56 protein-coding genes (1 of these 56 running past the window's edge) are annotated in these 55,530 nt (G+C 72.9%); 40 read left to right on the top strand and 16 right to left on the bottom strand.

Features of this window, described 5'->3' with window-relative positions; all coding sequences use genetic code 11:
* The first annotated feature begins 669 nt into the window (after window positions 1-669).
* The gene (locus ACVMYR_RS02940) at window positions 670-1,362 is read left to right on the top strand and encodes a hypothetical protein (RefSeq protein ID WP_457121056.1); all 693 of its coding nucleotides are present in this window, start codon (window positions 670-672) and stop codon (window positions 1,360-1,362) included.
* Between the two features lie 27 nt (window positions 1,363-1,389).
* The gene (locus ACVMYR_RS02935) at window positions 1,390-2,493 is read left to right on the top strand and encodes a helix-turn-helix domain-containing protein (protein ID WP_457121055.1); all 1,104 of its coding nucleotides are present in this window, start codon (window positions 1,390-1,392) and stop codon (window positions 2,491-2,493) included.
* Between the two features lie 129 nt (window positions 2,494-2,622).
* Here the strand turns inward: ACVMYR_RS02935 and ACVMYR_RS02930 are convergent, their stop codons facing one another.
* Complete coding sequence (locus ACVMYR_RS02930) at window positions 2,623-3,024, bottom strand: GntR family transcriptional regulator (protein WP_457121054.1); 402 nt, start codon at window positions 3,022-3,024, stop codon at window positions 2,623-2,625.
* Between the two features lie 547 nt (window positions 3,025-3,571).
* Here ACVMYR_RS02930 and ACVMYR_RS02925 point away from each other — a divergent pair.
* The 4 genes from ACVMYR_RS02925 to ACVMYR_RS02910 all read left to right on the top strand — a co-directional run bounded on the left by ACVMYR_RS02925 (window position 3,572) and on the right by ACVMYR_RS02910 (window position 5,973).
* The gene (locus ACVMYR_RS02925) at window positions 3,572-3,904 is read left to right on the top strand and encodes a hypothetical protein (protein ID WP_457121053.1); all 333 of its coding nucleotides are present in this window, start codon (window positions 3,572-3,574) and stop codon (window positions 3,902-3,904) included.
* 91 nt (window positions 3,905-3,995) lie between these two features.
* Window positions 3,996-4,241 (top strand): precorrin-4 C11-methyltransferase, encoded by a 246-nt coding sequence (locus ACVMYR_RS02920; RefSeq protein ID WP_457121052.1) that lies wholly within the window; start codon window positions 3,996-3,998, stop codon window positions 4,239-4,241.
* A gap of 149 nt (window positions 4,242-4,390) precedes the next feature.
* Window positions 4,391-5,212 carry a GntR family transcriptional regulator gene (locus ACVMYR_RS02915; RefSeq protein ID WP_431912580.1) on the top strand — a complete coding sequence of 274 codons (822 nt, stop codon included), beginning with the start codon at window positions 4,391-4,393 and terminating at the stop codon, window positions 5,210-5,212.
* Complete coding sequence (locus ACVMYR_RS02910; RefSeq protein ID WP_457121051.1) at window positions 5,209-5,973, top strand: glycosyltransferase family 2 protein; 765 nt, start codon at window positions 5,209-5,211, stop codon at window positions 5,971-5,973. The genes ACVMYR_RS02915 and ACVMYR_RS02910 overlap by 4 nt, the downstream gene beginning before the upstream one ends.
* Here the strand turns inward: ACVMYR_RS02910 and ACVMYR_RS02905 are convergent.
* Window positions 5,963-6,388 carry a hypothetical protein gene (locus ACVMYR_RS02905; protein ID WP_457121050.1) on the bottom strand — a complete coding sequence of 142 codons (426 nt, stop codon included), beginning with the start codon at window positions 6,386-6,388 and terminating at the stop codon, window positions 5,963-5,965. The genes ACVMYR_RS02910 and ACVMYR_RS02905 overlap by 11 nt on opposite strands.
* A gap of 1,200 nt (window positions 6,389-7,588) precedes the next feature.
* Here ACVMYR_RS02905 and ACVMYR_RS02900 point away from each other — a divergent pair.
* The 8 genes from ACVMYR_RS02900 (at window position 7,589) to ACVMYR_RS02865 (ending at window position 14,083) form a co-directional block, all read left to right on the top strand.
* Window positions 7,589-7,990 carry a hypothetical protein gene (locus ACVMYR_RS02900; RefSeq protein ID WP_043961098.1) on the top strand — a complete coding sequence of 134 codons (402 nt, stop codon included), beginning with the start codon at window positions 7,589-7,591 and terminating at the stop codon, window positions 7,988-7,990.
* Window positions 7,991-8,266: 276 nt separating this feature from the next.
* Window positions 8,267-9,886, top strand: coding sequence for an FtsK/SpoIIIE domain-containing protein (locus ACVMYR_RS02895; protein WP_457121049.1), 1,620 nt, complete (start codon window positions 8,267-8,269; stop codon window positions 9,884-9,886).
* On the top strand, window positions 9,883-10,137 hold the full coding sequence (locus tag ACVMYR_RS02890; protein ID WP_457121048.1) for a hypothetical protein: 255 nt from the start codon (window positions 9,883-9,885) through the stop codon (window positions 10,135-10,137). Before ACVMYR_RS02895 ends, ACVMYR_RS02890 begins: the two co-directional genes overlap by 4 nt.
* Before the next feature lie 5 nt (window positions 10,138-10,142).
* The gene (locus ACVMYR_RS02885) at window positions 10,143-10,334 is read left to right on the top strand and encodes a hypothetical protein (protein WP_457121047.1); all 192 of its coding nucleotides are present in this window, start codon (window positions 10,143-10,145) and stop codon (window positions 10,332-10,334) included.
* Window positions 10,331-10,903, top strand: coding sequence for a DUF2637 domain-containing protein (locus ACVMYR_RS02880; protein WP_457121046.1), 573 nt, complete (start codon window positions 10,331-10,333; stop codon window positions 10,901-10,903). Before ACVMYR_RS02885 ends, ACVMYR_RS02880 begins: the two co-directional genes overlap by 4 nt.
* On the top strand, window positions 10,900-12,702 hold the full coding sequence (locus ACVMYR_RS02875) for a replication initiator (protein ID WP_457121045.1): 1,803 nt from the start codon (window positions 10,900-10,902) through the stop codon (window positions 12,700-12,702). Before ACVMYR_RS02880 ends, ACVMYR_RS02875 begins: the two co-directional genes overlap by 4 nt.
* Entirely contained in the window at window positions 12,702-12,881 is a 180-nt protein-coding gene (locus tag ACVMYR_RS02870) for a helix-turn-helix domain-containing protein (protein ID WP_074474743.1), read from the top strand. Before ACVMYR_RS02875 ends, ACVMYR_RS02870 begins: the two co-directional genes overlap by 1 nt.
* Entirely contained in the window at window positions 12,881-14,083 is a 1,203-nt protein-coding gene (locus tag ACVMYR_RS02865; protein WP_457121044.1) for a tyrosine-type recombinase/integrase, read from the top strand. The genes ACVMYR_RS02870 and ACVMYR_RS02865 overlap by 1 nt, the downstream gene beginning before the upstream one ends.
* Window positions 14,084-14,148: 65 nt before the next feature.
* Here the strand turns inward: ACVMYR_RS02865 and ACVMYR_RS02860 are convergent, their stop codons facing one another.
* The 3 genes from ACVMYR_RS02860 to ACVMYR_RS02850 form a co-directional block, all read right to left on the bottom strand.
* Window positions 14,149-15,339, bottom strand: coding sequence for an enhanced intracellular survival protein Eis (locus tag ACVMYR_RS02860; RefSeq protein ID WP_396788663.1), 1,191 nt, complete (start codon window positions 15,337-15,339; stop codon window positions 14,149-14,151).
* Window positions 15,336-16,058: a PP2C family protein-serine/threonine phosphatase gene (locus ACVMYR_RS02855; RefSeq protein ID WP_043961285.1), complete on the bottom strand. Its 723-nt coding sequence runs from the start codon at window positions 16,056-16,058 to the stop codon at window positions 15,336-15,338. Before ACVMYR_RS02855 ends, ACVMYR_RS02860 begins: the two co-directional genes overlap by 4 nt.
* 134 nt (window positions 16,059-16,192) lie before the next feature.
* Window positions 16,193-16,777 carry a helix-turn-helix domain-containing protein gene (locus ACVMYR_RS02850; protein ID WP_457121043.1) on the bottom strand — a complete coding sequence of 195 codons (585 nt, stop codon included), beginning with the start codon at window positions 16,775-16,777 and terminating at the stop codon, window positions 16,193-16,195.
* Window positions 16,778-16,832: 55 nt separating this feature from the next.
* On the opposite strand from ACVMYR_RS02850, the gene ACVMYR_RS02845 reads away from it, so the two are divergent.
* Complete coding sequence (locus ACVMYR_RS02845) at window positions 16,833-18,098, top strand: benzoate/H(+) symporter BenE family transporter (protein WP_457121042.1); 1,266 nt, start codon at window positions 16,833-16,835, stop codon at window positions 18,096-18,098.
* A 159-nt stretch (window positions 18,099-18,257) separates the two neighbouring features.
* Here ACVMYR_RS02845 and ACVMYR_RS02840 read toward each other — a convergent pair whose 3' ends face one another.
* The 4 genes from ACVMYR_RS02840 to ACVMYR_RS02825 form a co-directional block, all read right to left on the bottom strand.
* A complete protein-coding gene (locus ACVMYR_RS02840; protein WP_077935588.1) occupies window positions 18,258-18,644 on the bottom strand; it encodes a hypothetical protein in 387 nt (128 codons plus the stop codon).
* A 191-nt stretch (window positions 18,645-18,835) separates the two neighbouring features.
* Window positions 18,836-19,096, bottom strand: coding sequence for a hypothetical protein (locus ACVMYR_RS02835; RefSeq protein ID WP_077935589.1), 261 nt, complete (start codon window positions 19,094-19,096; stop codon window positions 18,836-18,838).
* Window positions 19,097-19,177: 81 nt separating this feature from the next.
* Window positions 19,178-19,651: a large conductance mechanosensitive channel protein MscL gene (gene mscL / locus ACVMYR_RS02830; RefSeq protein WP_457121041.1), complete on the bottom strand. Its 474-nt coding sequence runs from the start codon at window positions 19,649-19,651 to the stop codon at window positions 19,178-19,180.
* Between the two features lie 40 nt (window positions 19,652-19,691).
* Complete coding sequence (locus tag ACVMYR_RS02825; protein ID WP_457121286.1) at window positions 19,692-20,315, bottom strand: FadR/GntR family transcriptional regulator; 624 nt, start codon at window positions 20,313-20,315, stop codon at window positions 19,692-19,694.
* A 362-nt stretch (window positions 20,316-20,677) separates the two neighbouring features.
* On the opposite strand from ACVMYR_RS02825, the gene ACVMYR_RS02820 reads away from it, so the two are divergent.
* Window positions 20,678-21,832 carry an MFS transporter gene (locus ACVMYR_RS02820; protein ID WP_457121285.1) on the top strand — a complete coding sequence of 385 codons (1,155 nt, stop codon included), beginning with the start codon at window positions 20,678-20,680 and terminating at the stop codon, window positions 21,830-21,832.
* A 9-nt stretch (window positions 21,833-21,841) separates the two neighbouring features.
* Here the strand turns inward: ACVMYR_RS02820 and ACVMYR_RS02815 are convergent, their stop codons facing one another.
* Entirely contained in the window at window positions 21,842-22,198 is a 357-nt protein-coding gene (locus ACVMYR_RS02815) for an STAS domain-containing protein (RefSeq protein ID WP_043961290.1), read from the bottom strand.
* Window positions 22,199-22,362: 164 nt separating this feature from the next.
* Between ACVMYR_RS02815 and ACVMYR_RS02810 the strand changes: the two genes are divergently transcribed.
* The 6 genes from ACVMYR_RS02810 to ACVMYR_RS02785 are packed head-to-tail and all read left to right on the top strand — an operon-like array spanning window position 22,363 to window position 27,967.
* Complete coding sequence (locus tag ACVMYR_RS02810) at window positions 22,363-23,223, top strand: STAS domain-containing protein (protein ID WP_077935592.1); 861 nt, start codon at window positions 22,363-22,365, stop codon at window positions 23,221-23,223.
* Entirely contained in the window at window positions 23,223-23,636 is a 414-nt protein-coding gene (locus ACVMYR_RS02805; protein ID WP_077935593.1) for an STAS domain-containing protein, read from the top strand. The genes ACVMYR_RS02810 and ACVMYR_RS02805 overlap by 1 nt, the downstream gene beginning before the upstream one ends.
* Window positions 23,633-24,052, top strand: a complete 420-nt coding sequence (locus tag ACVMYR_RS02800; protein ID WP_077935594.1) for an ATP-binding protein — start codon at window positions 23,633-23,635, stop codon at window positions 24,050-24,052. The genes ACVMYR_RS02805 and ACVMYR_RS02800 overlap by 4 nt, the downstream gene beginning before the upstream one ends.
* Window positions 24,049-25,065 carry a SpoIIE family protein phosphatase gene (locus ACVMYR_RS02795; RefSeq protein WP_396788668.1) on the top strand — a complete coding sequence of 339 codons (1,017 nt, stop codon included), beginning with the start codon at window positions 24,049-24,051 and terminating at the stop codon, window positions 25,063-25,065. Before ACVMYR_RS02800 ends, ACVMYR_RS02795 begins: the two co-directional genes overlap by 4 nt.
* Before the next feature lie 32 nt (window positions 25,066-25,097).
* Window positions 25,098-26,423: a sensor histidine kinase gene (locus ACVMYR_RS02790; protein ID WP_396788966.1), complete on the top strand. Its 1,326-nt coding sequence runs from the start codon at window positions 25,098-25,100 to the stop codon at window positions 26,421-26,423.
* Window positions 26,424-26,425: 2 nt separating this feature from the next.
* Window positions 26,426-27,967 carry a SpoIIE family protein phosphatase gene (locus ACVMYR_RS02785; RefSeq protein WP_457121040.1) on the top strand — a complete coding sequence of 514 codons (1,542 nt, stop codon included), beginning with the start codon at window positions 26,426-26,428 and terminating at the stop codon, window positions 27,965-27,967.
* Window positions 27,968-28,012: 45 nt separating this feature from the next.
* Here the strand turns inward: ACVMYR_RS02785 and ACVMYR_RS02780 are convergent, their stop codons facing one another.
* Complete coding sequence (locus tag ACVMYR_RS02780) at window positions 28,013-28,321, bottom strand: hypothetical protein (RefSeq protein WP_096761551.1); 309 nt, start codon at window positions 28,319-28,321, stop codon at window positions 28,013-28,015.
* 223 nt (window positions 28,322-28,544) lie between these two features.
* Between ACVMYR_RS02780 and ACVMYR_RS02775 the strand changes: the two genes are divergently transcribed.
* Both ACVMYR_RS02775 and ACVMYR_RS02770 read left to right on the top strand, forming a co-directional pair.
* Window positions 28,545-29,354, top strand: a complete 810-nt coding sequence (locus tag ACVMYR_RS02775) for a helix-turn-helix domain-containing protein (RefSeq protein ID WP_091279686.1) — start codon at window positions 28,545-28,547, stop codon at window positions 29,352-29,354.
* Window positions 29,345-29,536 (top strand): DUF397 domain-containing protein, encoded by a 192-nt coding sequence (locus tag ACVMYR_RS02770; RefSeq protein ID WP_457121039.1) that lies wholly within the window; start codon window positions 29,345-29,347, stop codon window positions 29,534-29,536. Before ACVMYR_RS02775 ends, ACVMYR_RS02770 begins: the two co-directional genes overlap by 10 nt.
* A 31-nt stretch (window positions 29,537-29,567) precedes the next feature.
* Here ACVMYR_RS02770 and ACVMYR_RS02765 read toward each other — a convergent pair whose 3' ends face one another.
* A complete protein-coding gene (locus tag ACVMYR_RS02765; RefSeq protein ID WP_457121038.1) occupies window positions 29,568-30,518 on the bottom strand; it encodes a DUF6597 domain-containing transcriptional factor in 951 nt (316 codons plus the stop codon).
* Between the two features lie 32 nt (window positions 30,519-30,550).
* Here ACVMYR_RS02765 and ACVMYR_RS02760 point away from each other — a divergent pair, with 32 nt between their 5' ends.
* From ACVMYR_RS02760 to ACVMYR_RS02740, 5 genes are all read left to right on the top strand, one after another.
* Entirely contained in the window at window positions 30,551-31,120 is a 570-nt protein-coding gene (locus tag ACVMYR_RS02760; RefSeq protein WP_396788672.1) for a TIGR03086 family metal-binding protein, read from the top strand.
* An 88-nt stretch (window positions 31,121-31,208) separates the two neighbouring features.
* Window positions 31,209-31,745: a PadR family transcriptional regulator gene (locus ACVMYR_RS02755; protein ID WP_457121037.1), complete on the top strand. Its 537-nt coding sequence runs from the start codon at window positions 31,209-31,211 to the stop codon at window positions 31,743-31,745.
* Window positions 31,742-32,545 carry an ABC transporter ATP-binding protein gene (locus ACVMYR_RS02750; protein ID WP_396788673.1) on the top strand — a complete coding sequence of 268 codons (804 nt, stop codon included), beginning with the start codon at window positions 31,742-31,744 and terminating at the stop codon, window positions 32,543-32,545. Before ACVMYR_RS02755 ends, ACVMYR_RS02750 begins: the two co-directional genes overlap by 4 nt.
* The gene (locus ACVMYR_RS02745) at window positions 32,542-34,077 is read left to right on the top strand and encodes an FtsX-like permease family protein (RefSeq protein WP_457121036.1); all 1,536 of its coding nucleotides are present in this window, start codon (window positions 32,542-32,544) and stop codon (window positions 34,075-34,077) included. The genes ACVMYR_RS02750 and ACVMYR_RS02745 overlap by 4 nt, the downstream gene beginning before the upstream one ends.
* 43 nt (window positions 34,078-34,120) lie before the next feature.
* The gene (locus ACVMYR_RS02740) at window positions 34,121-35,068 is read left to right on the top strand and encodes a threonine ammonia-lyase (protein WP_431891479.1); all 948 of its coding nucleotides are present in this window, start codon (window positions 34,121-34,123) and stop codon (window positions 35,066-35,068) included.
* Between the two features lie 55 nt (window positions 35,069-35,123).
* Here the strand turns inward: ACVMYR_RS02740 and ACVMYR_RS02735 are convergent, their stop codons facing one another.
* Window positions 35,124-37,220 carry a S9 family peptidase gene (locus ACVMYR_RS02735; RefSeq protein ID WP_457121035.1) on the bottom strand — a complete coding sequence of 699 codons (2,097 nt, stop codon included), beginning with the start codon at window positions 37,218-37,220 and terminating at the stop codon, window positions 35,124-35,126.
* 110 nt (window positions 37,221-37,330) lie between these two features.
* Here ACVMYR_RS02735 and ACVMYR_RS02730 point away from each other — a divergent pair, with 110 nt between their 5' ends.
* Entirely contained in the window at window positions 37,331-38,689 is a 1,359-nt protein-coding gene (locus tag ACVMYR_RS02730; RefSeq protein ID WP_457121034.1) for an FAD-binding oxidoreductase, read from the top strand.
* A 245-nt stretch (window positions 38,690-38,934) separates the two neighbouring features.
* Here ACVMYR_RS02730 and ACVMYR_RS02725 read toward each other — a convergent pair whose 3' ends face one another.
* Window positions 38,935-41,016 (bottom strand): SpoIIE family protein phosphatase, encoded by a 2,082-nt coding sequence (locus ACVMYR_RS02725; RefSeq protein ID WP_457121033.1) that lies wholly within the window; start codon window positions 41,014-41,016, stop codon window positions 38,935-38,937.
* A 213-nt stretch (window positions 41,017-41,229) separates the two neighbouring features.
* Here ACVMYR_RS02725 and ACVMYR_RS02720 point away from each other — a divergent pair, with 213 nt between their 5' ends.
* Both ACVMYR_RS02720 and ACVMYR_RS02715 read left to right on the top strand, forming a co-directional pair.
* The gene (locus ACVMYR_RS02720) at window positions 41,230-45,597 is read left to right on the top strand and encodes a HAMP domain-containing protein (protein WP_457121032.1); all 4,368 of its coding nucleotides are present in this window, start codon (window positions 41,230-41,232) and stop codon (window positions 45,595-45,597) included.
* Complete coding sequence (locus ACVMYR_RS02715) at window positions 45,594-46,148, top strand: response regulator (protein ID WP_077935608.1); 555 nt, start codon at window positions 45,594-45,596, stop codon at window positions 46,146-46,148. Before ACVMYR_RS02720 ends, ACVMYR_RS02715 begins: the two co-directional genes overlap by 4 nt.
* Before the next feature lie 70 nt (window positions 46,149-46,218).
* On the opposite strand, the gene ACVMYR_RS02710 is transcribed toward ACVMYR_RS02715, so the two are convergent.
* Window positions 46,219-46,731 carry a GbsR/MarR family transcriptional regulator gene (locus ACVMYR_RS02710; protein WP_091279644.1) on the bottom strand — a complete coding sequence of 171 codons (513 nt, stop codon included), beginning with the start codon at window positions 46,729-46,731 and terminating at the stop codon, window positions 46,219-46,221.
* Between the two features lie 87 nt (window positions 46,732-46,818).
* On the opposite strand from ACVMYR_RS02710, the gene ACVMYR_RS02705 reads away from it, so the two are divergent.
* Together ACVMYR_RS02705 and ACVMYR_RS02700 are read left to right on the top strand one after the other, a co-directional pair.
* Complete coding sequence (locus ACVMYR_RS02705) at window positions 46,819-47,736, top strand: ABC transporter ATP-binding protein (protein WP_077935610.1); 918 nt, start codon at window positions 46,819-46,821, stop codon at window positions 47,734-47,736.
* Window positions 47,733-49,382 carry an ABC transporter permease gene (locus ACVMYR_RS02700; protein ID WP_457121031.1) on the top strand — a complete coding sequence of 550 codons (1,650 nt, stop codon included), beginning with the start codon at window positions 47,733-47,735 and terminating at the stop codon, window positions 49,380-49,382. The genes ACVMYR_RS02705 and ACVMYR_RS02700 overlap by 4 nt, the downstream gene beginning before the upstream one ends.
* Before the next feature lie 111 nt (window positions 49,383-49,493).
* Here the strand turns inward: ACVMYR_RS02700 and ACVMYR_RS02695 are convergent, their stop codons facing one another.
* A complete protein-coding gene (locus ACVMYR_RS02695; protein ID WP_043961324.1) occupies window positions 49,494-49,829 on the bottom strand; it encodes an STAS domain-containing protein in 336 nt (111 codons plus the stop codon).
* 175 nt (window positions 49,830-50,004) lie between these two features.
* Between ACVMYR_RS02695 and hemL the strand changes: the two genes are divergently transcribed.
* The 6 genes in view from hemL to ccsB are tightly spaced (at most 3 nt apart) and all read left to right on the top strand, a layout consistent with a single transcriptional unit that may run on beyond the window.
* A complete protein-coding gene (gene hemL / locus ACVMYR_RS02690) occupies window positions 50,005-51,342 on the top strand; it encodes a glutamate-1-semialdehyde 2,1-aminomutase (RefSeq protein WP_077935611.1) in 1,338 nt (445 codons plus the stop codon).
* A 3-nt stretch (window positions 51,343-51,345) separates the two neighbouring features.
* Entirely contained in the window at window positions 51,346-51,993 is a 648-nt protein-coding gene (locus ACVMYR_RS02685; protein ID WP_043961327.1) for a histidine phosphatase family protein, read from the top strand.
* Window positions 51,993-52,568, top strand: a complete 576-nt coding sequence (locus tag ACVMYR_RS02680) for a TlpA family protein disulfide reductase (RefSeq protein WP_043961329.1) — start codon at window positions 51,993-51,995, stop codon at window positions 52,566-52,568. Before ACVMYR_RS02685 ends, ACVMYR_RS02680 begins: the two co-directional genes overlap by 1 nt.
* Window positions 52,568-53,440, top strand: coding sequence for a cytochrome c biogenesis CcdA family protein (locus ACVMYR_RS02675; RefSeq protein ID WP_457121030.1), 873 nt, complete (start codon window positions 52,568-52,570; stop codon window positions 53,438-53,440). Before ACVMYR_RS02680 ends, ACVMYR_RS02675 begins: the two co-directional genes overlap by 1 nt.
* Window positions 53,440-55,143 carry a cytochrome c biogenesis protein ResB gene (gene resB / locus ACVMYR_RS02670; protein WP_431891500.1) on the top strand — a complete coding sequence of 568 codons (1,704 nt, stop codon included), beginning with the start codon at window positions 53,440-53,442 and terminating at the stop codon, window positions 55,141-55,143. The genes ACVMYR_RS02675 and resB overlap by 1 nt, the downstream gene beginning before the upstream one ends.
* Window positions 55,143-55,530 carry the 5' portion of a c-type cytochrome biogenesis protein CcsB gene (ccsB, locus tag ACVMYR_RS02665; protein ID WP_077935615.1) on the top strand. Its footprint extends 602 nt past the window's final position, so only the first 388 of its 990 coding nucleotides appear in the window; its start codon is at window positions 55,143-55,145; its stop codon lies off the right edge, out of view. The genes resB and ccsB overlap by 1 nt, the downstream gene beginning before the upstream one ends.

Raw genomic sequence — 55,530 nt, 5'->3', positions numbered from 1 at the left:
CGTTCATGGTCAACATTGGCCGGCGTTTGACGCCCTGAGAACGCCCTCACGCCCTGGAGACGCCCTGAGCGTTGGCTTAGTTGACCCTGCCTCGGTCCTGGCGGTCGTGCCGTCGTAGCTGGCCTTCCGGGTGGCGTTCTGGGCTCCGGTGTGGGGCCGGCGGTGACGGGAAGGGTCGGGGACGTCCTGGCGGTGGAGCTGGTGCCGCGACCCCGTGACCCGGTGGCAAGCCAGTCCCGGGGTTGGACTGGCGCGGCAGCCGGAAGCCCCGACCACGCGATCAGACCAGCCCCGCTGGCTTCCGTCACGGCGTTGCCGGGCTGGCTCCTGCCGTGGTTGGGGGCGGTGTCCCGGCGGCTGTCGGTGGCTCACCGCCCCGGCGCCGTAGGCGGCCGGGGCGGCTTGCCGCCGGCCGGGCTTGCCGCCCCGCACCGCGCGGAGCGCGGTGCCTTGATCACAAAGAGAGGGATTCGGCAGCCGCAAACGTGCTCTGAGCAGGCATGCTCCTTGGCAAACCCCATGTACACCCCGCGCAAGGATCAAGTCGGGCCGACTTGCGCCTGGTCGAACGAGCGTTCTAGGATCTTGCAATCCGACACGCCCGCCGCATGGGTTCCAAAAATTCAACCTCCTTGGCGGTAGGATTTTTGGAACCTGAGGGAGGGACGCATGGAAGATCACGAGTTGGTTGACGACGAGGTCTGGCACGAGGGCGAGGCGGCGGATGCCCGACTTGCCGACCTTGGGCTCACGCGCCAAGACATCGACCGGGCGTTGTACGGGGCGAGCGCAGATGCTCTTCTCTGCACTGACCTTGACGCCGCGGGCGCCAAGGGGTTCATCTTCTGGAGCAGGGCTAATCGGTATCTACGCGAAGAGGTCCTACCCCGCGGCTGGTCATGGACTAATCGCGACGCGGTGCTACGCGCAATCCATCCCGACGGCTCTTTTGCGATCACGGCGCTTAGTGGTTCGGGGCAGGTTGGCGTGGCACGAGGCCGTGGGGTGCAAACAAAGAACCCTAAAGGCAGCTCCATTGCTCAATTGGTTCGCTTCAACCGATCAGTCCTCGGCGGCCCTCGCAACGCCGAACCCATCCCGTTATGGGATGATGCCGGTGATGCGTTCGAGCCTGGGATGATCCCCACGTGGATATTGCTGTATAAGTGGACCGTTCTCGGGATCGTTTCCGAGCTTTCCTTGCCAACGGATATGCTTGGAAAGACTGTGAACCGCTGGAAGGAGCACATCCTCCTCGGTCCGGTCACTCCGCCCGGCGGCAGCGGCATCGAGGTTGACCTCGACATGCCCGACGGGCCGGACGACGACGTCGATGTGTTCGTCGAAAGAATCGCTAGCTGAATTCTAGCCACGCAGGAGGGTTTGCCAGTGTTGACGCCGTCGCGACTTGTGGTTGCTCGAAGAAGGCGTCGCATGACACTGGCAAACCTTGCTGCCGTATCAGGCGTATCAGCGCGAAGCATTACGGCGTTCGAGAACGGCCACAAGCAGCCTAGCCCCGATACCCTTGGATCACTTTCGGAAGCCCTAGACTTCCCCGTTGACTTCTTCTCTCAGCCCGCTATTGACGAGATTCCACTTCCCGCTGTCAGTTTTCGCGCACTTTCGAAAATGACGGCGCTTGACCGAGATGCAGCGTTAGCGGCCGGTCAGATTTCGATGATAATCAACGCTTGGATCGAAGCTAACTTTAGGCTTCCTGAGATGCGGGTGCCAAGCCTTGCTGGTGTAGATCCCGAACACGCGGCCAACAGAGTCCGCGGGCTGTGGGGCCTCGGCGAACAGCCAATAGCTAACATGGTTCACCTTCTTGAGGCGAACGGCGTGCGAGTCTTCTCGCTTGCATCCGACTGCATCAGTGTAGACGCTTTTTCTCTTTTCTGCAGAGGTACACCTTTCGTCTTCCTGAACACTACGAAATCCGGCGAACGTGGTCGCTTTGATGCTGCGCACGAGCTGGGACACCTGTTGCTTCACGGTGGTGACAGGACCGCTTATGGCCCCGATGCTGAGGATGAGGCGAACAGGTTTGCTTCCGCCCTTCTCATGCCCCGTTCGAGCATCCTTTCTCAACTTCCCCTCGGCGCTACGCCAGATCAGATTTTGGTCGCCAAAAGGCGATGGAAGGTTTCAGCCTTCGCCCTTGCGTACCGTCTACATGAACTAGGCTTATTGAGTGACTGGAAGTACAAGGTCGCAGCCCAAAGGTTGTCGCAACTGGGGTACCGAAAGAATGAGACCGGTGGAATTTCGCGCGAGACGTCGCAACTCCTCGCTAAAGTATTCGCCGCGCTGCGCCAGGAGAACCTGCAAAACAATAAAGGGCGTGTCTCACTAGCCGATGAAGTCTATCTGCACACCACGGAACTGAATAGGCATGTATTTGGCCTAGTCCCGATCGCGCTTGAGGGAGGAGGGCAGGCAACTCCAGCGAGGCCCGTTCTTCAACTTGTTGGCGGACGCCGCAGATGAACCTTTCGAGAATCTGTGACGGTTTCCAGGTCCCAAGGAGCGACCAAGTGGCAGTGCGGCGAATTCGCTCAGCACCAGCCCGCTAGGGGTGATCGGCGTCGAGTGCTCACATCAAAGAGACATGGTCTTTTATGTACTACGACGGTATGTGCGCACTACCGACTCGACGTAGTCGCCCCTTCGTTTCACCTCTTCATGCTCAACCAGCATGGCCCCCTCTTCAAGATTAAAGAGCAACGAGAGGCGACCGTCGGCAGGGACTTGTTGCCGCCTCACTTCTACGTGACTACCGTCGCCCAGCGAGGCTGCGACGGCATAGGTTCCTCGGCCATGTTCGGTAGCAGCCAAGCCGGCCTCGCGGAGGGCAGCGATCGCTTGGCGAATTGTGCCGCGACTTGCCCGGAACTCGGCGGTGAGCGCGCTCTCGGCCGGCAATAGGGAGCCCGGCGGGATGATGCCGCTCTCGATGCGTTGTCTCAGCTCGTCGGCGATGGTGCGGTATCGGGGCTGTCCGTAGTGCGGGGTGGGCACCTGCTCACCGTACCTGGCACTTGTCTTACCAAGTGTCAACCAAGAGACCCGTTTCGACGTGTAGACAACTCGTCCAGTTGTAGGTACGTTTCCTTCTGTGCGGCCAGGGTGACGGCTCGTGTCAGGGGTGGTCGGGTCGGCCCTGGTCGCACTTGAAGCGCGGCGTCCTGTCGGACCGGTTGCGGTAGCCGCGCGTACCAGTTGGCTCGGCGATACCCGACCCGTCTGTGTCGGACGGTGCGCCGTGCCTTCATCCGGGCCGGTGGCTGGCCATCTCCTTCCCTGGCTGGCCACCGGCCCCGCCTACCTCTGGAGGTGCGATGTCCGGCTCTCACCGTCGGCGCGGCTGGTTCTCGTCCTGGTGGTCACGAACGCGAACGCCGATCCGGCCCGCCAACAGCAACACCCCGCCCCGTCCGCGCCCGGCCTCGATTCCGCCGTCGCCATGGTGGTCTGTGGCTCCGACGCGGGAGGTGCCCGTGCTGCCGTACGCGCCGCTGATGACCCTCGCGCAGGCGACGCGGGGCAACGGCGGGAGGTGTCCGCGATGAGGCACCCGATCAGGCCCGTCGGGGTCTCGGGACACCCGGAGTGGTGTGCCCCTGACCGCTGCGGCTACCTGGTGCCGCCGGTGATGGCGCACATGGCCCGCCGCCATCGCGGCCCGATGCACCGCGTCGGCGACTCCCGCGCGGCCGGCTTCGTCGCCACCTACCTCATCGCTGCTGATGGCCTTGGTCCGATGGTGGGGGTTCATGCGACGTGCCGGGCGGGCAACACCTGGGCGGAGTTGACGTTGCCGCAGGCGGCCGAACTGGTCGAGCACCTGAGCGGGTTGCTGGAGCAGGCCGCCGGCGACCAGGGGGCCGACGATGAGTGAGGCCGTACCTGTGGCGGATGCCCTGCCGTCGTCGTTGGCTGCGCCGGTCGTGTGCCCGGTGTGGTGTCGGGGCTGCGGGCCGAACGATCCGATGCATCGGGGGCTTCTCGCGACCATCGGGCGGGAGCGGACCGGCTGGGTGAGCGTGCAACTGCTCGTCGACCGGTTCGCGCGTCGGGACCTGGCCGTCAAGCTCGACGCGACCCGCCACGGCGCGACTCAAACCGTGCTGCTGATGGCCGCCCAGGTGGACCGGCTCATCGAAGAACTGACGCACGCCCGACAGGTGATGCGGGCGGCGGCCGACCAGCACGGGCAGGCGGGGGAGACGCGGTGAACGCGAGCAGCCGTCGGGGCGTACCTGTTCCTCGGACTCCGGGTCCGCGTCGAACGCTGTCGTCGCGGACGGCGGTGGCGGTGCCTCCGGTTCCGGAGCGGCCGGCTGGGGGGACCACCTGGCAGACGTTGGAACGTCTAGGGGGTACGGTGACCGGTGTGCATGGTCGGGACTGGCGCCCTCGCTACCTGCAACTCGCCGAAGAGTTGCGGGCGAAGATCGTGAGCGGTGAACTGGCCCCCGGCACGCTCATGCCCAGCGAGACCGAGTTGGCCGACACCTCCGGGCTGTCCCGCACGAGCGTGCGCAACGCCATCCGCCAGCTTCGTGAATGGGGCCTGGTCCGGGCCGAGCAGGGGCGCGGCACCTACGTGCGGGCACCCCGCCAGCGGGTACGCCGTCGCAACACCGAGCGCTACCAGTGGGAGAAGGACCGGGTCCTGCTCGACGAGGCCGAGCGGTTGAAGACCGGCGCGACCGAGCACGACACCGGCCTGACCGTCGACGACCTCAAGTTCCACGCCGAGTACACCCGCGTCGACGCCGACGCAGACATGGCCGCTGCCCTCCAGGTCGAGGCGGGCACGCCGCTGCTACGCCGGGTCTACTGGACGTCCTCGCGGCACGAGAACGCGCCGCTGACCGTCTCGTACTCCTATCTGCCATACGACCTGGTGGCCGCGAACCCCGACCTGCTCGACGAGAGCAAAGAACCGTGGCCGGGCGGCACGCAACACCAGCTCTACACCCTCGGCATCGAGCTGGACCGCATCGACGACGAGATCCGCGCCCGTCCGCCGTCGCCCGACGAGGCCGAGTTGCTGGACATCGACCCGGGCGTCTCCGTGCTCACCGTACGCAAGACCTCCGTCGACACCACCGGCCGCATCGTCGAAGTCGCGGACGTGGTGATGCCGGGCGACCGGACAGAGCTTGTCTACTCCCACAAACTCCAGCGGTGGAAAACGTGACGCAGCTCGTCTCGGTCATCACCCCGGTCCACGCGCCCAGCATCGAGTACCTGCCGGGCGCGTACACGTCGCTGGCCAAGCAGGACATGCCCCCGGGGTGGGACTGGCAATGGCTCGTCCAGGAAGACGGACAGACCGGCGCCCTCGTCGACGCGCTGCCCGATGACCCCCGGATCAGCCTCGGCACCGGGCGTTCGGGTGGGCCTGGCGTTGCTCGCACCCTCGCGCTGTCCCGGGTTTCCGGGCAGCTCATCAAGGTCTTGGACGCCGACGACCAGTTGACCCCCGGGGCACTGGCCCGGGACATCGCGGCGTTCGACGCGCACCCGCAGATCGGCTGGACCACCTCGCGGGTACTCGACCTGCTGCCCGACGGGTCAACCGCCGGATGGGACAAAGACCCGGCCGGCGGGGTCATCGACCGCGGCGCGGTCCTGTCGTTCTGGCAGGCCAACGACTACCGGGCCTCGGTGCATCCGGCGACGCTGTGCCTGCGCCGGGATCTCGTCTTCGCCCTCGGCGGCTGGATGGCCCTGCCCGCCTCCGAGGACACCGGCCTTCTCCTGGCCGCCAACGCGGTCAGCGAGGGCTACTTCACCCGCGAGTATGGCTTGCTCTACCGCAAGTGGCCCGGCCAGGTCACCAGCCAGACAGCGCACCGGGAACCCGCCGAGTATCAGGCGCGCATGAGGATCATCGAGGCCAGAGCCCACGCCCTGGCCTCGATGGTCCCGAACGGCTTCGGCGGCGCTACAGCGTAGCCTCGTGCCCCGGCATCCCGTGGGTACGCCGCCGCTCCTTCATCTCCGCCTCGTAGATGTGCCGCCGGCCGCCGGCCAACTTCTCCCGCGCGTCCCGCTCGATCTCCTGGAACGCGGCATAGTAGCCGTCGTCAAACTCCTCCACGATCTGGAACGTCCACCGGCCAGGCAGCACGTTGCGCCCCAACAACTCGTGCTCGACCCGGTCGGCCACCTCGTCATGCCCGGCCTCGCGAAGCAACCTCACGACTCGGTCAAGGGTGAGATCCGCACCGCCAACGAGCTGGTGCGCCGAGTACAGGTGGCCTCGCACGCGGTGGATCGTCTCCAGCGCCTTGCTCAACTCGCCCAGCGCCTCGACGGTCGCGTCGCCAACTCCCGCCGACCGCGAGTGCTGCTCATCTACTGCTGCCATCTCCTGGGGTGACATGGCACGGCGATACCCGCCCGCCAGGACTTCAACCAGGTACTTTGACCATCTTTGGCTGGTGTTGGGGTGGGGAGGAAGTTCCTCCCCACCCCAACGAGCTAGAGGACGGCGGGCGAGATGCCCAGGATGACGATGATCACCACGAGGATCTGGATCACCACGGCCTGCGGGAGTCGCAGTGAGAAGTTCATCTCGGTCAAGCTTCACCTCCTTCGGCTTCAACGCGCTGGACAATGACCTGCGGATATAGACCTTCGACGGTTGAGTCCAGCGGGCTCGCATTCCGCGTGACTCGAAGGAATGCTCCTTGGTCGACGCAGATCATCGCACGAGAGGGCCAGGCGCCGCAATTCGACCCCCCGGCCGACCAACTGCGGGCGGACCGCGCGGCCCGTCGATCGACCCCGTTTCGTTCGGGGGCGGCCGCCCGAGAGGAGTCGGTCGCGTCCTGGGTGCCCCCCGAGGTAACTCCAGTCATCCCAACATGGGTGAAGTTGCAGGTCAGAGTGTTGACTCATTCCTTCGGTAAGCTGAACTTTAATTCTTAGGTAATTGGCGAATCTAATCGGAGGAAGTCTGGGAACTTTACTCATGCGCCAATCTGGAGCTGAATCTTGCCACCTACCAGTAAATCTAGTTCGACAACACTCCCGATGCCTAATGCGACTCAGAATCAAGCCGCTTTCGGCGCTCATTCAAGTACCGGAGTATCCTGGATATCCAGGCGTATGCCATACTCTTGGTGGCGGCTCGCCGGGCAGCGTCACTAGCGTGACCTGCGGCGATGCCCCCCTTCGGTTGGTTCAATGCGCTGGACGCACCGACAGGTTGACGGCCCCTCCGCTCGCATCGGAGGGGCCGTCGCTCGTCATCTCCGCCTGCATCGGAGATCCCCCGGCCGCGGCTGCGCCTGGGTTGCTGCAGTCCGGCAGGGTTGCATTGCGTAGCCGCACGTGACACGTGGCGGCTAAGCTGGATCCTCCAGCCGCCTCATAGTCGCTCTCCGTCTGTCCACAGTGGACGATGGGGCTTGAGTGACGCCCGAAAGAGGTCTGAACCCTCACCTTTCCCCGCCTTGGTCCGCTAGGACGAGCACGGGCGACCAGGTTGTTGACTTGTCTGCCAAGTGGCGTCTACCTTGGAGTCTCCACTTGGCAGACATGCCAACAACCTGGAGGTTGAGCGATGGCTCTGCGTGGCGGTGCGAGGTTCGCCGTGCGTTGCGAGGACGTGTTCCCGGCGGGGTGCGCCCTGGTCCCCGAGTCCCTGGGTGAGGTCGAGGACTACGACGAGAAGACCGGGCGGCGTAGCCCGGCGAAGGACAAGCTGACCGGTCAGCGGGTGTGGCAGGTACGCGTGATGGACCTGGACCCGGAGCTTGGCAAGCGCTCCCGGGAGACGACGGTCAAGATCTCGGCGGACCACCAGCCGGTGCCGCCGACGGGTGCGCCGTTCGAGGCGGTGGAGTTCGAGGGCATGACGGTGACGCCGTACGTGTCGAACACCGGTCGGATGGCGTACTCGCTGCGGGCGACCGGGATGCGTGCCCCGGCGGGCGTGGCCGGCAAGCAGAAGGCGGCGGCGTAGCCGTATCGGGTGGGGGCGGGGCTGTCAGGTCTTGGCGGACGGCAGCCCCGCCCCTCGTGTCTCTTTCCCCCGCTCTGTCGAGAGAGGTAGTGACGTGTCCAAGCGTAGGCGTTCGCCTGCCCCGGCTCAGCCTCGGTGCGGCGTGTGTCAGTCCCGGTTCGACCCGGCCGGCGGGGCGGCTGACCGCTGCCCGCTCTGCGTCGGGCAGCTCGTTCTTCCGTTCCCTCCGGTCCGGGATGCGTCGGGCCGGTTCGTGTCCCTGCGGGGTGCGCGGTGATGCGCCGGCCGCGCGGTGAGGTGATCCTGACGTCGGCCGGGGATCTGCTGGTGATCCGGCCGAAGCGGTTCGTCCTGCCGATGTGGCTGGTCGTGCTCGGCATGATGCTGCGCTGGCTGGCCCGGTTCTGCTGGTGGTGCCTGCGTCACCCGGTCGCCGTCGGCTTGGCCGTGGCCGCCGTCGTCCTCTACGCCGAGCATGGCGTGCCGGGCGTGGTCGTGCCGTTGGTCTTGTCCTCGGCGGTGTCGGCGCTGTGGCGGTGGCGTGATGAGGCGTCCTGGTGGCGGTGGTGCGCGGGCCCGCTGCTCGGCCGGTTCCGGCAGGTCTTCGTGTATCGGCGGGCGTGGCATGAGGCCATGACCCTGTGCGGCCTGGCCGAGACGTACGACCATCGGCCGGTCCTGCCCGAGCTGCTGCGGGTGCGCTCGGATCAGGCGCTCGACGTGCTGACCGTCCGCATGGTGCGGGGGCAGACCCCGGCCGACTTCCAGAAGGTGACGGCGAACCTCGCGTACGCCTTCGGCCGGCGGCACGCCCGGGTCTACTCCGAGCGGCCCGACGCTCCGCCGACCCGTATCGGTTACTGGGCGTTGGTGCTGGGCTGGGTGGACCGGGTGCGGTTCCGGGACCGGCCGACGCTGGTGTACCTGGTGCTGGTCCGTACCGACGCGCTGCGGCCGGTCGTGCCGCCGTTCGACGCCCCGCCCGTCCCGGATCTGACCGCGTTGCCGCTGGCTCGGCGAGAGGACCTGGGGACCTGGTCGCTGCGCCTGCTCGCCACACATGTCCTGATCGGCGGGGCCACCCGCTCCGGGAAGGGTTCGGTGTTGTGGTCGCTGGTGCGGGCGCTGGCCGGCGGCATCACTTCCGGCCTGGTCCGGCTGTGGGTGATCGATCCCAAGGGCGGGATGGAGTTCGCCATGGGCCGGCCGCTGTTCGCCCGGTTCGCCGGCACGTCGTTCGATGCCATGGCTGATCTCCTCGACGAGGCCGTGGCGGTGATGCGGGAACGTCAGACCCGGCTCGCCGGAACCGTCCGGGTCCACACCCCGACCGAAGCCGACCCCCTGGTCGTGGTCGTCATCGACGAGATGGCCGCCCTCACCGCGTACCTGCAGGATGTTGACCTGCGTCGGCGGATCGGATCGTCGCTGGGGCTGCTGCTGTCGCAGGGTGCCGGGGTCGGCGTCCTGGTGGTGGCCGCGTTGCAGGACCCGCGCAAAGAGGTGCTGCCGTTCCGGGACCTGTTCCCCACCCGCATCGCGCTCGGCCTGACCGAAGCGGCGCAGGTGGACATGGTCCTCGGCGACGGTGCCCGCAACCGGGGCGCCCTGGCCGACCAGATGCCGCGATGGGCCAAGGGCGTCGGGTACGTGATCCTCGACGGCACCCCCGAACCCCTGCGGGTCCGCTTCTCCTACGTCAGCGACGACGACATCCGCGACCTCGCCCGCCGGTATCCGGCCCCGGCCGACGCGGCGGACATCCTCGCCCAGGTCCGCCGCGAGTCGACCCCGGAACCGGTGCGCCCGCCGCTGCCCCGCAAACCGTCCGGGCCGCTGCTGCCCGACGCACTGCGCAACCTCCTCGACCCCGACGGCGGGAGTGAACCGCGGTGACCAACACGCCGAATGGACGCCGGTTCTACCGGCTGCGCACCCCCGACCCGACCACCGCCGTGTCCGTCCGCGTCGACCCCGAACGGCCCGACCCGTACCCGGTCCACCTGGCCGTCGGCGCGGGCCGGCGACGCATGTCCCTGACCCCGGACGAGGCGTGGGCGCTGTGGCGCTGCCTCTCCGAAGCCGTCGCCACCCTCGGCACCCCACCCGACTACATCCGCACCACCATCCGACCGGCCCGGAGGTAACCGCCATGACCACCCTCGCCCGCATCGTCAACCGGCTCCGGCGTCCGCTGCGCATCCGCCTCGTCGGCCCCGCCGACCAGACCGCAGCCGCCCTGCACAGCCTCGCGCACATGGTCAGCCGCCGCCCCGACATGGCCGACCGGCGCATCCGCATCGACCTCACCATCCGCGAGAAGCCCTTGCAGGAGTGGCGATGACCGACCGCACCGAAACCGCCGTACGCCTGGTCATCCTGCTCGCCATCGGCACCATGGCCGGCGCAGCCGCCTTCACCCACGTCCACGACCTGTCCGTCACCCACGGCCAACCCGACTGGATCGGCTGGGCCAACGCCGTAGCCGTCGAACTCATGGCCATCTACCTCGGCCTCGAACTCCGCGCCCGCCGCCGCGCCCGCCGCCCGGTCGGCCTGGTCGCCTCACTGCTCGTCGCGTTCGCGCTGCTCTCCCTCGCCGCGCAGGTCGCCGAAGCCGAACCGTCGGTGTGGGGCTGGACCGTAGCCGCCGTACCGTCCCTGGCGTTCCTCGCCCTGGTCAAGGTCGTCCTGTCCAACACCCCCGCCGCGCCCCCGGCACCCGAACCGGACCAACCCCCGGTCGACTGGGACGAGGCACCCGCCGCCGTCGCCCCCGACCCGGATCGTCCGGCCGACCCCGTGCCGCCGACTGTCCCGGCACCGGCTGCCGTCTCCGCCCCGGCGGTGATCCTGCCCCCGCGCGGCGTCGTCCAGTCGAACCGGCCGCACGTCGTCGGGATCATCCGATGACCGCCGCGACCCTGCCCGGCCTCGAACCGGTCGCCCCGACCCCGGCTGCCGCTCCCCGGCCGGGGTCGCGGGCGGCCCGCATGGCGCTGCCCCGCTCCGTTGACGTGCTCAAGCAGATCGCCATCGAGTACGGCGTCTGCGTGCGCCCCCTCGCCATGCGCCGCACCGACCTCGACACCGGCCTGACCGAGGTCATCGACCTGCCCTGCGGCGCGACCCGCGAAGACAAGTGCCCGCCGTGCGCGAAGAAGAACCGCCGGCTGCGACAGGCCCAGATCCGCGAAGGCTGGCACCGCGACGACGAACCCCTACCCGGCCCGCAACCCGCCACCGAAGCGCAGAAGTCCCTGATCCTGTTCCGCGCACACCTGGAGTTCTCCCGCGACGAGGCATCCCGCGCCGCCCAGTGGGACCAGGTCGCCGACCTCGACGAGGCCATCCGCGAAGTAGAGGAAGCCATCACCGCAGAGGGCCTGCGCGGGCGAGTCGGCCCACCCCACACCAGCACCGACGACGACCAGGGCGACGACGACACCGGCCGCCGCCGCAAGCGCTCCACCAAGCGCCGACAGGACGCCCCCGAACTGCCCCGACGCAAGGTCGAACGCCGTACCGTCGGCCGCACCTACACCGCCCCCGACGGCTCCACCTACCGGCCGTCGATGTGGCTCACCCTCACCCTCGACTCCTACGGGCCGGTCCGCCCCGACGGCACCCCCGTCAACCCCGACCGCTACGACTACCGCCGCGCCGCCTGGGACGCCGTCCACTTCCCCCGCCTGCTCGACCGGTTCTGGCAGAACCTACGCCGCTGCGAGGGCTGGAACGTCCAGTACGCCGGCTGCGTCGAACCCCAACGCCGACTCGCCCCACACGCACACTTCGCCATCCGGGGCACCATCGCACGCGACACCCTGCGCACCGTCGCCGCCGCCACCTACCACCAAGTCTGGTGGCCGCCCGTCGACGTCCAGCGGTACACCGCCGACCGACCCCCGGTCTGGGACGAACAAGCGGCGGCGTGGGTCGACCCGGACACCCGCCACCCGCTGACCACCTGGAACGAAGCCCTCGACGCCATCGACGACGACCCCGACGCCGAACCCGTGCACGTCGTCCGCTTCGGCACCCAGGTCGACGCCCGCGGCGTCATGCCCGGCACCGAAGACGCCGAACGGACCATCCGGTACGTCACGAAGTACATCACCAAGCACACCGGCGACTGCCACAAGGCGACCACCGACCGGCAACGCGCCCACCTCGACCGGCTCTGGCGCGCACTGCGCGTCACCCCCTGCACCGACCGGTGCGCCAACTGGCTGCTCTACGGCGTCCAACCCCGCAAGGCCAACGCCAAGCTCAAGCCGGGCCGCTGCAAGGGCAAGGTCCACCAACGCGACACCCTCGGCATCGGCGGCCGACGCATCCTCATCTCCCGCGACTGGTCCGGCAAGACCCTCGCCGACCACAAACACGACGTACGCGCCTGGGTACGCGCACTGCTCGGCGTCACCACCGACAGCACCACCGCCGACAGCACCACCGCCAGCGGCGCGGCCGGCGACCCCGGGCAGCTCGTCGACGACCAGGGCGCCACCGCCGAACGGACCCGGCACGCCTGGGAACTCGCCCGACCCGACGACGCCGACGTCGGCCCGCTGTCCTACCGGCTCATGCGATCGATCAGCGAACGCGCCCGCTGGCGCACCGAACTACTCGCCGCGAAGGACCGGGCGGCACAGCAACCGGAAGACGGATCGGCGACCGGGCCAGGCAGCACGACGGGGGAGGGGCAGTAGTGGCCAGCGAAGGGCTCTGGACGGTCCAGGACGTGTCGGTGTACCTCCGGGTCCCACCGGAAACGCTGTACCGCTGGCGCAAGGTCAAGTACGGTCCGCCGGCGGCCCGGGTCGGCCGGCACCTGCGGTACGAGCCGGAAGCGGTCCGGGCCTGGGTACGTGAGCAGGCGGCAGCCTGATGGGACACGTCGAAGACCGCTGGTACAAGACCCAACGTGACTCGGACGGGCGACGGGAACGGGTCAAGACGGACCTGTTCGGCAAGGGCCTGCGCTACCGGGTGCGGTACATCGGTCCGGACGGCCGGGAACGCAAGAAGTCCTTCCCGGACCGGGCCAAGCGCGAAGCTGACGCCTTCCTCGTCTCCACCGAGACGGACAAGCTCCGGGGCTCGTACGTCGACCCGGTCGCCGGTCGGATGACGTTCGCGGAGTACGCCGAACGATGGCTTCGGACGCGCTCCGTCGACGAGTCGACCCGCGAGAGCACGGAGTTGCGGGTACGCGTGCACCTGCTGCCGTTCTTCGGCTCTCGGCAACTGGCGTCGATCAAGCCCGGCCATATCCGGGAGTGGGACGCCTCGATGGCCGGCAAGCTCGCCCCGGCGACCCGGGCCGTCGTCTTCGCGAGCCTGCACGCCATCCTCGGCGCGGCGGTCGACGACGAGCGGATCGCCAAGAACCCGTGTTCGGCAAAGTCGGTCAACCCTCCCCGCCCGGTTCAGCGCCGGGTGGTGCCGTGGCGGTACGACCAGGTCTCGGCAATCCGCGGTGGCCTTGCCCCACGCTACCGCGCGATGGTCGACCTGGGTGCCGGCTGCGGGCTGCGGCAGGGGGAGATCCTGGGCCTCGGCGTCGACGACATCGATTTCGACGCCGGTTGGGTCCACGTGTCGCGTCAGGTCAAGCGGGTCCGGTCCCGACTGATCTTCGGGTTGCCCAAGAACGACCGTGACCGGCGGGTGCCGCTGCCGGACTCCGTCGGCCGCGCGCTACGGCAGCACCTGGAGGAACGGGACCCGGTGACGATCACCCTGCCGTGGGAGCACCCCGCCAGCGACGAGCGGGCCACGGTGCGCCTGTTGTTCACCACCACCCATCGCAACGCGATCAACCGCAGCAGGTTCAACGAAACGAGCTGGCGACCGGCTGTCATGGCGGCCGGCATCACGCCGACCCGGGCGACGGGGATGCACGCGCTACGGCACTTCTACGCCTCCTCGCTGCTCGACGCGGGGGAGAGCATCAAGGCGGTCGCGTCGTACCTCGGGCACGCCGATCCCGGCTTCACGCTCCGGGTGTACACGCACCTGATGCCGGCCAGCGAGGAGCGCACCCGGAACGCGATCGACGGCCTCTTCGGGACGCCCCGAGAGCCCTGACGCCCTGGCGACGCCCTGCGCGGCCTCCCGGAACGTATAGCGCCTGATCAGGGCGGGTCTCGGGGTCAGAAGTCCGCGAAGAGGTATGGCCAACGGCGGGGGAAGAGGCGGCGCAGCTCGGCGGCGGCGTCCGCCGGCACCCGCCCCAGGCCCCGGACGTCGACCTCCGCCGGGTCCAGCACCCCGTACGCCAGGGCGGAGAGCCCGGCCGCCGTGAGCGTCGCGGCCGGCACGGACCCGGTGGCGTCGCCGGACAGCTCCAGGCGGCCGGTCGCGCCGTCGAGCAGGTGGGTGCCGGCGAGCCACCGGTCCCCGGTCAGCTCCACCCGGACCCGGCCCGGCCCGGCCGGGAGACCGGCCAGCGCGTCGAGCGCGAGCAGCCGGGCCATCGGCGCGGACGAACCCGGCCGGGCGACCTGCGCCTCGACGTGCACGGCCAGGTCGGTCAGCCACAGCTCGGGCAGCTCGTCCGCCGCGATCCGCAGGCGGATCCGCTCCACCTGGTCGACGTGCCGGGCGAGGAACTGCAGGATCAGGGCCCGGGCGTACGGGTCGGCGACCAGCAGGTCGTCGCCGGCCAGCTCGCCGCCGTGGTCGTCGATCCGGTACGTCAGCACGCCGACCGTCTCGCCGTCGACGCGGGCGGTGAGCTGCCACCGGTCGTCGTCGTCGCGCTGCCGCACCGCCCGGGTCTCGGGGAAGATCGCGAACCCGTGCCGCTCGGCCAGGCAGCGCTCGGTGAAGGCGCGGTGGTCGGCGTACCCGGCGCCGCTGCGGCCCCAGGCCAGCTCGCCGGGCAGGTCCGCGCGCAGCAGCGCGGCCAGGTCGGCCGGGGCGAAGACGGCCGTACGCGCCCGGGGTAGGCCGACGTACCCGAAGCGCTCGTAGAACGAGGCGCGGAAAGGGTACAGCGCGGTGAGCGGGTGCCCCTCGTCGCGCATCTCGTCGAGGAGCTGGCGCAGCAGTTCCCGGACGTGCCCGCGCCGCCGCGCCAGCGGGTGGGTGGCGACCCCGGCGACGCCGGCCATCGGCAGCACCACCCCGCGCAGGTTCTGCCGCATCGGGATGGCCGACGCGGTGGCCAGCGTCTCGCCGCCCTCCTCGGCGACGAGGGTGCGGGTGGCCTCGTGGTAGGGCAGGTAGCTGCGGAACTCCTCGGCCCGCTCGGCCCGCATCGGGGACGCCTCGAAGGCGTACGCCTGGAGCGGGAAGGAGGTGGCCGGCCGCTCTGAGTTGGTCAACCGCCGGATGGTCATGAGAGCGCCGTGACGTCGGAGACGACGACGGTGACGTTGTCCGGCGCGCCGGCCTGGTGGGCGAGCTTCACGAGCTGCTCGCCGCACTGCTGGCGGTCGCCGTACATGGCGAGGGCGGCGGCGATCGCCGCGTCGTCCACGTAGTCGGAGAGCCCGTCGCTGCACAGCAGCAGCCGGTCGCCGGCGAAGACGGTGAGCGTGCCGACCGCCGGGGGCGTGTCGGCGCCCTGCACGGCTCGGGTCACCAGCGACCGCTGCGGGTGGTGCCGCGCCTGGTCGGGGGAGAGCGCGCCCTGGTCGACGAGCGCCTGCACGAACGTGTCGTCGCGGGTGAGCTGGGTCAGCTCGTTGTCCCGCAGCAGATAACAGCGGGAGTCCCCGACCTGCGCGAGGACCAGGACGTCCCCGGCGAGCAGGCCGGCCGTCAGCGTCGTACCCATGCCCTCGCGTGCGGGGTCGACGGAGATGGCGGCCCGGATCCGCTGGTTGGCGGTGCTCACCACGGCCCGCAGCGCGTCGGCGGCCCCCTCGGTGGTGGTGGGCGGGTCCAACTCGTCGAGGATGCGGATGACGATCTCGCTCGCCACCTCACCAGCCGGCAGGCCACCCATCCCGTCAGCGACGGCGACGAGGCGGTCACCGGCGAGGGCGGAATCCTCGTTGTTGGTCCGCACGAGGCCGACGTCGTTGAGGATGGCCGAGCGGAGGATCAGCGTCATACGACAAGCTTGCCAAGAAGACCCGCCCGGCGTCTCTACGCACTCCGGGGTCGGCCCGAAAAGAATCTTGTGTCGGCGCGGGTGGCCGACCGGCCGGCGGCCCGAACGGTCGACCGGCCCGAACGGTCGACCGGTCAGCGGCGGGGGTAGCGCAGCAGCAGGCTCGCCCACACATCCTCGTCGCCGATCGCGGCGTAGCCGTGCGGCACGTCCGACGTCCAGCGCAGGTGGCCGCCGGGCCCGGCGGTCAGCGGGGCGTCCACCGGCCCGGCGCGGAGCTGCCCGGCGAAGACGGTGACGTGCTCGGTGACCCCGGGCTGGTGCGCGGGGGAGAGCTGCCCGACGCCGGGGGCGACCCGCATCCGGTACAGCTCGTACGTCGCCCCGGCCTCGGTGAACACCTCCAGCAGGGTCGCGCTCACCGCCGCCCCGCGCACCGTGGGGGTCGCCGCCGGCCCGGAGAGCGCCGCGGTCAGCGGCACCCCGAGCTGGGCGGTCACGGCGTAGAGCGTCTCCAGGGTGGGGTTGCGGGTGCCGTTCTCCAGGCCGGAGAGGGTGGCCTTGCCCACCCCGGCGAGCCGGGCCAGGGTGGACAGTGACAGCCCGCGCTCCTCGCGCAGGGCGCGCACCCGGGCACCGACCGTGCCGGCGTCCGTGGCTTCCTGCTCCCGGGCTGGCTGCTCCCGGGCCGCTTGCGGGGTTGGTGTCGGCGACTCCATCCCGCTATCGTGCTACACGCCAGCGTTCCGTAAACGGAACGGCGAAGGGGGAGACGTGGCCGGCCTGCTGCAACCCGTGCTCGCCGGAGTGGTGACCGCGCTCGTCGGCTTCGCCAGTTCGTTCACCGTCGTGCTCGCCGGGCTGCGCGCCGTCGGCGCCGACGAACGGCAGGCCGCCTCCGGGCTGCTCGCCGTCAGCGTCGCGTCCGGCCTCTGCGCGGTGTGGCTGGGGCTGCGGCACCGGCTGCCGATGGCCATCGCCTGGTCCACCCCCGGGGCGGCGCTGCTGGTGGCCACCGGCCCGGTCCCCGGCGGCTGGCCGGCCGCCGTCGGCGCGTTCATCGTGTGCGGGGCGCTGATCGTCGCCGCCGGGCTGTTCCCGGCGCTCGGCCGGGCGGTGGCCGCGATCCCCGGCCCGATCGCCGCCGCGATGCTGGCCGGGGTGCTGCTGCCGCTGTGCACCGCGCCCGTCCGCGCCCTGGTCGAGGTGCCGAGGCTGGCCGCGCCGGTGGTCGTCACCTGGCTCGTCCTGCACCGGTTCGCCCGCCGCTGGGCGGTGCCCGCCGCGCTCGTCGCGGCGGCGGTCGCCATCGCGGTGACCACGCCCGGCGGCGTCGGCGCGCACGGCCTGCGGCCGGTGCTCGTCCTCACCGCGCCCGAGTGGACGGTGCCGGCGGTGATCGGGCTGGCGCTGCCGCTGTTCCTGGTCACCATGGCCGCGCAGAACGTCCCCGGGATGGCGGTGCTCACCGGGTACGGCTACCGTCCCCCGCTCGGCTCCGCGCTGCGGGTCACCGGCCTGGCCAGCGCCATCGGCGCGCCGGTCGGCGGGCACGCGGTCAACCTCGCCGCGATCACCGCCGCGCTGGCCGCTGGCCCCGACGCCCACCCGGACCCGGAGCGCCGCTGGGTCGCCTCGGTCACGGCGGGGGTCGGGCTGGCCCTGCTCGGCCTCGGCGCGGGCGTCGCCACCGCCCTCGTGCTGCTCTCCCCGCCGGTGCTCATCGAGGCCGTGGCGGGGCTCGCGCTGCTCGCTGCGCTGGCCGGCGCGGTGTCGGCGGCCGTCGCCGACCCGGCGACCCGGGAGGCGGCCGTGGTGACCCTCGTCGTCACGGCCTCCGGGGTGAGCCTGCTCGGCGTCGGGGGCGCGTTCTGGGGGCTGGTCGCCGGCTGGCTGATGCTGCTCCTCCTGCGCCGCCGCCACGAGAGCGACCACGCCGCGCCGGCTGCGCCCGTCGAGCCGGCTGAGCCCGTCGAGCCCGTCGAGCCCGTCGAGCCGGCGTCGGCTGGGCGGGCGTCGGCTGGGCGGGCGGGGCGCTAGATCGACTTCATGTCGCCGACATGGCGGGGAAACCCACCCCGGGATACCGCGATGTCGCCGACATGGAGTCGATCAAGAGGCCCCGCGTCGATGAAGAGGCCGGAGTCGACCAAGGGGCTCGCCTCGATCAAGGCCCGCGTCGATCAAGGCCCGCCGGGGTCACTCCTCGGCGGGCAGGCTCGTCGCGAGGACGTCGAGGCGTACCCGGCCGTCGGCGACGGCGGCGATCTGGTCGGCTAGCACGTAGACCGCGCCGGTCGGGGCCTGGTCGGTGGAGACCTTCAGGTAGCCGGTGCGCAGCAGGCGGGCGGCCAGGTCGGCCGGGACGTCCGGCTCCTCGGCCGCCGCGGATTCGATCAACTCGTCGAGGCTGCCGCCCGGGTCGGCGGTCGGGGCGGCGGTCGGCGCCTGCACGGTCACCGCGTTCGGGTCGCCCCGCTGGACGAGGTCCACGGTGCCGACCTCGGCGCCGGTCACGTCGACCACGGGCATCCCGGTGGTGACGCGGGAGATGGCCGCCTGCTGATCCGTCCCCTGCTGCTCCATCCCGAGGCGGTTCCCGCCCCGCCACCCGACTAAACGCCGCGCCGGTCAGGCCCGACCGAACGCCGTGCCTGCTGAACGCGGCGCCGGCCGAACGCCGTCCCGGTCAGGCCCGATCAGATGCCGCGCCGACCCCGAACACCGCCCGGTCAGGCCCGACCGAACGCCGCGCCGAACCTCGAACACCGTCCCGGTCAGGCGCGGATGTCCGGGGTCGGCAGCCACGAGCCCGGCGGCCGGGGGGACAGCTCCCGCCACCCGTCCGCCCCGGCGAGCAGCGCGCGGACGGTCTCCTCGGCCTCCTCCGCGTTCGGGTACTCGTAGAACTGGGAGACGCCCTCCGCGCCCCCGGCGCGCTGCTCGACGTGCCACCGGTCGCCGTCCACCCGGAGGAAGACGTCCCGCCGCGCGAGCCGCCCCCACTTGCCGTTCCACCAGTGCTTCCGCTGCTCCATGGCCGGACTCTATCGAACATGTGTACGACAAGACTCGGCCCCCACGGGAATCCCGTGAGGGCCGGTGTGCGTCGGTGTGCGTCAGCGCGCGGCCGGGGGCTCCGGGTTGCGGCCGAGCACGTCGTCCAGGGCGCCCCGCTGCTGGCCCGGGGTGGTGTGGCCGGCGGCCACCAGCGCGTCCCGGATCTCGGTGAGCAGCTTGACCTCCTCGCTGGGGGCGGCCGGCGGCGGCTCCTCGCCGCGCTTGCGCCGCTCGGCCAGCCTGTTCATCGGGTAGACGACCAGGAAGTAGAGCGCCGCCGCGGTGAGCAGGAAGGTGATCGCCGCGTTGACGAAGGCGACCCAGTCGAAGGCGATGCCCCGGAACTTCGGGGCCGTGCCGGCGAGCCCGTCCTTGCTGCCGGTGATCAGCAGCACGAAGACGCGGATCAGCGGTTCCAGGAACGACTTGGTCAACTGGGTGACCACGCCCGTGAACGCCGCGCCGATGACGACGCCGACCGCGAGGTCGACGACGTTGCCGCGCATGATGAAGTCTTTGAAGCCCTTGAGCATCCGTTACTCCCGTGGTGTCCGGTTCGGTGTCCCGGGCAACCTATTCCCCCGGGGAGGGCTCCAGGAAAGCACCAGCCTCCCGGGCCGCCAAGGCCGGGTCGCCGAGGCGGATGGCGTCCACCAGCCGGGCGTGGTCGACGTACCGCTCGGGCTCCAGGGCGTCGCCCGTCGCCTGGCTGATCGTGCTGCGCAGCGCCGCGCCGACCGACGCGTACAGCTCGGCGAGCATGCCGTTGTGGGCGGCGTTCACCACCGCCGTGTGCAGGGCCGCATCGGCCTCGACGAACTCGTCGACCCGGCCCGCGCGCCAGGCGGCCTCCCGGGCGGCGAGCGCGCCGTCGAGGGCGGCCAGGTCCTCCGGGGTACGCCGCAGCGCGGCCAGCCGCGCCGCCTCCACCTCGAAGGCGCGGCGCACCTCGACGACCTCGGTCATCCGGTCGTCGGTGAGTCGGCGGGCCACCACGGGGGCCAGCTCGTCGGTCGACACCACGTACGTCCCGGAGCCCTGCCGGCACTCCAGCACCCCGGCGTGCACGAGGGCGCGGACGGCCTCCCGGACGGTGTTGCGCCCCACGCCGAGGGCGGCGACGAGCTGCGGCTCGGTGGGGATGCGGCCACCCACCGGCCACTCGCCGCCGAGGATGCGGGCCCGGAGCTGCTCGATCGTCTGCCGGACGCGCTGGCCCCGGGGCGGCGGGGGCGGGGACCCGGGCGGGGGTGCGGAGTCGGGCCGGGGGGTGGACCCGGGCGGGGGCGCGGAATCAACCGACGGTGGCACTGGTTACATCACCTGCCCAGGATTCATCCCATGATTGTAGGTTGAAGGCCATGACCCCGCCACCGACCGCCGTCGCGGAACCCGCCACCGGGACCGCCCGAACCCGCCCGACCGTCGACGTGGCGCGCGCCCCGGCCCCCGCTCCCACCCTCGTCGAGAAGACCGAGGCCAAGAAGATCGGGGCCGAGAGGACCGGGACCGAGAAGACCGGGCGGCCCGTGACCGGCGGGCTGCTGGTCCTGGTCGGGATGCTGCTGGTCGCCCTCAACCTGCGCGCCGCCGTGACCAGCCTCGGCGCGCTGCTCGGCGAGGTCCGCACCGGCCTCGGGCTCTCCGGGGCGATGGCCGGGCTCGTCACCACCCTGCCGACGATCGCCTTCGCCGGGCTCGGCGCGCTCACCCCCTGGCTGGTCCGGCGGTACGCCCCGGCCCGGGTGCTCGTGGTCGCCATGACGGCCCTCGCCGTCGGGCAGGTGCTGCGCGTGGTCACCGACTCCGCGCTGTTCTTCGTGGCCACCAGCGCGCTCGCGCTGGCCGGCATCGCGGTGGCGAACATCCTGCTTCCGATGCTGGTGAAGCAGCACTTCCCGCACCGCACCGGCCTGGTCACCGGGGCGTACACGATGGCGTTGACGACGGGCACGACGGTGGCCGCCGCGTCGGCGGTGCCGGTGGCGCACGCCTTCGGGTCCTGGCGGGCCGGGCTCGGAGTCTGGGCCGGGCTGGCCGCGCTGGCCGTACTCCCGTGGGTGCCGCTGGCGCTGCGGGCCCGCGCCGCGCGGCGGGCCGCCACCGGCGCGGTGGCCGTCGCCGCCCCGGCCCGGGTGCGGCCGGCGCGGACGCGGCTCGGCTGGGCGATGGCGGTCTACTTCGGCGCGCAGTCGCTGAGCGGGTACGCGATCATGGGCTGGCTGGCCCAGCTCTTCCGCGACGCCGGCTTCCGTCCGGAGACGGCCGGGCTGCTGCTGGCCGGGGTGACCGCGCTCGGCGTGCCGGTGGCGCTGCTGATGCCGACGCTCGCCGGCCGGCTGCGGACGCTGCGGCCGCTGGTGTTCGGGCTGACCGCCTTCTCGGCCGCGTCCTACCTGGGCCTGGCGCTCGCGCCGCACGACGGCGCGCTGCTCTGGGTGGCCCTGCTCGCTCTCGGCCAGGGCGCGTTCCCGCTGATCCTCACCACCATCGGGCTGCGCGCTCGCACGGCGGAGGGGACGGTGGCGCTGTCGGCGTTCGCGCAGAGCACCGGGTACGTGATCGCGGCGCTCGGGCCGCTGCTGGTCGGCGTTCTCTACGAGGCGACCGGCGGGTGGACCGCGCCGATCGGGTTCCTGCTCGTCGCCCTCATCGTGCAGACGGGCGCGGGCCTGGTCATCGCCCGCCCCCGGTTCGTCGAGGACGAGCGCTGAGCGGGACGATCAGGAGGAGGCCGGCGTGGGGTCGCCCGCGACGGCCTGCTCCACCGTCGGGTAGGTGTGCAGCACCTCGACGAGCCCGCTGACCTCCAGGATGCGCAGCACCCCGCGCTGCGGGGCGGCCAGCCGGACCACGCCGCCGGCCTCGTCGCAGCTGTTCTTGGCGCGTACGAACACCGACAGCCCGGTCGAGTCGCAGAACGAGACCTCCGCCAGGTCGAACACGAGGCGGCTGCGGCCCTTGTCCAGCAGGTCCGTGATCTGGTCCTGGAGCTGCGGAGCCGTCGCCATGTCCAGCTCGCCCGCGACCGACACGACGACCACGTCGCCGCGCTGTTCCGTCTGCACCGTCAAGGACATTCGCCGACCTCCTGCTGGTATCGGTGGAACCGTATCCCACGAGGGCGGTTCGGCGCAGAGCCGGGAGCGCCAGGGTGCCGGTCGTCATGTCGTTGCCGTGGGACAAGTAGTTTCGTACTACCCGGTGGTAGAGTCCGGCCGACCCAGCTCAGAGGGAGGAACCCGTGGCGTTGAGCGCGGAGGAAAGCGGTCGGCTGGCCGGTCTGCTCGACGAGCACGCCGAACGGACCATCCAGCGCTGGACGGAGCTGGTGGGCGCCTCGCTGCGCGGCCGGCTCAGCCAGGCGGAGCTGCGTCGCCAGGTGCAGGAGCTGCACCGGGCCGTCATCGAGGCCGCCCGCGGCGGCGGGTTCGACCTGGAGTCCGAGTCGGCCGGCGAACTGCGCGCCGTGCTGGCCGAGCTGTCCCGGGGCCGGGCCCGGCAGGGCTTCACCGCCACCGAGACGGCGATCAGCGTGTACGCCCTCAAGGACGTCCTGCTGGAGCTGCTGGAGGCCGACGCCACCACCACGGCGCTGCGCGACTACGTGGCCTTCTCCTCCCTGGTCGACCAGATGGGGCTGTTCACCTTCGAGAGCTTCGTGCGCACCCGGGAGAGCCTGATCGCCGACCAGGCCGAGCAACTGCTCGAACTCTCCACCCCGGTCGTCAAGATCTGGGAGGGCGTGGTCGCCGTCCCGCTGGTCGGCACGCTCGACTCCGCCCGCGCCCAGGTGGTGATGGAGCGACTGCTGCAGACCCTCGTCGACACCGGCTCGCCGTACGCGATCATCGACATCACCGGCGTGCCGGCGGTCGACACCCAGGTCGCCCAGCACATCCTCAAGACCGTGGTGGCCGCCCGGCTGATGGGCGCCGACTGCATCATCTCCGGCATCCGGCCGCAGATCGCCCAGACCATCGTCGCTCTCGGCATCGAGTTCGGCGACATCGCCACCAAGGCCAGCCTCGCCGACGCGCTGCGACACGTGCTGCGGCTGACGGGCGTGGAGACGGCGCGCCGCCAGCCGCGCCGGGAGTCCTGATGGAGCGCGTGCCGGTCCTGAAGATCGGCGACATCCTGCTCGTCTCGATCCAGGTCGACATGTCCGACCAGACGGCGGTGCAGCTCCAGGAGGACCTGGCCGAGCGGATCGTCGCCACCGGCTGCCACGGCGTGATCATCGACATCACGGCGCTGGACATCGTCGACTCGTTCGTCGGCCGGATGCTCTCCACCATCGCCTCCATCTCCAAGGTGCTCGACGCCGAGACGGTGGTGGTCGGGATGCGTCCCGCCGTCGCCATCACCCTGGTCGAGCTGGGACTGTCGCTCAACGGCATCCGCACCGCCCTCAACGTGGAACGGGGCATGGAGCTGATCGCGGCGACCCGCGACGACGACTACGGCTACGACGACCTCGACGAGCCCGGCGACCAGTCCACGGACACGAGGTGACCGCGGGCGTCGACCTGGGCGACCCGCAGGCCCAGGCGATCCGCAGCGACGAGGACGTGGTGCGGGTCCGCCAGTTGGTGCGTACGGTGGCGGTGGCCGTCCGGCTCTCCCTGGTCGACCAGACGAAGCTGGTCACCGCCGCCAGCGAGCTGGCCCGCAACACCCTGGTCTACGGCGGGGGCGGCACCGCAGAGGTGTCCACCGTGGACAACGGCCGGCGGCGCGGGGTGCGGATCGTCTTCGCCGACGAGGGCCCCGGCATCGCCGACCTGGACCTGGCCCTCACCGACGGCTACACCACCGGCGGCGGCCTCGGGCTCGGCCTCAGCGGCGCCCGCCGCCTCGTCGACGAGTTCGACATCGACACCGGCCCGGGGCGGGGCACCCGGATCACGGTCACCAAGTGGTCCCGATGACCTACGACGCCGTGTCCGACCACGGCCTGTGGTTCCGGGTCGAGAGCGGCAGCGCGGCCAGCTCGGTCCGGCGGGCCGCCGAGCGGCTGGGCGGGCAGCTCGGCATCGGCGACGCCCGCACCGCCGACCTGGCCATCGTCGCCGCCGAGCTGACCAGCAACCTGGTCAAGCACGCCGACGACGGGGTGCTGCTGCTGCGCCCCGTGCGCGCCGGCGACCGGGCGGGCGTGGAACTCGTCGCCATCGACTCCGGGCCCGGCATGGCCGACCTCACGGTCTCCTCCCGCGACGGCCACTCCACCGCCGGCACGCTCGGCATCGGCCTCGGCGCCATCATGCGCCAGGCGGACTGGTTCGACGGCTACTCCCTCCCCGGCCGGGGCACCGTGCTCGCCGTGCAGATCTGGCCGAAGGGCCCCGCCCCGGCGCAGTCCTGGGCCGGGGCGCTGACCCGGCCGCTGACCGGCGAGGCGGTCAGCGGCGACGGGTACGCCGTCCGCGTCGCCGAAGGCCGGCACCAGGTGCTGGTCTGCGACGGGCTCGGGCACGGGCCCCTGGCCGCGTCCGCGACCGACGCGGCACTCGCCGCGTTCCGGTCCGCGCCGGCCGCCGCGCCGGCCGCCGTGGTGCAGCACCTGCACCGCGCGATGACGCACACCCGGGGGGCCGCGCTGGCCGTCGCCGAGCTGGACGGGCAGGCCCACCTACTGCGGTACGCCGGGCTGGGCAACATCGCGGCGGCCGTGCTCGCCGAGGGCGAGCGGCGGCGCGGGCTCGTCTCCCTGCCCGGCATCGCCGGCCACCAGCGACCCGTCGTCCGCGAGTACGAGTACGCCTTCCCCGCCGGGGCGTCGCTGGTGATGCACAGTGACGGGGTGGCGGACCGCTGGCAGCTCGACGACTATCCCGGCCTGGCCGGGCGCGCCCCGCTGGTGCTGGCCGCGACCGTGCTGCGCGACGCAGGGGTGCGGCGGGACGACGCGTGCGTACTCGCCGCGAGGGCGCCCTGGTGACGGGCCCGGCCGGCGGCCCGTTGCTGCTCCAGATGGCGCTGCGGGTCGAGCACGACATCTTCCTCATCCGGCAGCGGGGCCGGGAGGTCGCCGAGGCGGTCGGGCTGGAACACCAGGACCAGGTCCGCCTCGCCACCGCGCTCAGCGAGGTGGCCCGGGACCTGCTGCGGATCTGCGGCGGGGCCGACGTCACCTTCGCCGCCGTGGTCGAGGTGCAGGGCCCGGTCCACCTGCGGGTGGACCTGGCCCCGGTGCGTCCGCTGCCCGACGGCCGGTACGAGCCGCAGTCCGGTGCGGTGGCACGCCTCGTGGACATGCTGGGCGTGGTGGGCCGGGAGGGCGATACGGTCGTGAGGATGTCCCGACGTGTCCCGGCCAACGCGCAGGCGCTGACCCCGGAGCGCCTCGCCGAGCTGCGCGCCGAGCTCGGCAGCTCCGCTCCGGCCAGCGCCCTCGACGAGTTGGCCCTCCAGAACGAGCAGCTCATCGCCGCCCTGGACGAGGTGCGCAGTCAGCGCGACGAGCTGGCCGTGCTCAACGAGGAGCTCCAGGAGACCAACCGGGGCGTGATGGCGCTCTACAACCAGCTCACCGAGGAGCTGGAGGAGACCAACCGGGGGGTGGTGGCCCTCTACGCCGAGCTGGACGAGAAGTCGGCTCAGCTGCGCACCGCCAGCGAGTCCAAGAGCCGGTTCCTGGCCAACGTCAGCCACGAGCTGCGCGCCCCGGTGACCGCGATCATCGGGCTGAGCCGGCTGCTGGCCGACTCGGCGTCCGACCCGATCACCGCCGAGCAGGCCCGCCAGGTGGGGCTGATCCGGGACTCCGCCACCGACCTGCTCGGCCTGGTCAACGACCTGCTCGACCTTGCCAAGGCGGAGTCCGGGCGGCTGGAGCCGACCTGGACCGAGGTCGACCTGCGGGCCATCTTCGGCCAGCTGCGCGGCACCCTGCGGGCCCTGTCCACCAGGCCGGGCGTCGAGCTGGTGGTGGAGGACCCGCCGCCGCCCGGCACGGTCCGCTCCGACGAGGTGCTGCTCGCCCAGGTGCTGCGCAACCTGCTGCACAACGGGCTCAAGTTCACCGAGCGGGGCGAGGTCCGGCTGCGCGCCGAGGTCCGCGACGGGCGGTGGCGGCTGTCCGTCTCCGACACCGGGGCGGGCATCGCCCCGGAGCTGCACGAGCGGATCTTCGAGGAGTTCTACCAGGTGCCGGGGAGCACCCGCATCGGCGGCACCGGCCTCGGCCTGCCGTACGCCCGGCGGGTGACACACCTGCTCGGCGGGGCCCTGGAGCTGACCAGCGAGCCGGGGCGGGGGAGCACCTTCACCGTCGTCCTGCCCGTGCGCGGAGCGTGACGGTGGACGGTGGTCAGGGGACCGTGCTGGTCGTCGACGACAGCCGCACCAAGCGCTACCTGCTGGTGAGCTGGCTGAGCCGGGCCGGCTTCGCGACGCTGGAGGCGGAGAGCGGCGGCGAGGCCCTGGCGCGGGTCGGGGTGGACCCGATCGACCTGGTGGTGCTCGACGTCCGGCTGCCCGACCTGACCGGGTTCGAGGTCTGCGAACGGATCAAGAAGGCCCATCCGGCGATGCCGGTGATCCACGTGTCGGCGCACGCCGTCGACGTCAACGACCGGGCGCAGGGCCTGACCCGGGGCGCGGACGCCTACCTGGCCGAGCCCATCGAGCCGGACGAGCTGGTCGCCACCACCCACGCGGTGCTGCGCTACTACCGGGCCCGGCAGCGCGCCGAGCTGCTCGCCGACCGGCTGAGCCGGCTCGCCGAGACGACCCTCGCGGTCAACTCCGCGCCGAGCTTTCCCCGGCTGATGGTCGCCGCGGCGAAAGGCGCGGCGGAGATGCTCGCCACCCCCGTCGTCGTGCTGGCCGAGACGATGGACGGCACCACGCTCGCCGCCGCCACCGCCGGCCCCGGCGCGGAGCCCGAGGTGCGCCCCTGGCCCATGCCGACCGAGGACGTGCCGATCGGGGCGATCCTGCGGGAACAGGTGGACCCGGCCGAGTGGGCGGTGCACGACTGGGGCGGCGAACCGGAGCTGGTCGTCGCGATCGCCCGGCTGCGCGCCGACCGGTCCCCCATCTACGTGGCGGTGCCGCCCCGGGCCCTGCTCCCGGACGCCCCGGTGGTGCGCCAGCTCGCCCAGGCCCTCGCGGCGGCCGTGGAGGCGCAGCGGACCCTCGACGAGGAGCACCGGATCGCGGTGACCCTGCAACGCAGCCTGCTGCCGCGCCGGCTGCCCGAGGTGGCCGGGCTGGACCTCGCCGTCCGCTACGAGCCGGCCAGCGCGCAGACCGAGGTCGGCGGGGACTTCTACGAGCTGGTGATGCTCGGCGACGAGCTGCTGGTGGCCATCGGCGACGTGGCCGGCCACTCGCTGCACGCGGCGACGGTGATGGCTGAGCTGCGGCACGCGGTGCGGGCGTACGCGGTCGAGGGGCACCCGCCCGGCGTGATCCTGACCCGGGTCGACGAGCTGATGCGCACGCTGCTCCCCGGCGAGCTGGCCACCATCTGCGTGCTGCTGCTGCACCCCGGCACCGGCCACGTCCGGCTGGCCAGCGCCGGCCACCTGCCGGCGCTGATCAGCCGCGCCGGCAAGGTGGAGTACGTCCAGCACTCCGCGCCGCTGCTCGGCGTGCGCGTGGACCGCCCCGCCGACCTGGAGTTCGTGCTGCCGGCCGGGTCGACGCTGGTGCTCTACACCGACGGGCTGATCGAGCGGCGGGACGCCACCATCGACGAGGGGCTGGCCGCCCTGGCCCGCTGCGCCGAGACGGTCGACGACGACCTGGACGGCTTCTGCCAGCGGCTGGTGGTCGAGCTGGCCCCCACGGAGATCCAGGACGACGTGGCGGTGGTGGCGGTCCGCCGTATGTAAGGAAGGGCACCTTGTTAACGCTTTCTGTTGTACAGGGGCCCCTTCCTAACACCCGTCGCGCAGCCAGCCGAGGAAGCGGCGGTGCAGCGTCTCGGGCGACGGCGCGGTGTACGGGTATGCCTGGTTGAGCTGCTCGCCCGCCTCCAGCATCAGCCCGGCGAGGTGGACGGCGAGCGTGACGGGCGCGTCGGCGTACTCGTGCAGGAGCCGGCGGCGGGCCGGCGAGCAGGGCCACGGCCCGCCGCAGACCCGGCAGAGCCAGATCGGCCGGGCCGGCAGATGCTCCCGGGCCGGCGGGCGTTCGCGAGCCTGCGTCGCGTGTTCGCGGGCCGGGTCCCGGGGTCGTTCGTCCACTGTGGCTGTCCCTTCTCGACTGGTGCGGGGGCGTGCCGCCGTGCCCGGCACGCCCCCGCGCGGTCCCGCCCGGGCCGGGGAATCTCGGGGGAAGACACCCGAACGGACCCGCTGGGGTCACATTCTGCTGATGCTGCGGTTACTGTGTGAATGGTCGCGGCCCGGACCGTCCGGGCGTCCGGGCCGCGATCCCGCAGGTCCCATGGGTGTACGGAGGCTGTCCGTGGAGCGATCGTCGATGCTCGACCACTTCGCCGAGGAGTTGCGCCTCGCCAGGTCGACGGCCGGGCTCTCCCAGGCGGCGTTGGCCGAGGCGGTGAGCTATTCGGCGGCGCTGATCGCCAAGATCGAGACCGGTGACCGCCGGCCCAGCGCCGACCTGGCCAGGCGGTGCGACGCGGTGCTCGGCGGGGGCGGCCGGTTCGTCCGCATCCAGCGCCGGATCAGCCGGGAGACCGTGGTGCCCTACTTCCGCGAGTGGGCGGGGATCGAGCAGGAGGCGACCGCGCTGCGCGGCTACGAGCCGCTCTACGTCCCGGGCCTGCTCCAGACCGAGGGGTACGCCCGCGCGGTGCTCTCCGGACCCAGGCTGCTCTCGGCGGAGGAGGTCGAGCGGCAGGTCGGCATCCGGCTCGACCGGCAGGAGATCCTGACCCGGGACCGGCCGCCCACGCTGACCCTGGTGATCGACGAGTCGGCGCTGCGCCGGCCGGTCGGCGGCCCGGAGGTGCAGCGGGAGCAGTTGCGCCACCTGGTCAAGGTCGGCGAGGGGACGCCCCGGGTGCGGCTGCACGTGGTGCCGTTCGCGGTGGGGGCGTATGCCGGGCTGGACGGCTCGTTCGTCATCGCCACGCCGCCGGTCGGCGAGGATATGGTCTATGTGGAGACTCAGCTCGGCGGGCACGTCGTCGATCGCCCGGCCGACGTGCGTCAGGCGATCGACGTGTGGGAGTCGATCCGGGGCGAGGCGCTGCCCCACCAGCGGTCGATCGAGCTGATCGCGGAGATCACGGAGGCGGGACCATGGACCTGAGCGCTGCGCGGTGGCGCACCAGCAGCCGCAGCAACAGCACGGGCGGCAACTGCGTCGAGGTGGCGGGCAACCTGCCCGGCGTGGTGGTCGTGCGCGACTCGAAGGACCGCACCGGCCCGGTGCTGGCGTTCGACCCGGCGGCGTGGGGGGCCTTCCTCACCCGGCTCGCCCCGGCCGACTGACCCGCTGCACCCCCCCGCTGGCTGATCCGCTTCACCCCGGCCGGCTGAGCGAGGCTCCCGCCGGTCGGTTGAGCGACCGGGCGTACGCGGCCGGGGTGAAGCCCGTCGCGGCGGCGAACTCGCGGATCAGGTGGGCCTGGTCGGCGTACCCGAGGTCGGCGGCGACGGCCGCCCAGTCCACCGGCCCGCCGCTGGCGGCGTGCTCGATCGCCTCCTGGATGCGATAGCGCCGGATCACCCACTTCGGGCTGACGCCGACGTGGTCGAGGAACAGCCGTTGCAGGCGTCGGGTGGTGGTGCCGTGCCGGCGGGCCAGGTCGTCGACCCGCAGCACGCTGCGGTCGGCGCGGATTTCCCCGGCCAGCGCCATTGCCTCCGCCGAGAGCGGCTCGACCGCCGGCAGGCCGGTCGCTGGTGAGCCGGTCGTCGGCGGGCCGGCCACCGGCAGGCCGGTCGCCGGGGCGTCAGCCGTCGACGGGGTCGCCGTCAGCGCGGCGGGGCGGGGGTGCCAGGCGAGCAGGAGGGCGTCGAGGGCGGCGGCGCGCTCGTCGTCCGTACCGTCGCAGGGGTGCCGGCCCGCGACGAGCCCGGCGGGCAGCGGGCGGCGCTCGCCGGTCAGCTCGGCGACCGGGCGCGGCCAGAACGGGCGGAACCCGCCGGGGCGGAACTGCACGCCGCTGACCCGGCCGGTGCCGGCGAGAATGATCCGGAACAGGTCCCGCCCGACGCCGGCCACCTCGGCGGACTCGGAAACAACGCTGCCCGCAGGGTCGCGGCGGAAGACCAGGTTGATCGCCGGGTGCGGGAGCACCCGCTGCTCGAACGGCGCGTCGAGGTCCCAGTCGACCAGCCAGTAGTGCTCGACGTACGGGAGCAGGGCGGGGGCCGGCGGCAGGCGACGGAAGCGGACCTCGCGCCGCAGCCGCGCCGGGTCGAGGATGCCCCGGTTGTCGGCGCGCGGGCCGGTGTCGCATTTCTTCAAGCTTGTCCTCCCGGGCTGCCTACGCTGCCCCTATGACCACGAAGACTAGTGACCTGCTGGCGGATGCCGCGCCGCGTGCCGTGGCGGTGGTCCGGGCTATCTCCGACGACCAGTTCGACCTGCCGACCCCATGCGCGGACTACACCGTGCGGGACCTGCTCGGGCATCTCTTCCAGGTGGTGGTCAACTTCCAGGCGCTGGCCGCCCGGCAGCCGGCGGACTGGGCGGACAAGACCGACCTGCTCGCCGACGGCTGGCGGGACCGGTTCGCCGCCGAGACGGAGCGGCTGGTGGCGGCGTGGGCCGACCCGGCCGCGCTGGAGGGCGTGTCGCCCGGGATGGGCCTGCCGCAGGAGACCGTCGGCGACATGGCGCTGATCGACCTGACCGTGCACGCGTGGGACCTGGCGCGGGCCACCGGCCAGCCGTACGACGCCGCGCCGGCCGTGATCGCCACGCTGAACGGGTTCATGGACCGGATGGGCGAGATGGGCCAGCAGCAGGGTGCCTTCGGTGCCCCGGTCACCGCCCCGCCGAACGCCACCGACCTGGAGCGCGCCGTCGCCCGAATGGGCCGAAACCCCAACTGGTCCCCCAACTGACGCCGACCCCATCCGCTTGCCCGGGGGTGCGCGGGCGCGCCCGGGGGCTGGCTTGACTCTGCTATTCGCTCAGTGAATAGTTGGTCCTGTGTCCACTCCGCACGTGCTGCTCGGCCTGCTGGCCGAGGGCGACAAGCACGGCTACGAGCTGAAACGCGCCCACGATCGGCGGCTGCCCCGGGCGCGTCCGCTGGCGTTCGGGCAGGTCTACGCCACGCTCGGCCGGCTTGAGCGGGACGGGCTCGTCGCCCCCGCCGGCCAGGACCGCGACGCCGGCCCGGACCGCACCGCCTACACGCTCACCCACGCCGGGCGCGACGCCCTGGCCGCCTGGCTCGCCGAGGTCGAGCCGCCCATGCCGTACGTGGCCAGCATGCTCTTCGCCAAGGTGGTGGTGGCACTGCTGGTCGCCGACACCGGCCACGTCCGGTCGTACCTCGTCGCGCAGCGCCGGGCGCACACCGACCGGCTGCGCGAGCTGACCGCAGTCAAGACGGACCCCTCGGCCAGCCTCGACGACGTCGTCGCGGCCGACTACGCCATCGCCCACCTCGACGCCGACCTGAGGTGGCTGCACACCACCCTGGAGCGGGTCGCCGACTGGCACCGGGAGGTGCACTCGTGACGGAACTTCAGGCTCGCGGCGTGGTGAAGGCGTACGGGCCGACACCCGCGCTGCGCGGGATCACCCTCGACGTCGCCGAGGGGGAGATCGTCGCGGTGACCGGCCCGAGCGGCTGCGGCAAGTCCACCCTGCTGCACTGCCTGGCCGGCATCCTGCGCCCGGACGCCGGTCAGGTCTTCTGGCGGGGCGAGCGGATCGACACCTGGTCCGAGGCGGCCCGGTCGAAGCTGCGGCGCACCGAGTTCGGGGTGCTGCTCCAGTTCGGCCAGCTCGTGCCCGAGCTGACCGTGGCGGAGAACGTCGCCCTCCCGCTCCTGCTCGCCGGCACGGGGCGGCGAGCAGGGCGGACGGTGGCGACGGCCTGGCTGGCCCGGCTGGGCGTGGCGGACCTGGCCGACGCCCGGCCGGGCGAGCTGTCCGGCGGGCAGCAGCAGCGCTGCGCGCTGGCGCGGGCGCTGGTCACCGAACCCCGGGTGATCTTCGCCGACGAGCCGACCGGCGCGCTCGACACGCTGGCCGGCGAGCAGGTGCTCACCCAGCTCGTCCGGCTGGCCCGGGAGCAGCGTACGTCGGTCGTGCTGGTCACCCACGAGCCGCGCATCGCCGGGTACGCCGACCGGGAGGTGGTCCTCCGCGACGGCGCGGTCGACGGGGCCGGCCTGGGGCTGGACCTGCCGGCGGCGGCCGGGTCCGGCCTGGGGCTGCGCGCCACCGGGGCACCGGCGGGCGAAGCACTGGCGAACGCGGCACCGGCGGGCGGGGCACCGGCGGGCGAACGGCCGGCGGGTGGGGCGCGGTGAGGCCCGGCACCCTGGGCCGGCTGGCCCTCGCCGGCACCCGCACCGACGCCGTCCGGGTGGTGCTGACCGCGCTCAGCGCCGCCCTGGCCGCCCTCGCCGGGCTGGCCGCGCTGACCGTGCTGGCCATCCCGACGCCGCCGGCCACCGACGACAACGAGGTCCGCTGGTCCCTCCAGTACGCCACGGCGCTGCTGCGCGAGCCGGGCCTGCGCGGCGGCACGGCCTTCGCGTTGCTGCTGCTCGCCCTGCCGGTGCTGGCGCTGGCCGGGCAGTGCGCCCGCCTCGGCGCGCCGGCCCGCGACCGCCGGTTGGCCGCCTTCCGGCTGGCCGGCGCGACCCCCGGCCAGGTGACCCGGCTCGCGGCGCTGGAGACCGGGGTGGCCAGTCTGCTCGGCGCCGTCGGTGGCCTGGTCGTCTTCCTGATCGCCCACGAGCTGCTCGACCGGCCCGGCGCGGACGGCCGGCTCGCGTTGCCCACGGACGTGCTGCCGTCGCCCGTCGCGCTGGCGGCGACGGTGCTCGGGCTGCCCGCCGTCGCGGCGGCGGCCACCGCGCTGCTGCTGCGCCGGGTCGTCACCACGCCGTTCGGCGTGGTGCGCCGCGCCCGGCGGGACCGCCCGCCCCGCCCCTGGTTCGCGCTGCTCGTCCCGGCCGGCGTCGGGTCGATCGCCGGCTACTTTCCGCTGCTGCACTGGCTGGAGCGCCACGAGGTGCAGGCGCCGCTGCCGTACCTGCCGATCCTGGTCGCCGTCGGAGGGCTCGCCGCCCTGGTCGGAACGGTACTCGCGGCGGGCTGGTTCTCGTACGCCGCCGGCCGGCTGCTGCACCGCCTCGCCCAGGGGCCGGCCGCGTTGCTGGCCGCCCGCCGGCTCGCCGCCGACCCGTGGGCCGGCAGCCGCACCTTCGCCGCGTTGCTGGCCGCCGTGCTGTTCGGCGGGGGCGCGGCAGCCTTCCGGGCCCACTTCCAGGCCCGGTACGCCGCCGAGCTGGCCGAGGCGCGGACGTTCGGCGACGTGACCTCGGCGGGGGACACGTTCTACCTGGACACGATCGGGCTGGTGGACCTTGCTGTGGCGGCGGCCGTCACGATCGCCGCCGGTGGGCTGCTGGTCGCGCTGGTGGAGGGGATCGTGGCCCGCCGCCGGGCGTACGCGGCGCTGGTCGCCCAGGGCGTCCCCCGGGGCGTGCTGGGCCGCTCGGTCGCCTGGCAGGCGCTCGCCCCGGCGGTGCCGGCGGTGCTGCTCGCCCTGACGGTGGGGCTGCTGCTCGGCCGCCTCTTCTCGGGTCCGATACGCACCGGAGGCAGCGGCTACGTCTGCGAGGCAGCGGCCGCGATCTGCGCCGACCCGGCTGCCCGGGGCCCGTACCTGCGCCTCATCGAGGCCCCCGAGCGGTTCGCCATGCCCGGCGTACCCCTGGAGGAGCTGGCCCTGGTCGGGGCCGGCGCGGTCGCCGCGGTGGCCCTCACGGTCGCGGTCGGGCTGCTCTTCCTGCGGGCCAGCACCACCGTCGAGGAGCTGCGGGCGACCTGAACAAAGTGGCGGCGGCCCGACGCAGAGCGGCAGGATGGCCCCCGTGGACCTTGTGACGCTCGACGACATCCGGGCCGCCGCCGCCGACATCGCGCCGACCGTCCTGCGCACGCCGCTGCTGGCCGCGCCGTGGGACGACGGGCTGTGGCTGAAGCCGGAGAGCCTGCAGCCGGTCGGGTCGTTCAAGCTGCGCGGGGCCACCCACGCGGTCGCCCGGCTCGACCCCGACGCGCGGGCCCGGGGGGTGGTCACCCACTCGTCCGGCAACCACGGCCAGGCCCTCGCGTACGCGGCGCGGGCCGCCGGCGTGCCATGCACGGTGGTGGTGCCCGAGGGCGCGCCGGAGGTGAAGGTCGCCCGGATGCGGGCGTTCGGGGCGGAGGTGCTGCTCGTCCCGCCGGCCCGGCGGCTGGCGGAGGCCCAGCGGATCGTCGCCGAGACGGGGGCGACCCTGGTGCCGCCGTTCGACGACCGGCGGATCATCGCCGGCCAGGGCACCGTCGGGGCCGAGATCGTCGCCGACCTGCCCGACGTCGACGTGGTGCTGGTGCCCGTTGGCGGCGGCGGCCTCGCCTCCGGGGTCGCCACGGCGGTGAAGGCGCTGCGCCCGTCGACCGCCGTGTACGGTGTCGAGCCGCTGCTCGCCGCCGACGCGCGGGACTCGCTCGCCGCCGGGCGGGTGGTCACCTGGGACGTGGAGCTGACCTACCGCACCTGCGCGGACGGGCTGCGCACCAACCTGTCGGAGCTGACGCTGGCCCACCTGCGGGACCGCCTCGACGGCATCGTCACGGTGACCGAGGAGGAGATCCGGGCCGCCGCCGGTCGCCTGATCCGTGAGGCCCGACTGGTCGTCGAGCCCAGCGGCGCGGTGGCCACGGCCGCCCGGCTGTTCCGCGCGGGCGAGCTGCCGCCGGGGCGTACGGCCGCGGTGGTGACCGGCGGCAACGCCGACCCGCAGGTGCTGGCCGCCCTTCTCACCACCGCGTGACCAGTGGTGAGAAGGGTGCCCTTCTCGACCGTATGCGTTAACAGGGGGCCCTTCCTTACGCGACGCCCAGGCGGTCGAGGATCCAGGCGTTGACGAACGCCTCCTCGCGCCACGAGTCGTACCGGCCGCTGGGGCCGCCGTGCCCGGCGCCCATCTCCGTCTTGAGCAGGTAGTCGCCCTGCGGGGCGACCGCCCGCAGCCGGGCGATCCACTTGGCCGGCTCGTGGTAGAGCACCCGGGTGTCGTTGAGGCTGGTCACCGCCAGGATCGCCGGGTAGTCCACCGCCGCCACGTTCTCGTACGGCGCGTACGACTTCATGTACGCGTAGACCTCGGGGTCGTCGAGGGGGTTGCCCCACTCCTCCCACTCGGTGACGGTCAGCGGCAGCGACGGGTCGAGGATCGAGGTGAGCGGGTCCACGAAGGGCACCTGCGCGACGACGCCCGCGAACGCGTCCGGCGCGAGGTTGGCCACCGCGCCCATCAGCAGGCCGCCGGCCGATGCGCCCCGGGCCACCAGCCGGTCGGCCGACGTCCAGCCCGACTTGACCAGGTGCCGGGCGCAGGCCACGAAGTCGGTGAACGTGTTCTTCTTGGCCAGCATCTTGCCCTGGTCGTACCAGCGCCGGCCCAGCTCGCCGCCGCCCCGCACGTGCGCGACGGCGAAGACCACGCCCCGGTCCAGCAGGGAGAGCCGGGCGACGGAGAACCACGGGTCCATGCTCGCCTCGTACGAGCCGTAGCCGTAGATGACGCAGCCGGCCGAGCCGTCGCGGGGGGTGCCGGCCCGGCAGACCAGCGAGATCGGCACGCGCGTGCCGTCGTCGGCGAGCGCCCAGTCCCGGTGCTGCTCGTAGTCGGCCGGGTCGTACTCGCGCCCGTCCGGGCCGGGCAGGACCGGCTTGCGGCGGCGCAGGGTCAGCTCCCGGGTGACCAGGTCGTAGTCGTACACCGACTCGGGGGCGACCAGCGAGGCGTAGCGCAACCGGACCTGCCGGGTGCGGTATTCCGGGTTGCTGTCCAGCCCGACGCTGTAGAGCGGCTCGGGGAAGTCGATGTCGTGACCGTCGCCGCCGCCGACCGGCAGCACCCGCAGCCCGGTCAGGCCGTTGGTGCGCAGCGACACGACCAGGTGGTCGGCGAACGCGTCGACCGACTCCAGCCGGGTCCCGGGGGTGTGCGCGATCAGCGGAACCCAGTCGCCGGGCGCGTCCGCCGAGGTGTACGCGAGCGCGAAGTCCTCGGCGTCGTCGTTGTGCAGGATCAGGAAGCGGTGCCCGTGGTGCTCGACGCTGTATTCCACGCCCTGCCGCCGGGGCGCGACGGACGCCGGCTCGCCGGTGGGGTTGCCGGCGGGGATGACCAGCACCTCACTGGTGATCTTGCTGTGGATGTCGATCAGGACGAACTTCTCCGACCGGGTCAGCTCGACGCCGACCCAGAACCGCTCGTCGTCCTCCTGGTGGACCACCACGTCCTCGGTGGACGGGGTGCCGATCCGGTGCCGCCACACCCGGTGGGGCCGCCAGGCGTCGTCGACGGTGACGTAGAACAGCACCGAGGCGTCGGCGGACCAGGCCGTGCCGTAGAACGTGCCGGGCACCTCGTCGGCCAGCACCTCGCCGGTGGTCAGGTCCTTGACCCGCAGCGTGAACCGCTCGTCGCCGCTGAAGTCCGTCGAGTAGGCCAGCCAGCGCCCGTCGGGGCTCACGTCGAACGCGCCGAGGGAGAAGAAGTCGTGCCCCTCGGCGAGCAGGTTGCCGTCGAGCAGCACATCCTCGCCGTCGAGCGGGGCGCCGTCCACGCTGACCGGCGGGTCGGTCTCGCCGTCGCGGACCGCGCGGCGGCACTGCACGCCGTACTGCTGGCCCTCGACCGTGCGCGTGTAGTACCAGTGGTCGCCCTTGCGGGCCGGCACCGACAGGTCGGTCTCCTGGGTGCGCCGGCGCGTCTCCTCGAACAGGGTGGCCCGCAGCTCCGCCAGGTGCGCGGTGCGCGCCTCGGTGTGCGCGTTCTCCGCCGTCAGGTGGGCGATCGTCTCCGGGTCGTCCTTGGCGGCCAGCCAGGCGTACTCGTCGACGACGGTGTCGCCGTGGTGGGTGCGCTCGCTGGGGACCCGCTTGGCGACGGGCACGGGAGTCTCGGTGGTCACGCCGGTCAGGTTACCGTCCGTCGGGACCCCGGCACCCGCCCGGCGAGATCGACGCCCGGTGCCGGCCCGGCGGCGCGACCGGCTTTTCGAACACATGTACGATTGCGGCCATGGCGACAGCAGCGGGGTCCATCGATCGGTCCGGTGCAGTGGACATCACCCGACGGCTGGCGGAGATCTGCGGCCCGCCCTTCGCACGGTTCGCGGGGGCGGCCGACGAGGTCGCCGGCGCACAGGCCCGGTGGGTGGCCGTGCCCGGTGCCCCGCAGGCCGCTGCCGAGGTGCTGCGGCTGGCCGCCGCCCACGACCTGACGGTGGTGCCCCGGGGCGCCGGCACGAAGATCGACTGGGGGGTCGCCCCCGCGCACGTCGACATCATGCTCGACACCGGGCGGCTGGCCGGCATCTGCCACCGGCCGGCCGACGGCGGCGTGGTCGAGATCGGCGCGGGCACCCCGCTGCGGGCCGCCCAGGCCACCCTGGAACGGGCGGGGCTGCGGCTGGCCCTCGACGCGCCCTCGCCCGGGGCCACCGTCGGCGGGGTGCTGGCCGCCGACGAGTCCGGCCCGCTGCGGCACCGACACGGCGGCCCCTGCGAGCAACTGGTCGGCATGCGCTACCTGGACGCCGCCGGCGAGCTGATCAGTGCCGGCGGCGGCGCGCCCGGCCTGGAGCTGGCCCGGCTGCTGTGCGGGTCGCAGGGCGGCCTCGGCGTGCTCCTCTCCGCCACCCTGCGGGTGCAGCCGGTGCCGGCCAGCCAGGCCTGGGTCACCCGTCCGGTGTGGAGCCCGCTGGAGGTCGACGGCCTGGTCCGCGAGGTGCTCGCCGCCCGGCTCGACGCGGCGGCCGTGGAGCTGGACCTGCCGGCCCGCGCCAACCGGGCGCGCCCGCCGCTGCACCCCGACGCCCCGGAGGCCCTGGCCCGGGCCCGCCACCCCTCCATGTTCCGGCGCACGGTGACCCCGACCGGCGCGGGCAGCCTGACCGTGCTGCTGGAGGGCGACCCCGCCGACGTCGCCGAACGCGCCGACGGCCTGCGCGGCCTGTTCGGCGACGAGGCCAAGATCGAGCACTCGGCACCGCAGTGGTGGCGGCGCTATCCGTTCGGCCCCGGCGAGACCGCGCTGCGCATCGAGGTGCCGGTCGGCAACCTGCACGCCGCCGCCTACGCGCTGCGCGACGCGGCCGGCGGCCCGGTGCCGGTGCGCGGCTCGGCCGGCCAGGGCGTGCTGCACGCCGCCCTGCCCGGCACCCTGCCCGTCGATCGGGTGGCGTCCATCGTCGCCGGGGTGCGCGCCGTCCTGCTCGCCCGGCGGGGCCGGTGCGTGGTGGTCGCCGCGCCACCTCCGGTGCGGGAGGCCGTCGACCTGTGGGGCGAGCTGGCCTCGCTGCCCCGGCTGCGGGCGGCGAAGGAATACCTGGACCCGCACCAGCGGCTCGCCCCGGGCCGCCTCCCCGGCGGCCTCTGACATCCACCCCGCGCAGGGCCGCCCCGCCCCTGCCGTGCGTGGGGGCGGCTCGCCGGGGGCGGCCAGGCGTAGGGGGCGGCTGGGCGTGGGGGCGGCTCGCTGGGGCCGCCGTGCGTGGGGGCCGCCGGGCGTGGGGCGGCTCGCGATGTCGGCGACATCGCGGTATCCCGGGGGCCGGGATACCCCCATGTCGCCGACATTGTGGCGCGGCCCCGCCCGGCCCAGGCCCGCGCCGGGGCCGGGTGTCAGCGGCGGTCGTTGCGCAGCACGAGGATCGCGATGTCGTCGCGGGGCGTCTCGGCCGAGAACCCGATCGCCGTCGACCGCAGCCGGGCGGCCACCACGTCGGCCGAGTATCCGGCCAGCGGCGCGGCGGACTCCCGCAGCCGCTCCGTGCCGAACAGCTCGCGGCCCCGCCGGCGCTCGGTCACCCCGTCCGTGTAGAAGATCAGCGAGTCGCCGGGGGCCAGGGTCAGTTCGGCGGCCGGGGAGGCGATCGCGTCGAGCAGGCCGAGCGCGGTGCCGCCGGCCCCGACGAACGCGGCCCCGTCGCCGGCCCGCAGCAGCACCGGGCGGTCGTGGCCGGCCAGGTGCAGGGACACGTCGAGCTGGTCGCCCTCGCCCGGCCCGACGGCCGCCAGCGCCAGCGTGCAGTAGCGCCCGCCGCCCCGCTCGACCAGCGTGTTGTTGAGCCGGACCAGCGCCTCCGGCAGCGGCTTGCCGTCGCTGACCAGCACCCGGATGACGTCGCGGACCAGCCCGGTGACGGCCGCCGCCTCGACCCCCTTGCCGGACACGTCGCCGACCACCACGAGCCAGCGCCCGTCGGGCAGGGGGAGCACGTCGTAGAAGTCGCCGCCCACCTCGGCGTCGTCGCCGGTCGGCACGTACTCGGCGGCGAAGCCGATGCCGTCGACGACCGGCAGGACCGGCGGCAGCAGCGACCGCTGGAGCGTCTGCGCCACCCGCCGCCGCTCGGCGTGGATGCGGGCGTTCTCGATGGCCAGGGCCGCCCGCCGGGCCACGTCCTCCAGCACGGCCACCTCGTCGGGGTCGTGCCGGTGCCGCTGGTGGCGGCCCACCGCGAGGGTGCCCAGCCGCTGCCCGCGCGCCACCAGCGGGACGGCGAAGCCCTCCATCGGCCCGCCCAGCGGCACCTGCGACCCGATCCGGGACGCCTCGCGCAGCCGGGACTGCACCGAGTCCGTCCCCGTCTCGCGGAGCACCTTGTGCAGCTGCGGCAGCACCGACTCGTCGGCGTGGGTGGCGGCCGCGAGTCGCAGCCGCCCCCACTCGTCGGCCGTGTGCACCGCGCACCACTGGCCGAGGCGGGGCACGACGAGCTGCGGGATCAGCACCATCGTCAGCTCGACGTCGAGGGACTGGGCGAGCAGCTCGCCCGCCTCGGCCAGGAACGTCAGCCAGGCCTGCCGGCGTACGTCGGCCCGGCGCAGCCGGTCGTTCTCCAGGTGCAGCGAGAGCCGTTCGGCGGTCAGCACCGCGAGCGGCCGCGCGTACGTCGAGGGGGCCGCGTCCAGCTCCAGCTCCCCGGTGTACGGCCGGTGCACCGCCAGCGGCACCCGCAGCAGCTCGTTGCCGGCGCGGGGGGTGCGACCGTAGCGGGCCAGCACCTGCCGGCCCAGCCCGTCGCCCCGGTCGAGCCGGACGAGGCCACCGGCCGCGCCGACCATCTCGGCGAGCCGGGTGAGCAGGTCGGTGGCGAAGTCCGGCAGCGGGTCGTCGGCGTACTGGTCGGGGGCGGTCTGCATCAGCTCGCTCATCGCCCCGGCGCTGGGCCCCGCGTGCTCCCCTCCGGCGGTCGACGTCGGCGTGCCCCCGGCGGCACCGGCCTGGGGGCCGGCGGCGACCGGCTGCCCGTCGGCGGCGCCGGAGCGGTCCAGCCGGAACCACACCCCCTTGCCGGTGGGCAGGTAGGTCGTGCCCCATCGACTGGCGAAGTGGTCCACCAGCAGCAGCCCCCGGCCCCGCTCGGACACCTCGTTGATCTCCGAGGTGTCGTTGCGTACGCCGACGGTCAGCTCGTCGACGGATCCGGCGGCGAAGTCGGAGACCGTCACGGTGAGGCCGATGTCGTCGCCGACGACCTCGATGTCCAGTTCGGTGCGGGCGTGCTCGACGGCGTTGGTGGTCAGCTCGGTGGTGAGCAGCAGGGCCTCGTTGAGCAGGTCGTCGAGGCGCGCGGCGGCGAGCACGGACCGGACCAGGGCGCGGGCGGCGGCAGGTGTGCGCCGGTCGGCGGGCAGCCGGACCCGCCGGACGCGCTCGTCCGGACCGTCGAAGGCCGCCGGCCCCGCCTCCGCTGACACCTTCGTATCCTCCACCGCCGCCGGGCCCCGCGCCAAGCTGATCCGGCGGTCGGCCCGCCGCGCCGCGCGGGCCGGCGTCGGCGTCGACGGCGGTGTCGCCGGGCGTGGCGGGCCGGCGGGCGGCGCGTCCCCGGAGCCCAGCCGGGCACAATGAGGGAACGGCCGGTGCGTTCGACGGGCGCCGGCGGCCCCCGGAACTCAGCGAGGAATGCGATGACCACGGCGAAACACCCGGTAGCCGCGGACCCGTCCGCGCCGGACCAGGCCGCTCTGCTCGGCGAGCTGGCGGAGGCGCTGCGGCGCGTGCGCGGGGGTGACCTGAAGGTGCGGCTGCGGCCCCGGGCGGGCGCGGCCGGCGAGGTGGCGGACGCCTTCAACGAGGTGGTGGCCCTCCAGGAGCGGCAGCACCGCGACCTGCTGCGGATCAGCCGGGTCGTCGGTCGGGACGGCCGGCTCAACGAGCGCCTGGAGGAGGAGGGGCTGGAGGGCTCCTGGGCGGAGGACCAGCGGGCCGTCAACTCGCTGATCGACGGCCTGGGCCGGCCGACCACCGAGATCGCCCGGGTGATCGTGGCGGTGGCCGACGGCGACCTCTCGCAGCACATGGCGCTGGAGATCGACGGCCGCCCCCTGCGCGGCGAGTACCTGCGGATCGGCCGCACGGTCAACACGATGGTCGACCAGCTCTCGTCGTTCTCCAACGAGGTGACCCGGGTGGCCCGGGAGGTGGGCACCGAGGGCAAGCTCGGCGGCCAGGCCGACGTGCGCGGGGTGGCCGGCACCTGGAAGGACCTCACCGACTCGGTGAACACCATGGCGTCGAACCTGACCGGCCAGGTGCGGTCGATCTCCCAGGTGGCGACGGCGGTGGCCCGGGGCGACCTGTCGCAGAAGATCACGGTCGGGGCGCGCGGCGAGGTCGCCGAGCTGGCCGACACGATGAACTCGCTCACCGACACGCTGCGCCTCTTCGCCGAGCAGGTGACCCGGGTGGCGCGCGAGGTGGGCACCGAGGGCAAGCTGGGCGGCCAGGCCGACGTGCCGAACGTCGCCGGCACCTGGAAGGACCTCACCGACAGCGTCAACTCGATGGCGTCGAACCTGACGGCGCAGGTGCGCAACATCGCCCAGGTCTCGACGGCCGTCGCCCGGGGCGACCTGTCGCAGAAGATTACCGTCGCCGCGCAGGGCGAGATCCTGGAGCTGAAGGACACCGTCAACACGATGGTGGACCAGCTCAGTTCGTTCGCCGACGAGGTGACGCGGGTGGCGCGGGAGGTGGGCAGCGAGGGGAAGCTGGGCGGTCAGGCGCAGGTGCGCGGGGTCTCCGGCACCTGGCGCGACCTCACCGAGAACGTCAACCAGCTCGCCGGCAACCTGACCAGCCAGGTCCGCAACATCTCGCAGGTCTCGACGGCCGTCGCGAAGGGCGACCTGTCGCAGAAGATCACGGTGGACGCGCAGGGCGAGATCCTGGAGCTGAAGAACACCGTCAACACGATGGTGGACCAGCTCAGCTCGTTCGCCGACGAGGTGACGCGGGTGGCGCGGGAGGTGGGCACCGAGGGCAAGCTGGGCGGCCAGGCCCAGGTCAAGGGCGTGCTGGGCACGTGGCGGGACCTGACCGACAACGTCAACTCGATGGCGTCGAACCTGACGTCGCAGGTGCGCAACATCGCCTCGGTGACCACGGCGGTGGCGAAGGGTGACCTGTCGCAGAAGATCACGGTGGATGCCCGGGGCGAGATCCTGGAGCTGAAGTCGACGGTGAACACGATGGTGGACCAGCTCAGTTCGTTCGCCGACGAGGTGACGCGGGTGGCGCGGGAGGTGGGCACCGAGGGCAAGCTCGGCGGCCAGGCCCAGGTGCGCGGCGTCGCCGGCACGTGGCGGGACCTGACCGACAACGTGAACTCGATGGCGTCGAACCTCACCGCCCAGGTGCGCAACATCGCCCAGGTCTCCACGGCGGTGGCGAAGGGTGACCTGTCGCAGAAGATCACGGTGGATGCCCGGGGCGAGATCCTGGAGCTGAAGTCGACGGTGAACACGATGGTGGACCAGCTCAGTTCGTTCGCCGACGAGGTGACGCGGGTGGCCCGGGAGGTGGGCACCGAGGGCAAGCTGGGCGGTCAGGCCCAGGTCAAGGGCGTCTCCGGCACGTGGCGTGACCTCACGGACAACGTGAACTCGATGGGGTCGAACCTGACGTCGCAGGTGCGCAACATTGCCTCGGTGACCACGGCGGTGGCGAAGGGTGACCTGTCGCAGAAGATCACGGTGGACGCGCAGGGCGAGATCCTGGAGCTGAAGAACACCGTCAACACGATGGTGGACCAGCTCCGGTCGTTCGCCGACGAGGTGACCCGGGTGGGCCGCGAGGTTGGCATCGAGGGCAAGCTGGGCGCACAGGCCCAGGTGAAGGGCGTGTCCGGCACCTGGCGGGACCTCACGGAGAACGTCAACCAGCTCGCCTCGACGCTCACCACCCAGCTCCGGGCCATCGCCGAGGTGTCGACCTCGGTGACCCGGGGCGACCTGACCCAGCGGATCGCGGTCGAGGCGCAGGGCGAGGTCGCCGACCTGAAGGACAACATCAACCAGATGATCGTCACCCTCCGGGAGACGACGAAGAAGAACGCCGAGCAGGGCTGGCTGGACTCCAACCTGGCCCGCATCGGCGGCCTGCTCCAGGGGCAGCGCGACCTCGGCGAGGTCTGCCGGATGATCATGATGGAGGTGACCCCGCTGGTCGACGCGCAGCTCGGCGCGTTCTTCCTGGCGGACACCTCGGACGGCAGCATGCGGCTGCGGCTGACCGCCTCGTACGGCTACGTGGCGCGGGGGCACGATGTCACGTTCGGGCCGGGCGAGGGACTGGTCGGGCAGGCCGCGCTCTCCCGCCGGACGATCCGGGTGAGCGCCTCGCCGGACGGCCGGCTCACCCTGCGTTCCGGGCTCGCCAACACCCCGCCGGCCGACCTGGTCGTGCTCCCCGTCCTGTTCGAGGGCGAGCTGCTCGGCGTGATCGAGTTCGCCGGCGTGGCGGCCTTCCCCGACCTGCACCTGACGTTCCTGGAGCGGCTGGTGCTGACCATCGGCGTGGCCGTCAACACCATCCAGGCCAACCGGCGCACCGAGGAGCTGCTGGCGCAGTCGCAGCGGCTGGCCCACGAGCTGCAGGAACAGTCGGCCGAGCTGCAGCGCACCAACGCCGAGTTGGAGGACAAGGCCCAGCTCCTGTCGGAGCAGAAGGCCAACATCGAGACCCAGAACCGGGAGATCGAGCTGGCCCGGCTCGGCCTGGAGGACAAGGCGCAGCAGCTCACCCGGGCGTCGGCGTACAAGTCGGAGTTCCTGGCCAACATGAGCCACGAGCTGCGTACGCCGCTGAATTCGCTGCTGCTGCTCGCGCGGCTGCTGGTGGAGAACTCGGAGCAGAACCTCACCCCGAAGCAGATCGAGTTCGCCCGCACCATCCACGGCTCCGGCTCGGACCTGCTGCGCCTGATCGACGACATCCTCGACCTGTCGAAGATCGAGGCGGGCCGGATGGACGTCGAGCCGACGGAGGTCCAGTTCACCGAGATCCGGGGGTTCGTCGAGCAGGCGTTCGCCCCGCAGGCGGAGGAGAAGGGCCTCGACTTCCAGGTGCGGCTGGCCAAGGAGCTGCCCCCGGCGCTGGTCACCGACGCGCAGCGGCTGCAGCAGATCCTGCGCAACCTGCTCTCCAACGCGGTGAAGTTCACCGACAACGGCGCGGTGACGCTGCGCATCGCCCCGGCCCCCGAGAACGTCGTGTTCGACGTCCCGGCGTTGACCAACGCCCGCCAGGTGATCGCCTTCACGGTGATCGACACGGGCATCGGCATCTCGGACGACAAGCTGTCGCTGATCTTCGAGGCGTTCCAGCAGGCGGACGGCACGACCAGCCGCCGCTACGGCGGGACGGGGCTGGGCCTGTCGATCAGCCGGGACCTGGCCCGTCTGCTCGGCGGGTCGATCACGGTCAGCTCGGCGCCCGGGGAGGGTTCGACGTTCACCCTCTACGTACCGGAGGTGCTGGCGCCGGACGCGGTGGTCGCGCCCGCGCCGCCCTCGCCGGCCCGGGCGGGCCTGCCGTCGTCGCTGCTCATGCCCCCGCTGGAGCTGCCGGATCCGGCCGAGGCGCCGGGGACCCGCCGGCTGGAGGGCGTGACCGTGCTGATCATCGACGACGATGTGCGAAATGTCTTCGCTCTGACCAGCGCATTGGAGTTGCACGGTATGACCGTGTTGTACTCGGACAACGGGGCGGACGGGGTCCGCCTGCTGGCCGAGCATCCGGAGGTGGACATCGTGCTGATGGACGCGATGATGCCCGACCAGGACGGCTACGAGACGACCCGGCAGATCCGCCGCAACCACCACTTCGCCGACCTCCCGATCGTCTTCCTGACCGCGAAGGCCATGCCGGGGGACCGCGAGTCCGCGCTCGCGGCGGGAGGCAGCGACTACATCACCAAACCGGTCGACCTGGACGAGCTGATCGAGCTGATGTCGTCCTGGGTGAGCGGCAGCCGAGGCGAGGAGAGTTCGTGATTCAGACGGCCAAGGCGCTGCTGGTCGACGACCGGCGGGAGAATCTGATGGCCCTGGAGGCGATCCTCCAGGGGCTGCCGGTGCAGTCGGTGGCGGTGGAGAGCGGCGAGGCGGCGCTCAAGCAGCTGCTGGTGGACGACTTCGCGGTCATCCTGCTGGACGCGCAGATGCCCGACATGGACGGCTTCGAGACCGCCAGCCACATCAAGCGGCGGGAACGCACCCGGCACGTGCCGATCATCTTCCTCACCGCCGCCGACAAGGACGCCCAGCTCGCCCTGCGCGGGTATGCGGTCGGCGCGGTGGACTACCTGACCAAGCCGTTCGACCCGTGGGTGCTGCGGGCCAAGGTGTCGGTCTTCGTCGAGCTGTGGGTGAAGACCCGGCAGTTGGCCGCGCAGTCCGACCTGGTCCGCGAGCGCGAGACGCAGTGGCGGGCGCTCACCGACGCGGTCGACGAGGCCACGACGCTGCTGCGCGGCGACGCCCCGGACGGCCGCGCCCGCGCCGTGGAACTCCTCGAACAGGCCCGCTGGGGCAACAGCCTCTAGGCCGCGTGGCGGCGGGGCGGGCCGACCGGCAGGGCGGTGGCCTGCAGGGCGGTGGCCGGCGCGGGGCGGGTCACCGGTCGGCCGGGTGCCTGCCGTGCCCGGTGGCGGCGCGTCGGGCCCGCCAGCGCTCGCCCAGCGAGTCGATCTCCTCCTGGACGAAGACGAAGAAGTCGCGCATCTCGGAGACCCGCTCGCCGGCCACGGTGCCGCGTCCGTTCAGGGCGTCGACCCCGCCGTCGGCGAGGTCGATGAGGTTCTTGTAGATCCCGGTCTTGGTGATGGTCCCCTCGTACCAGGGGTTGTCGGGCAGCCGGTACCGGTCGCGGCGGGAGCCCTTCACCGGCTCGCGGACCAGCATGCCGAACTGGGTCAGGTAGCGGACCGCGCCGGAGACGGCCGCCGCGCTGACGTCGAGCCGCTCGCCGATCTCGGCGGCGGTCAACGGGTCGTCCGCGCTCATGACCGTGAACAGCACCCGGGCCGCCATCCGGGGGAAGCCGACCTCCGCGAAGGCCATGGCCATCCGCTCGACGAAGTGGTGGACCGCCTCCTCGTTGCGGCGGGGCGGGTCGGCGGCGCTCATCGGGCTCTCCTCGGCGGTCGGGTATCTGATCGTGCCTCAGGTTCTACAGACTTCACAACTTTCTGAAATCACTGTAGCTTCGGAAGTGTGGAAACTCCGATAGAGATCTCCGGCCTGGTGAAGACCTTCGGCCGGACCAGGGCGCTCGACGGGCTCGACCTGACCGTCCGCGCCGGCGAGGTGCACGGGTTCCTGGGCCCCAACGGGGCCGGCAAGTCCACCGCCATCCGCGTGCTGCTCGGCCTGCTCCGGGCCGACGCGGGAGCCGTCCGGCTGCTCGGCGGCGACCCGTGGCGCGACGCCGTCGCCCTGCACCGCCGGCTCGCGTACGTGCCCGGCGACGTGACGCTGTGGCCCAACCTGACCGGCGGCGAGGTGATCGACCTGCTCGGCCGGATGCGCGGCGGCCTCGACCGCGCCCGCCGCGACGAGCTGCTCGCCGCCTTCGAGCTGGACCCGCGCAAGAAGGGCCGGGCCTACTCCAAGGGCAACCGGCAGAAGGTCGGGCTGGTCGCCGCCCTCGCCTCCGACGCCGAGCTGCTGATCCTCGACGAGCCCACCTCCGGGCTCGACCCGCTGATGGAGGAGGTCTTCCAGCACTGGGTCCGCCGCGCCCGCGCCGACGGCCGCACCGTGCTGCTCTCCAGCCACATCCTCGGCGAGGTCGAGGCCCTCTGTGACCGGGTGACGATCATCCGCAGCGGCCGGGCCGCCGAGGCCGGCACCCTGAGCGAGCTGCGCCACCTCCAGCGCACCAGCGTCGACGCCGAGCTGGCGGGGCCGCCGCACGGGCTGGCCGGGCTGCCCGGCGTGCACGACCTGCGGGTCGACGGCGACCGCGTCCGCTTCGACGTGGACACCCCGGCCCTCGACGCCGCGCTGCGCCGGCTCACCGAGATCGGCGTACGGAGCCTGGTCAGCCGGCCGCCCACCCTGGAGGAGCTGTTCCTGCGGCACTACGGGACGGCCGCGCCCGACGCCGCGCCGGCCGGGGCGACGCGATGAGCCGCGCAGTCGCCGCACGGGGCGGCGCGACGAGCCGCCCGGCCGTCGGGCGGGGCGGGCCGCTCACCGGCACCCGGCACCTGGTCCGGCTGATCCTGCGCCGTGACCGCGTCCTGCTGCCGATCTGGGTGCTGGTGATCGCCGTCCTCCCCGCCAGCTACGCGGCGACCTACGCCGAGCTGTACCCGACCGCCGCCCAGCGCGCCGAATACCTGGCCACCACCGCCGGCAACCCGTCGATCGTGGCGCTGCTCGGCCCCGCGTACGGCGACAGCGTCGGCGCGCTCGCCACCCAGCGGGCCGGGCTGCTGCACCTGATCGTGGGCCTGATCAGCCTGCTCGTCGTCGTCCGGCACACCCGCACCGAGGAGGAGGCGGGTCGGCGGGAGCTGCTCGGTGCCACCGTCCTCGGACGGGCCGCGCCGCTGGCCGCCGCGCTGCTCGTCACGTACGCGGCGGACCTGCTGCTCGGGCTGCTCGTCGCCGGCGGCCTGGTCGCCACCGACCTGCCGGCCGCCGGCTCGGTGGCGTTCGGGCTGTCGGTGGCCCTCGCCGGCATGTTCTTCGCCACCGTCGGCGCGCTCGCCGCGCAGCTCACCGAGAGCGCCGGCGCCGCCCGGGGGCTGGGCCTCGCGGTCCTCGGCGTGGCGTACCTGGTCCGGCTCGCCGGGGACGCTGGCGGGGTGGAGTGGCTGAGCCGGCTCTCCCCGCTGGGCCTGGCCCAGCGCACCCACCCCTACACCTCCGAGCGGTGGTGGCCCCTGGCGGTGCTGGTCGGGCTGACCGCCCTGGTCGGGGCGCTGGCGTCGGGGCTGGCCGCCCGGCGGGACCTCGGTGCCGGCGTGCTGCCGCAGCGGCTCGGCCCGGCCACCGCCGGTGGTGCCCTCGCCGGCCCGCTGGGGCTGGCCTGGCGGCTCAACCGGGTCGCGCTGCTCGGCTGGACGGTCGGCGCGGCGGCGCTCGGGGCGGTGCTCGGCGGCGCGGCCGAGGCGGCCGGCAGCGCGGTGGAGGGCAACGAGGCCGTCGCCCGGCTGATGGAGCGCCTGGGCGGCTCCGCGTCGGTCGCCGAGGCGTACCTCGGGGCGACCCTGAGCATCACCGCCCTCGCCGCCGCCGGCTACGGCATCCAGGCCGCGCTGCGGATGCGGGCCGAGGAGACCGCCCAGCGGGCCGAGCCGGTGCTCGCCACCGGCGTGAGCCGGTCCCGCTGGCTGCTCGGCCACCTCGCCTTCGCCCTGCTCGGCCCGGCGGCCGTGCTGGTCGTCACGGGCCTGGTGACCGGGCTCGCGTACGGCCTCAGCATCGGCGACGTCGCCGGGCGGGTGCCCCGGCTGACCGGGGCGGCGCTGGCGCACGTGCCGGCGGTGTGGGTGCTGGTCGGCGTGGCGGTGCTGCTGTTCGGCCTGCTGCCGCGCGTCAGCGTCGGGGTGGCCTGGGCGGCGCTCGCGGCCTGCCTGCTGCTCGGGCAGCTCGGCGCGGTGCTGGAGCTGAGCCAGTGGCTGCTGGACCTGTCGCCGTTCACCCACACCCCGCAGGTGCTGGGCGGCCCCGTCCCCCGCACGCCGCTGCTGGCGCTCACCGCCACCGCGGCGGCCCTGTCGGCGGCAGGCCTGCTGGCGTTCCGCCGCCGCGACCTGCCGCGCTGACGGGACCTGGCAGCCTGCCGCGCGGACGCGACCTGCCGGGCTGCCGCGCTGACGCGAGCCGCCAAGCCGAGGCGGCCTGCCGAGTTGACCCGGGTGCGACCGGCGCCCGGGTCAGTCGGCGGGCGCGCCGTTGCGGATCATGAGGGCCGAGCGCAGGCCCGTGATGTCCAGGACGCGCAGCAGGAAGTCGCCGACGTTGGTCAGGACCAGCAGGCTCTGCGCGTGGCTGGCCTTGCGGCTGAGGACGACCAGGGTGCCCAGGCCCTGGGAGTCGCAGAAGGTGACGCCGCCCAGGTCGAGGACGATGCGCGGCGGCGGGTCGGCCAGCGCCTCGTTGACGGCGGTCGAGAGCTGGGCGGCCGTGAGCATGTCGATCTCACCGGCGAGGCGAAGCACGGCTTCATCGCCCGTCCGGTGTACCGTGATGGACAGTTCGGCACGATCCACCCGGTCAGCCTATCGCGATCTCGCCCACCCGGCCCGCTGAGGCGACCAGGCGCGGCGGGCCCCGCCGCAGCGACCGTCCCGCCCCCCGTCGAGCCCCACCGCCGGGGTGAGCCCGGTAACCCCGATCAGGGGTGGGTGCCGATTCGCCGTCCGGCGCTGACACAATGGCCGCATCGTGACCGATGACTTCTCCGCCGGATCCGGCCGCTACCCAGCCGACGCGCCGGCCTCAGAGGCCCTGTTCGACCGCGCCCGCGCCATCGTGCCGGGCGGGGTCAACTCCCCCGTGCGCGCGTTCCAGGCCGTCGGCGGGACGCCGCGCTTCATGGTCCGGGGGGAGGGTCCCTGGCTCTACGACGCGGACGGTCGGCGCTACGTCGACCTCGTCTGCTCCTGGGGGCCGCTGCTGCTCGGGCACGCCCACCCCGAGGTGGTCGCCGCCGTCCAGGCCGCCGCGGCCCTGGGCACCAGCTTCGGCACCCCGACCCCCGGCGAGGTCGAGCTGGCCGCCGAGATCGTCGACCGGACCCCGGTCGAGCAGGTACGGCTGGTCAACTCGGGCACCGAGGCCACCATGTCGGCGATCCGGCTGGCCCGGGGCCACACCGGCCGCTCCAAGATCATCAAGTTCGCCGGCTGCTACCACGGGCACGTCGACGCGCTGCTCGCCGCCGCCGGCTCCGGCGTGGCCACCCTCGGCCTGCCCGACTCGCCCGGCGTCACCGGCGCGGCGGCGGGCGAGACCATCGTGCTGCCGTACAACGACGTCGCCGCCGTCGAGGAGGCGTTCGCCGCGCAGGGGCAGCACATCGCCGCCGTCATCACCGAGGCGGCGGCCGGCAACATGGGCGTGGTCGCCCCGCGCGACGGGTTCAACGCCCAGCTCGCCCGGATCGCCCACGCGCACGGCGCGCTGCTGATCGTCGACGAGGTGATGACCGGGTTCCGGGTGTCCCGCTCCGGCTGGCACGGGCTCGACCCGGTCGACGCCGACCTGTGGACGTACGGGAAGGTCATGGGTGGCGGGCTGCCCGCCGCGGCCTTCGGCGGGCGCGCGGAGATCATGGCGCGACTCGCCCCGGCCGGCCCCGTCTACCAGGCCGGCACGCTCTCCGGAAACCCCCTCGCGTGCGCCGCCGGCCTGGCCACGCTGCGGCTGGCCGACGATGCCGTCTACCGCCGGCTCGACGACACGGCCGCCGTCGTGGGCAAGCTCGCCTCCGACGCGCTGGCCGCCGCCGGGGTCCCGCACCGCCTGTCGTACGCGGGCAGCATGTTCTCGATCTTCTTCACGGACGCCGACGTGGTCGACTACGACAGCGCGCGGACCCAGCAGGTCCCGGCGTTCCGGGCGTTCTTCCACTCGATGCTCGCCGACGGCGTCTACCTGCCGCCGAGCGCTTTCGAGTCCTGGTTCGTCTCGGCGGCGATCGACGACGCCGCCCTGGAGCGGATCGCCTCGGCCCTGCCGGCGGCGGCGAACGCGGCGGCAGCGGCAGGCAACGGGGGGTAACCGGTGAGCAAGACGGTGGTGCACGTGCTGCGGCACGGTGAGGTGCACAACCCGGGCCAGATCCTCTACGGCCGGCTGCCCGGCTTCCGCCTGTCGGAGCTGGGCGTGCAGATGGCCAAGGCGGCGGCCCAGGGGCTCGCCGAGCGGCACGTGGTGCACGTGGTGGCCAGCCCGCTCGAACGCGCCCAGCAGACCGCCGAGCCGATCGCCGCCCAGTTCGGCCTGCCCGTCGGGGTGGACGAGCGGCTGATCGAGAGCGCCAACTGGTTCGAGGGCAAGAAGGTCTCCCCGGGCGACGGGTCGTTCCGCGACCCGCGCAACTGGTGGGTGCTGCGCGACCCGGTCACCCCGAGCTGGGGCGAGGCGTACCGGGCCATCGCCGAGCGGATGTTCGCCGCCCTGCACGCCGCCCGCGTCGCCGCCGAGGGCCGGGAGGCCGTGCTGGTCTCCCACCAGCTCCCCATCTGGACCCTGCGCCGGTACGTCGAGCGCAAGCGGCTCTGGCACGACCCGCGCAAGCGGCAGTGCGGGCTGGCCAGCCTCACCTCGTTCCACTTCGACGGCGCGAAGGTGGTGGGCATCGGCTACTCGGAGCCCGCCGCCCACCTCGTCGCCACATCGCCGACCGCCCGGACGGCCAAGGGGGCCTGATGCCAGCCCGAAGGTGGATCGCCGGACTCCTCGCGGCCGTGACGGCCACGGCGGCGCTGGCCGGCTGCTCCGGCGACAGCCAGGAGCGGCGCTGCGCCACCACCGACGGGGTCATCGAGTGCGCCCCCGACGAGCGCTCCGCCGCGCCGAAGCTCGCAGGTGAGCTGCTCACCGGCGGCAGCTACGACATCGCGAAGGACCTCGGGCAGGTAGTCGTGGTCAACTTCTGGGGCTCCTGGTGCCCGCCCTGCCGGGCCGAGGCCGACGACCTGGAGGCCACCTACCAGGCCACCAAGGGCTCCGGGGTGACGTTCCTCGGCATCAACGTGCAGGACAACCGGGACAAGGCGCTCGCGTTCGAGGAGGGCCGGGTCACCTATCCGAGCCTGTTCGACCCGCCGAGCCGGCTGGCCCTCGCCTTCGACATCGCGCCGAACACCATCCCGGCCACCGTGATCCTCGACCGGGACGGCCGGGTCGCCGTGGTCATCCGGTCGGCGGTCACCCAGGACCGGCTGCAACCGATCGTCGAGCGGATCGCCGCCGAGAAGCCCGCGCCCGACGGTTCCCGCTGATGGGCGAGACCTTCCACGACATCGCCAGCGGCGGCCCGCTGCTGCTGGCCATCGGCGCGGCGGCGCTCGCCGGGCTGGTCAGCTTCCTCTCCCCGTGCATCCTCCCCCTGGTCCCGGGCTACCTGTCCTACGTGACAGGCCTGGCCGGCACCGACCTGGAGAGCGCAAGGAAGGGCCCCCTGTTAACGCCTTCTGTAGAGCAGGGGCCCCCTGTTAACACCCCCGGCGGCGGGGTCGCCGTGCGGGAACGGGCGGCGGAGCGTACCCAAGAGGGCAGCCGGACCGGCGCGGCCGTGAAGGGGCGGGTGCTCGCCGGGACGCTGCTCTTCATCGCCGGCTTCACCGCCGTCTTCACCGCCACCGCGATCCTCTTCGCCAGCGTCGGCCGGGTCCTCATCCAGTACGAGCGGCAGCTGGAGATCGGCGCGGGCGCGCTGATCGTCGTGCTCGGGCTGGCGTTCGTCGGGGTGCTCCCCGGCCTGCAACGGGAGTTCCGCATCCAGCGGCTGCCCGCCGCCGGCCTGCTCGGTGCCCCCGTCTTCGGCGCGGTCTTCGCGCTGAGCTGGATGCCCTGCACCGGCCCGACGCTCGCGGCGGTGCTCGGCATGGCCACCCCCGGCGGGCAGCTCGACCGGGCCGTGGTGCTCGCCGTGGCGTACTGCCTCGGGCTGGGGGTGCCGTTCGTCGTCTTCGGGCTGGCCTTCCACCGCCTGCTCGGGGTGTTCCGCGCCGTGCGGCGCAACAGCCGCTGGGTCACCCGCGTCGGCGGGGTCCTGCTGATCCTGATCGGCCTGGCGCTGGTCACCGGCGGGTGGACCAACTTCGTGATCTGGTTGCAGACCACCGTCGGCGTGGGCGAGGTGAGCATCTGATGACGGTCGTCGAGGACCGGCCGGCACCGCCGGCCGACGCCCCCCGCCGCCGGCCCAACCCCGTGCTGGCCCTGCTGCGCAACTCGTGGCGGCAGCTCACCAGCATGCGTACGGCGCTGATCCTGCTCTTCCTGCTCGCGGTCGCCGCCGTCCCCGGCTCGGTGCTGCCGCAGCGCGGGGTCAACCCGGAGAACGTCAACAAGTACTTCGCCGAGCACCCCGACCTGGCCCCGAAGCTGGACCGGATCGGCGCGTTCGAGGTGTTCGGTTCGGTCTGGTTCTCGGCGATCTACCTGCTGCTGTTCACCTCGCTGATCGGCTGCATCGTGCCCCGGCTGCGCGACCACGTGCGCGCCCTGCGGGCGAAGCCACCGGCCGCGCCGAAGCGGCTCGACCGGCTGCCCCAGCACGCCGTGCTGGCCGGCGTCGCGCCGACGGGTCCCGAGGCCGTCGAGGCCGTCGCCGCCGAGCTGCGCCGCCGCCGCTGGCGGGTCCAGGTGCGCGGCACTGAGGTCTCCGCCGAGAAGGGCTACCTCAAGGAGACCGGCAACCTGCTGTTCCACACCTCGCTCATCGCCGTGCTGCTCGGGGTCGCGCTCGGCTCGTGGTACGGCTGGCACGGCAACAAGCTGCTGGTGGCCGGCCCGGACAACGCGTTCTGCAACACCCGGCAGCAGTACGCCGAGGCCAAGCTCGGCCCCCGCGTCGACAGCGCCGACCTGCCGCCGTTCTGCCTGACGCTGAAGAAGTTCGACGCGACGTTCCTGGAGTCGGCGCAGCCGGAGTCGTACCGTGCCACGGTCGACGTGGAGGAGCGGGGCCGGGCCACCCGCACCGCGTCCTTCTCGGTGAACGACCCGCTGCGCCTCGGCGGCGCCAACGTCTACCTGCTCGGCCACGGGTACGCGCCGGTCCTGCGCTACACCGACCGCTACGGCAAGACGCAGACCAGCAACTTCCCGTTCCTGACCACCGGGGACGCCACCCTGACCAGCGAGGGAGTGGCCGCGTTCCCCGACGTCAACGTCGACCCGGCCACGGGGAAACGCAACGCCGACCTCCAGGTCGCCTTCGAGGGGCTCTACCTGCCCACCGCGCCGCAGCAGCCCCCGTTCACCCGGTCGGAGTTCCCGACCGAGCGCAACCCGGCGGTGGTGCTGGTCGCCTACCGGGGCAACCTGGGCATGGACGCCGGCATCCCCGGCTCGGTCTACCAGCTCGACCAGCGCCAGGTCAGCAACGGCAAGCTCAAGCAGATCGGCGACCGCAAGCTCGCCGTCGGCGAGAAGTGGACGCTGGACGACGGCAGCGTGCTGGAGTTCGTCGGCACGCAGCCGTACATCACGATCTCGGTCCGGTACGACCCCGGCTCGGCCCTGCTGCTCGTCAGCTCGACGACGCTGCTGATCGGCCTCATGGGCGCGCTGTTCGGCAAGCGCCGCCGGGTCTGGTTCCGCGTCACGCCGGCCGGGACGCCCCCGGCGACCGGCGCGACGGAGACTGCGGCGGACCCCGCCGGTGGATCTCCGACGGCCGGTAGTAGCTTGGTGGAGGCCGGTGGCCTGCCGCGCACCGACTATCCAGGGTTCGCCGACGAGTTCGCGCAGCTCGTCGCCGCCATCCGCGGCGACGGGACGCCGGGCGAGCGGGCCGGCGAGGCAACAGCGCGTGGCCCGGCCGGGACGCGAGAAGGAGCGCAGTGATGTCCGCACTCTCCGACCAGCTGGTCACGTTCGCGACCCTGGCGTACCTGATCGCGATGATCAGCCACGCCGTCGAGTACGCCCTGGGCAACGCCCGCGCCGTCGCCCGGCCCGCCGCGCCCGCGCGCGAGCTGGTCGGGGCGGGGGTGGGTGCCGGGGGCGGCGTCCTTCCCGACGGTCCCGTCGCCAAGGCCGACGCCCCGCCGGTCGGCGTCGACCGTTCGACGGCCCGGGGCCGGCTCGCCGGCCGCGTCGCGGTGTGGATCACCGCGCTCGCCGCCGCGCTGCACCTCGGCGCCACGGTGACGCGCGGCATCGCCGCCGACCGGATGCCCTGGGGCAACATGTACGAGTTCGTGCTGACCGTGTCGTTCATCGGCACGGCGG

It is taken from the genome of Micromonospora sp. PTRAS2 (assembly GCF_054052245.1).
Note: the sequence above shows the minus strand (reverse complement) of the source record. Positions and strands in the feature narration are given on the sequence as shown.

Excerpts from the sequence above, each read along its gene's own strand:
- ACVMYR_RS02940 (WP_457121056.1), top strand. The coding sequence starts at position 670 with ATGGAAGATCACGAGTTGGTTGACGACGAGGTCTGGCACGAGGGCGAG.
- ACVMYR_RS02925 (WP_457121053.1), top strand. The coding sequence starts at position 3,572 with ATGAGGCACCCGATCAGGCCCGTCGGGGTCTCGGGACACCCGGAGTGG.
- ACVMYR_RS02920 (WP_457121052.1), top strand. The coding sequence starts at position 3,996 with ATGCATCGGGGGCTTCTCGCGACCATCGGGCGGGAGCGGACCGGCTGG.
- ACVMYR_RS02905 (WP_457121050.1), bottom strand. The coding sequence starts at position 6,388 with ATGGCAGCAGTAGATGAGCAGCACTCGCGGTCGGCGGGAGTTGGCGAC.
- ACVMYR_RS02900 (WP_043961098.1), top strand. The coding sequence starts at position 7,589 with ATGGCTCTGCGTGGCGGTGCGAGGTTCGCCGTGCGTTGCGAGGACGTG.
- ACVMYR_RS02895 (WP_457121049.1), top strand. The coding sequence starts at position 8,267 with ATGCGCCGGCCGCGCGGTGAGGTGATCCTGACGTCGGCCGGGGATCTG.
- ACVMYR_RS02885 (WP_457121047.1), top strand. The coding sequence starts at position 10,143 with ATGACCACCCTCGCCCGCATCGTCAACCGGCTCCGGCGTCCGCTGCGC.
- ACVMYR_RS02880 (WP_457121046.1), top strand. The coding sequence starts at position 10,331 with ATGACCGACCGCACCGAAACCGCCGTACGCCTGGTCATCCTGCTCGCC.
- ACVMYR_RS02875 (WP_457121045.1), top strand. The coding sequence starts at position 10,900 with ATGACCGCCGCGACCCTGCCCGGCCTCGAACCGGTCGCCCCGACCCCG.
- ACVMYR_RS02865 (WP_457121044.1), top strand. The coding sequence starts at position 12,881 with ATGGGACACGTCGAAGACCGCTGGTACAAGACCCAACGTGACTCGGAC.
- ACVMYR_RS02860 (WP_396788663.1), bottom strand. The coding sequence starts at position 15,339 with ATGACCATCCGGCGGTTGACCAACTCAGAGCGGCCGGCCACCTCCTTC.
- ACVMYR_RS02855 (WP_043961285.1), bottom strand. The coding sequence starts at position 16,058 with ATGACGCTGATCCTCCGCTCGGCCATCCTCAACGACGTCGGCCTCGTG.
- ACVMYR_RS02850 (WP_457121043.1), bottom strand. The coding sequence starts at position 16,777 with ATGGAGTCGCCGACACCAACCCCGCAAGCGGCCCGGGAGCAGCCAGCC.
- ACVMYR_RS02840 (WP_077935588.1), bottom strand. The coding sequence starts at position 18,644 with ATGGAGCAGCAGGGGACGGATCAGCAGGCGGCCATCTCCCGCGTCACC.
- ACVMYR_RS02835 (WP_077935589.1), bottom strand. The coding sequence starts at position 19,096 with ATGGAGCAGCGGAAGCACTGGTGGAACGGCAAGTGGGGGCGGCTCGCG.
- mscL (WP_457121041.1), bottom strand. The coding sequence starts at position 19,651 with ATGCTCAAGGGCTTCAAAGACTTCATCATGCGCGGCAACGTCGTCGAC.
- ACVMYR_RS02820 (WP_457121285.1), top strand. The coding sequence starts at position 20,678 with ATGCTGCTGGTCGCCCTCAACCTGCGCGCCGCCGTGACCAGCCTCGGC.
- ACVMYR_RS02815 (WP_043961290.1), bottom strand. The coding sequence starts at position 22,198 with ATGTCCTTGACGGTGCAGACGGAACAGCGCGGCGACGTGGTCGTCGTG.
- ACVMYR_RS02805 (WP_077935593.1), top strand. The coding sequence starts at position 23,223 with ATGGAGCGCGTGCCGGTCCTGAAGATCGGCGACATCCTGCTCGTCTCG.
- ACVMYR_RS02795 (WP_396788668.1), top strand. The coding sequence starts at position 24,049 with ATGACCTACGACGCCGTGTCCGACCACGGCCTGTGGTTCCGGGTCGAG.
- ACVMYR_RS02790 (WP_396788966.1), top strand. The coding sequence starts at position 25,098 with ATGGCGCTGCGGGTCGAGCACGACATCTTCCTCATCCGGCAGCGGGGC.
- ACVMYR_RS02770 (WP_457121039.1), top strand. The coding sequence starts at position 29,345 with ATGGACCTGAGCGCTGCGCGGTGGCGCACCAGCAGCCGCAGCAACAGC.
- ACVMYR_RS02760 (WP_396788672.1), top strand. The coding sequence starts at position 30,551 with ATGACCACGAAGACTAGTGACCTGCTGGCGGATGCCGCGCCGCGTGCC.
- ACVMYR_RS02730 (WP_457121034.1), top strand. The coding sequence starts at position 37,331 with ATGGCGACAGCAGCGGGGTCCATCGATCGGTCCGGTGCAGTGGACATC.
- ACVMYR_RS02720 (WP_457121032.1), top strand. The coding sequence starts at position 41,230 with ATGACCACGGCGAAACACCCGGTAGCCGCGGACCCGTCCGCGCCGGAC.
- ACVMYR_RS02710 (WP_091279644.1), bottom strand. The coding sequence starts at position 46,731 with ATGAGCGCCGCCGACCCGCCCCGCCGCAACGAGGAGGCGGTCCACCAC.
- ACVMYR_RS02700 (WP_457121031.1), top strand. The coding sequence starts at position 47,733 with ATGAGCCGCGCAGTCGCCGCACGGGGCGGCGCGACGAGCCGCCCGGCC.
- ACVMYR_RS02680 (WP_043961329.1), top strand. The coding sequence starts at position 51,993 with ATGCCAGCCCGAAGGTGGATCGCCGGACTCCTCGCGGCCGTGACGGCC.
- ACVMYR_RS02675 (WP_457121030.1), top strand. The coding sequence starts at position 52,568 with ATGGGCGAGACCTTCCACGACATCGCCAGCGGCGGCCCGCTGCTGCTG.
- resB (WP_431891500.1), top strand. The coding sequence starts at position 53,440 with ATGACGGTCGTCGAGGACCGGCCGGCACCGCCGGCCGACGCCCCCCGC.